Below are 56115 nucleotides of genomic sequence, written 5' to 3' on the forward strand. Positions count from 1 at the left end.
GTGGCTCGCCAGCGTCGGCACGGTCTCCGACAGGCGGCCGGTCAGGATGTTGACCACCCCGCCCGGCAGATCGGAGGTGGCCAGCACCTCGGCCAGGGTCACCGCGGCCAGTGGCGCCGCCGGCGAGGCCGCCACCACGACGGTGTTGCCGGTGACGATCGCCGGGGCGATCACGCTGACCAGGCCGAGCAGCGCCGGCTGCTCCGGGGCGGCCACCGCCACCACGCCGGTGGGCTCCGGCGAGGAGAGGTTGAAGTACGGCCCGGCGACCGGGTTGGCGCCGCCGTACACCTGGGGGAGCTTGTCGGACCAGCCCGTGTACCAGACCCAGCGGTCGACCGCCGCGTCCACCTCGTCGCCGGGCACGCCGAGGGCGACGAACTGCTCGCGCCGGCCCTCCAGCATCTCGGCCACCCGGTAGAGGATCTGACCCCGGTTGTACGCGGTCGCCCCGGCCCAGCCCTTCACGGCGGCGCGGGCGGCGACGACGGCGTCCCGCGCGTCCTTGCGGGAGGCCAGGGAGACATTCGAGTCCTGCACGAGATACGACCGTCCCGACTCGCTGCGCGGGAACTTCCCGCCGATGAAGAGCTTGTACGTCTTGCGTACCGCGACCCGCTCAGACATTGAGGTAGCCCTCCAGCCCGTGCCGGCCGCCCTCGCGACCGTAGCCCGACTCCTTGTAGCCCCCGAACGGCGAGGTGGGGTCGAACTTGTTGAACGTGTTGGCCCAGACCACGCCGGCGCGCAGCCGGTCGGCCATCCACAGGATCCGGGAGCCCTTGTCGGTCCAGATCCCGGCCGACAGCCCGTACGGCGTGTTGTTGGCCTTCTCGACGGCCTCGGCCGGGGTGCGGAACGTCAGCACGGACAGCACCGGGCCGAAGATCTCCTCCCGGGCGATCCGGTGCGCCTGGGTGACCCCGGTGAAGATCGTCGGCGCGAACCAGAAGCCGCGCTCGGGCAGCTCGCACGGCGGCGACCAGCGCTCGGCGCCCTCGGCGGACCCGGCCTCGGACAGCTCCCGGATCCGCGCGAGCTGGGCGGCGGAGTTGATCGCGCCGATGTCGGTGTTCTTGTCCAGCGGGTCGCCGACGCGGAGCTGGGCCATCCGCCGCTTCAGCGACTCCAGCACCCGGTCGGCGACCGACTCCTGGACCAGCAGTCGGGAGCCGGCGCAGCAGACGTGCCCCTGGTTGAAGAAGATGCCGTTGACGATCCCCTCGACCGCCTGGTCGACCGGGGCGTCGTCGAAGACGATGTTGGCCGCCTTGCCGCCCAGTTCCAGGGTGAGCTTCTTGCGGGTGCCGGCCACCACGCGGGCGATGGCCCGGCCCACCTCCGTCGAGCCGGTGAAGGCGACCTTGTCCACGCCCGGGTGCTCGACCAGGGCTCGGCCGGTGTCGCCGGCGCCCGTGACGATGTTGACCACGCCGGCGGGCAGGTCGGCCTGCTGGCAGATCTCGGCGAAGAGCAGGGCGGTCAGCGGGGTGGTCTCGGCCGGCTTCAGCACGACCGTGTTGCCGGCGGCGAGGGCCGGGGCGATCTTCCAGGCCAGCATCAGCAGCGGGAAGTTCCACGGGATGACCTGCGCGGCCACGCCGAGCGGCTGCGGGTTCGCGCCGAAGCCGGCGTACGGGAGCTTGTCGGCCCAGCCGGCGTAGTAGAAGAAGTGCGCGGCGACCAGGGGCAGGTCGACGTCGCGGGACTCCTTGATCGGCTTGCCGTTGTCCAGCGACTCCAGCACCGCCAGCTCGCGGGAGCGCTCCTGGATGATCCGGGCGATCCGGAACAGGTACTTGGCCCGGTCCCGGCCCGGCATCGGACCCCAGACCTTCTCGTACGCCTGCCGGGCGGCGCGGACGGCACGGTCCACGTCCTGCGCGCCGGCCTCGGCGACCTCGGCGAGCACCTCCTCAGAGGCCGGGTTGATCGACTTGAAGCTGCCGCCGTCGGTCGGGTCGACGAACGTCCCGTCGACGAAGAGCCCGTACGAGGGCTTGATGTCCACCACCGAGCGGGACTCGGGGGCGGGTGCGTATTCGAACATCGGCTCTCAGTCCAGGGTGAAGTAGTCGGGACCGGAGTAGGTGCCGGTCGTCAGCTTGGTGCGCTGCATGAGCAGGTCGTTGAGCAGGCTGGAGGCGCCGAACCGGAACCAGTCCGGGTCCAGCCAGTCCGCGCCGACGGTCTCGTTGACCATCACCAGGTACTTGATCGCGTCCTTGGTGGTCTTGATGCCGCCGGCCGGCTTCACGCCGACCTGCCGGCCGGTGGCGGCGCGGAAGTCGCGGACCGCCTCCAGCATCACCAGGGTCACCGGCGGGGTGGCGGCCACCGGGACCTTGCCGGTGGAGGTCTTGATGAAGTCGCCGCCGGCCAGCATCGCCAGCCAGGAGGCTCGGCGCACGTTGTCGTACGTGGCCAGCTCGCCGGTCTCCAGGATCACCTTGAGGTGGGCGTCCCGGCAGGCCTCCTTGGTGGCCACGATCTCGTCGTAGACCTCCTTGTAGCGGCCGGCCAGGAACGCGCCCCGGTTGATCACCATGTCGATCTCGTCGGCACCGGCCGCGACGGCGGCCCGGGTGTCGGCGAGCTTGACCTCCAGCGGCGCCTGACCCGACGGGAAGGCGGTCGCCACGCTGGCCAGGTGCACCCCACTGCCGCGCAGCACCTCGGCGACGTGCGGGACCATCGAGGGATAGACGCAGACCGCCCCGACGTGCGGGCAGGACGGGTCGGCCGGGTCGGGGCGCAGCGCCTTGGCCGCGAGGGCCCGCACCTTGCCGGGGGTGTCCGCCCCTTCCAGGGTGGTCAGGTCGACCATCCGGATCGCCAGGTCGATGGCCTGCGCCTTGGCGGTGGTCTTGATGGAGCGGGTGCCGAGCTGTGCCGCCCGTTGCTCCGCGCCGACCTGGTCCACGCCGGGCAGGCCGTGCAGGAAGGTCCGCAGAGCGGTCTCGGATCGTCCCAGCTCGGAGAGTTCCGACCGGGCCGACGTCGCTGTCGCCGTCATGCTCCGAAGTCTACGCATCCGACCGATGCGTGATCTTGGTCACGGTGCCGTCGGTCGATCCCCGTGGTGAGCGACGTCGCTGCTCCGCCCGCACCCGCAGTGCGGACGCGGGCGGACCGGTAGGTTGAGCGATCGTGGACGTACACGTCATTGACCATCCGCTCGCCCAGTCGCGGCTGACCGCCATGCGGGACGCGCGCACCGACTCCTCCTCGTTCCGGGCGGCGCTGCACGAACTCACCACCATGCTGGTGTACGAGGCCGCGCGCTCCTTTCCGATCGAGAAGTACCCGGTGCAGACCCCCGTCACCGGCACCGAGGGCACCCGGCTGGCCAATCCGCCGCTGCTGGTGCCGGTGCTGCGGGCCGGCCTGGGAATGGCCGACGCCGCGCTCGGCCTGCTGCCGGAGTCGTCGATGGGCTTCGTCGGCCTGGCCCGCGACGAGGAGACGTACGAGCCGCGCGCCTACATGGAGTCGCTGCCCCGGGACCTGAGCGGCCTGCCGGTGCTGGTGCTCGACCCGATGCTCGCCACCGGCGGCTCGCTGGAGCACTGCTGCCGGCTGCTGGCCGACCGGGGCTGCACCGACATCACGGTGCTCTGCGTGCTCGCCGCGCCCGTCGGCATCGAGCGGCTGGAGCGCTCCGGCCTGCCGCTGCGCCTGGTCACCGCCTCGATCGACGAGGGCCTCAACGACCGGATGTTCATCGTGCCGGGTCTCGGCGACGCCGGCGACCGCCAGTTCGGCGGCATGCCCCGCTTCTAGGCGGAGCCCCACGCCACGCCACCCGCCCCGGCGCCGTCGGGGCGGGTGCCCCCGGCCGACAGGCCGTCCCGCCCCGGCCGGTGACTTTCCACCCCGGCCGCCGGTAACGATCCACCCCGCCCGCGACACATACGTGGTGTCCCTGTCAGGAACTGCGGTCGGGAGATCGATAGTGAAACCCGTGGGTGAGCGGGGCGAGGACTGGTTCACCGGCCTCTACGCCACGCACTACCCGGACATCGTCAGGTACGGCCTGCGCCGGCTTCCCGATGCCGACGCGGCAGCCGAACTCGCCCAGGACGTGTTCGTCGTCGTCTGGCGGCGGCGCGGCGAGGTGCCCGAACGCGCCCTCCCGTGGCTCTACGCCGTCGCGCGCCACGTCGTGGCGAACCGGTGGCGTTCCCGGCGCGACGGTCCGAGCCTGCTCCCGCTCGCCGAGGCCGACCACGTACCGGCACGAATCGTCGAGCCCGACGCCGTGGCGCCGGTGCTCGACCTGCACCGGGCGCTGCGCACGCTGTCCGAAGCCGACCAGGAGATCCTCCGGCTCGTCGGCTGGGAGGACCTGAGCGTCGCGGATGCCGCCGTCGTCCTGGGCTGCACCCGCTCCGCCGCCGCCGTGCGGCTCTACCGGGCCCGGCGCCGACTGCGCTCCGCCCTGGCCACCTCCACTCCCGCCCGCGCCGCCCGGCCGGCGTCCGCCCACGTCTGAGAGGAGCAGCAGCATGCACACCAAGCAGCAGGTCCGGGAGCTCCTGGGTCCGGCCGACCCGGCGCGTGACGCCGTCGTGCCCCCGTCACCCCTCACCGCCCACGACCTGATCCTCCGCGCGGAGGACGCGGCCGCGACCCCGGCCGGGCCGGTACGGCGGGCCGCACCGCGGCGCACCGTGCTGGTCGGCGCAGCCGCCGCGGTGGCCGCGCTCGGCTCCGCCGGGGTGGCGCAGGTGCTGCGGGACGGGCCCGTGCCCGTCACCCCGGCACCCGCGCAGCCGGTCGCCGGGACCGTGCTTCAGCCGGTGTCCTACGAGATCGCCGCCGCCGAACCGGCCGGGCGGCACCTGCGGGCGCTCGCCGCGCGCATCGTGGACGCACCACACGAAGGCGCCGCCGGCCCCTACTCCTACCACCACACCAAGTCCTGGGGCAGCCCGACCGTGTTTTCGCCCGAGGGCCACAGGATGAGCTACGTGCAGGAACGTCGTGAATGGGTGGCGGACGACGGCCGCCGCTGGCAGGACACCAAGTCCCTGGGCGTCGAGTTCCCCGACGCGGCGTCCCGGGAATACTGGTCCACGCGGCCACAGTCGCCCAGTGCCAACCCCTCGGCCACCAGGCGGCCGCCAGGGATCGCCGAGATTCCGCCCGACCCGGTGGCCCGGCGGCTGCCGGCCGACCGGGCGGAACTCGCGCGCTGGCTCCGGATCGACCAGTCGGCGGGCGACGTGGCCATGCGCACGTACCACCTCTACAGCAGCTACCTGGTGCCGCGGCGGACCCGGGCCGACCTCCTCACCATCCTCGCGGAGAAGCCCGGATTCGTGTGGCGCGGCCGGGTCGTCGACCGGGCCGGCCGCCAGGGCGTGGCCGTCACCGCCGATCTCGTCCCACCGCCAGGGGAGATCGTGCAGCGGGCGCAGATGTTGCTGGTCTTCGACCCGTCGACCGGCGAACTGCTCGCCCACGAGTACCTGGAGACGGCCCCGAAGCGCCGCGTGCTGCACTACGCGCTCCTGCTGGAGGCCCGTCGCACCGACACGGTGAACTGACCGTCCGGCCCGCCGGGGCGGTCGGGGCGCGCCCCGACCGCCCCGACCTGCGGCGAAGGCGAGGCGTACGGGAGCGGCGGCGCGCCATCGACGTCGAGTGGGTGCGCGGAATGCGCGCACCCGCTAGCGTCTCCGGCCATGACTGGTGTTGCTCTCGCCGAAGAGCTGCTTCTCCTCGCGTACGACGACGAGACCGGCAAGGCGACCATGCCGCGGATCAGCCTCGACCTGGGCATGGCCGCCGCGGTACTGATCGAACTGGCCCTGGCCGGGCGGATCGTCTACTCCGAGGGGGCCCTGGCGGTGGCCGACCCGACGCCCACCGGCGAGTCGCTCGTCGACGGGGTCCTCGCCCGCATCGCCGCCGACACCCCGCACAGCCCGTCGTCCTGGGTGCAGCGGCTGCGGCACGGCCTGCGCGACAAGATCCTCGAAACCCTGTGCGCCCAGGGCGTGGTGCGGGACGTCGACGAGACCGAGCTGGGCTTCATCCACGTGCACCGCTACCCGACGGTGGATCCCGCCGTCGAGGCGGACACCCGGCGCCGGCTCGCCGAGGCGCTGGCCGACGGGCAGCTCCCCGACGAGCGGACGGCCGCCCTGGCCACCCTGGTCGCGGTGCTGCGGATGGAGCCGGCCCTGGGTCTGACCGGCGACGCGGCCCGGGACGCCCGCCGCCGCCTGGAGGAGATCGCCGGCGGCGCCGGCTTCTCCGGCAACGTCAGCCTCGACGACTCGGTCGTCCGCCCCTCGGTGGGCCTGGTCGTGGCCGCCCTGGGCAGCGCGGTGGACGCCGCCCTCGGCCCGCGCCGCTGACCCGACGCGCACGGCAGCGATCCGGCGCTGCCCCGCGCCGCTGACGCCACGCGCACGCCCCGAACCGACACCCACCCCCGGCCCTTTGCTCTGCTTCAACCCACGCGACACGGCGTTTCCGTTGCGTCGGGTGAAGCAGAGCAAAGGGCGCAGGGGGGCGGGTGCCCGGAAGCCCGGTCAGAGACCGAGAGCGGCCGCGATCTCCGCGCGCAGGGCCGCGACGGCCTCCGCGGCCCGGGCGCGGGCCGCGGCGACCTCGCCGTCCGCCACCGGCTCCACCACCTCCAGGTACGCCTTCAGCTTCGGCTCGGTGCCGGACGGCCGGATCACCACCCGCGCGGCCCCGGTGCGCAGGATCACCACGTCCGCCTCGGGGAGCAGGTCCTGCGCCTCCGTGACCGGGTGGCCGAGCAGCGCGGCCGGTGTCGCGGCGCGGATCCGGGCCATGGCGTCGGCGATCACCCGCAGGTCGTCCACCCGCACCGAGAGCTGGTCGGTGTGGTGCACGCCGAACTCGGCGGCCAGCTCGTCCAGCCGGTCGGTCAGGGAGCGCCCCTGCGTCTTCAGCCCGGCGGCCAGCTCGGCCACCGTCAGCGCGGCGGTGATGCCGTCCTTGTCGCGGACGTGCTCCGGGGCGACGCAGTAGCCGAGCGCCTCCTCGTAGCCGTAGACCAGCGGCTCGGTCCCGCCGCCGGCCCGCACGATCCACTTGAACCCGGTCAGCGTCTCGTCGTAGGGCAGGCCCCGGGCGGCGCACATGGCCCGCAGCAGGGACGACGACACGATCGTGGTGGCGTACAGGCCGGTGACGCCGCGCCTCATCAGGTGGTCGGCCAGCAGCACGCCCACCTCGTCACCGCGCAGCATCCGCCAGCCGGGCCGGTCGGCGTCCGGCGCCGGGGGACCGGCGACCTCCCCGCGGGCGCTCGCCGCCGGGCCGGTGTCCCGGACGACCACCGCGCAGCGGTCCGCGTCCGGGTCGTTGGCGATGGCGATGTCCGCGCCGGTCGATTCGGCGAGGGCGACCAGCCGGTCCACCGCCCCCGGCTCCTCCGGGTTGGGGAAGGAGACGGTCGGGAACGCCGGGTCCGGCTCCGCCTGCTCGGGCACCACCCCGGGCACCGGGAAGCCGGCCCGGGCGAAGGCCGCGGTGAGCACCGCCGCCCCCACCCCGTGCAGCGGCGTGTACGCCACGGCCAGGTCGCGCGGCCCGTCCGGGTCGATCACTCCGGTGGCCCGCTCCACGTAGGAGGCCACCAGGTCGTCGCCGAGTACCTGCCCGGCCGGGCCGAGCGGCACCTCGGCCAGCGGGCCGACCGACCGGATCGCGGCCTCGATGCCGGCGTCGGCCGGCGGCACGATCTGCGCGCCCGCCCCGAGCGCCCCGCCCAGCTCCGCGCCGAGGTAGACCTTGTAGCCGTTGTCCTGCGGCGGGTTGTGGCTGGCGGTCACCATCACCCCGGCGACCGCCCCGAGGTGCCGCACCGCGTACGCGAGCACCGGGGTGGGCAGCGGGCGGGGGAGCAGCAGCGCCGGGCGTCCCGCGCCGGTGGCGACCTGGGCCGTCCGCTCGGCGAACTGCCGGGAGCCGTGCCGCGCGTCGTACCCGATCACCAGCGGGCCGGTGCCGCCCTGGGCCGCGAGCCAGGCGACCAGCCCGGCGGCGGCCTGGGTGACCACCGCGAGGTTCATCCCGTTCGGACCGGCGCGCAGCGGGCCGCGCAGCCCGGCGGTGCCGAAGGTCAACGGGCCGGCGAACCGGTCGGCCAGCTCCGGGGCGCTCGCCGGCAGGCGGTCGAGCACCGCCCGCAGCTCGTCCCGGCTGGCCGGGTCGGGGTCGTCGTCGAGCCAGCGCCGTGCTTGCTCGCGAATGTCGTCGATGTCAGTGGTTTCCGCCGGCATGCCTCTTGATAGCACGCCGGCGGATCACCGCTTCTCTTCCCCTGCGCTCAGCCGGCGTCGGTGAGCTGGAACGTCTTCACCATCTCGTCGAAGATCGGCTTGCTCTCGGCGAACTTGGCGTCGGTGGAGGTGAGGTAGAACGAGTACGCCTTGCCGTCGTGGACCACGCCGCGCCACACGCCGTGCCGCTTGGTCTCGCCCTCGCCGCAGGTGTACTCGAACTCGGCCGCCTGCTTGCCGACCCACTCCATCTCGTTCATGGCGAGCTGGGCGTACGGCTTGACGCAGGACTTGGAGCGGGTCTTCAGGCCGTCCTCGGCGACCTCGGCCCAGCGGATCGAGGTGGTGCGGAAGTCCTCCACGAGGATCCGCACCTTGCGGCCCTCGTCCTGCGGGTCGACGTAGTCGACCCAGTTGCCGGCGCTCTTGCGCTCCCAGCCCTGCGGCACCATGACCCGCACGCCCTTGCCGGTGTGCTCCTTCATCTCGGGCGCGCCGGCCGGGGCCGCCGAGGTCGGGGCGGCCTGCGGGATGGTCGGCGCGTCGTCGCCGCCGGTGAACAGGACGACCGCCCCGATCAGCAGCACCACGGCCAGGCCGCCGGCGGCGGCGAGCTGCACCTTGCGGGGCCAGCCCTTGACGGTGCCGACGACCTGGTTGCCGATCGCGCCCACCCGACCGCCGAGCCCGCCGCCGGCGGCGGCCGGCGCGGTGGCGGGGGTCGCCCAGGGCTGCCCGGTGCCCGGCACCGACCACTGGCCGCCGCCGTACGTGCCGCCGAGGTGTTGGGTGGCCTCCGGCTGGCCGCCGAAGACGGGGGCGCCCGCGCCCATCCGCTGGGTGGCGTCCGGCTGCCCGAAGGCGGGCGCGCCCCCGCCCACCCGCTGGGTGGCGTCCGGCTGCCCGAAGGCGGGCGCGCCGGCCCCCATCCGCTGGGTGGCGTCCGGCTGGCCGCCGAACCCGACGAGGCCGGCCGCGTTGGTGCGCAGCTGCTGGGTGGCGTCGGAGCCGGCGACCTGCGGCGTGGCCTCGGGGCCGCCGTAGGGGCGGCCGGCCGGCGCGGGGGCGCCCGGGGCCGGCATCGCGCCGGTGGGGGTGTGCAGCGGCCCGGCCAGCGCGTCGGCGCTGGTGTCCTCCGTCGCGGCGGGGCTGGCGGGGAGGGCGGCCTGCGCGGGGCGCTCGCCCCGGCGCAGCGCGGCCAGCCGGTCGGTGAGCGACTCACCGGGGTTGAGCATCGCCCGCCCGCCGATCTGCCCGGTCGGCTTCGGCTGCTCGGGCTGGGCGGCCGGCGGGGCGGGCAGCGGCCGCTGCTGCACCGGCACGACCGAGTACGGGTCGGTCATCGAGTTCACCGCGGCGGCGTTGCTGGTCAGCGGGCCGGCGAGCAGCTCGCGCAGCATCGCCCGGGCGGTGTGCACGTCGAGGCGGCGGGCCGGGTCCTTCTCCAGCAGGCCCATCAGCACCCGGGTCAGCGGCCCGCTGCGCTGCGGCGGGGCGGGCGGGTCCTCGACCACCGCGTGCATGGTCTCGATCGGGTCGCCCTTGTCGAACGGGGGCCGCCCCTCCACCGCCGTGTAGAGCGTGACGCCCAGCGAGAACAGGTCGCTCGGCGGCCCGAACTCCTGGCCCATCGCCCGCTCCGGGGAGATGAAGTGCGGCGAGCCGAGCACCATCCCGGGGGTGGTGAGCTGCACGTCGGTGGGCATCCGGGCCACGCCGAAGTCGGTCAGCACGCAGCGGCCGTCGGCGCAGATCAGCACGTTGGCCGGCTTGACGTCGCGGTGCAGCACGCCGATCGCGTGCGCCACCTCCAGCGCGCCGAGCAGCGCTATGCCGATCTTGGCGACCACCCGCTGCGCGACCGGCCCGTCCTCGATCACCATGTCGGCGAGGCTGCGGGCGTCCAGCAGCTCCATCACGATCCAGGGCCGGCCGCCCTCGGTGACCACGTCGTAGACCTGCACGACGGCCGGGTGCTGGATCGCGGCCGCCGCGCGGGCCTCGCGCAGGGTGCGCTCGTACATGGCGTCGCGATCGCTGGGGGCCAGACCCGGGGGCAGGACGACCTCCTTGACGGCGACGTCCCGCCGCAGGAGCGTGTCTGTGGCACGCCAGACCGTGCCCATGCCGCCGTTGCCCACCGCGGAACGCAGCGAGTAACGACCACCGATGGTCGTGCCGGGGGTCGCGCGTCCGTTGGGGGGACTGACTGGTCCGCCGCTCCACGTCGGGATCTGAGTCACAGAAAAGCCACCGGGGGAAATCGAGGGGGGCTGGGACACAACCCCCCTATCTTGCTGGTTCCGACGCCCGATGCGAAACCCGACGCGACGGACGTTTACCGAACTGGACCATACGTGCCCTGACGTTCACCTCTCGTCGATGTCCACGGGTCGGGTGTGCGCTATCCCTCACCCGCCGTCGCCGTCGCGCGTCCTACCATCCGCTAATGAGCGAACGGCGGTCAAGCGAGTCCGGTTTCCCGATCAAGGGCGTCTACACGGCCGCCGACCTTCCGGAGGACCTGGACTCCCGGCTGGGCGGCCCGGGCGAGTTCCCGTACACGCGGGGCGTCTACCCCACCATGTACACCTCCCGTCCCTGGACGATGCGCCAGTACGCCGGCTTCGGCACCGCCACCGAGTCCAACGCGCGGTACCACCAGTTGTTGCGGGCCGGCACGATGGGCCTCTCGGTCGCTTTCGACCTGCCGACGCAGATGGGCTACGACTCCGACGACCCGATCGCGCACGGCGAGGTGGGCAAGGTCGGGGTGGCCATCGACTCGATCGAGGACATGCGGCTGCTCTTCGACGGCATCCCGCTGGACAAGGTCTCCACCTCGATGACCATCAACGCGCCCGGCTCGGTGTTGCTCCTGCTCTACCAGCTCGTGGCCGAGGAGAACGGCGTCCCCGGCACGGCGCTGAACGGCACGATCCAGAACGACATCCTCAAGGAGTACATCGCCCGGGGGACGTACATCTTCCCGCCGAAGCCCTCGCTGCGGCTGGTCGCCGACACCTTCGGCTACTGCCGCAAGGAGGTGCCGAAGTGGAACACCATCTCCATCTCCGGCTACCACATGGCCGAGGCCGGCGCGACGCCCGCGCAGGAGATCGCGTTCACCCTGGCCAACGGCGTCGAGTACGTCCGGGCCGCGCTCGCGGCGGGGCTGGCCGTGGACGACTTCGCGCCCCGGTTGTCGTTCTTCTTCGTCGCCCGTACGACGCTGCTGGAGGAGGTGGCGAAGTTCCGGGCCGCCCGGCGGATCTGGGCCCGGCTGATGCGCGACGACTTCGGCGCCAAGGACCCGAAGTCGATGATGCTGCGCTTCCACACCCAGACGGCGGGCGTGCAGCTCACCGCCCAGCAGCCCGAGGTGAACCTGGTCCGGGTGGCGGTGCAGGGGCTCGGCGCGGTGCTCGGCGGCACGCAGTCGCTGCACACCAACAGCTTCGACGAGGCCATCGCGCTGCCCACCGAGAAGGCGGCCCGGCTGGCGCTGCGCACCCAGCAGGTGCTGGCGTACGAGACCGACCTGACCGCCACCGTCGACCCGTTCGCCGGCTCGTACGTGGTGGAGGCGATGACCGCCGAGATCGAGGCGGCGGCGACCGAGCTGATGGACCGGGTCTTCGACCACGGTTCGGCGGTCGACGCCATCGAGGCGGGCTTCCAGAAGCGGGAGATCGAGCAGTCCGCGTACCGGATCGCGCAGGAGATCGACTCCGGCGAGCGGGTGGTGGTGGGCCTCAACCGGTTCGCCATCGAGGAGGAGGAGCCGTACGAGCCGCTGCGGGTCGACCCGGCGATCGAGGCGGCGCAGGCCGAGCGGCTGACCCGGCTGCGCGCCGAGCGGGACGCGGGCGCGGTCGAGCGGGCGCTGGCGGAGTTGCGGGCCGCCGCCGAGGGCACGGAGAACGTGCTCTACCCGATGAAGGAGGCGCTGCGGGCCCGCGCCACCGTCGGCGAGGTCTGCGGCACCCTGCGCCAGGTGTGGGGGCTGCACCGCCCGGCCGACCGCTTCTGACCGCCCCGACCTGACCGGCCCGTCGGCCGTTCCGGTGGACCCCGCAGGCCGGTCGGTCGGGACGTTTGCGCAGGTCGCGCCGCATGCCGGGCGAGCGCTACAGTCGGAGTCAGTTCCCGTCGCCGATCGGCGACGCAGACCGCGGGAGCGGGCCCGGCGACGCCGCCGGAGGGCTTCCGCGTGCGGCGGGGCGGCGCGGCCCACCGGTCGTGGCGGTTGCCGGAGGGGTTCGGGGGTATCCGACGGGGTGGGCCCGGACGCACACGGTGTGCGGTCGTTCCGTGCTCGATCGTGTGACCGTCTTCGGAGCCTCGTTGCCGACAGCGGTCGCGTAATTGTCGGAGTGTCAGTTCACCGGACCGACTAATGCGACAATTCGGAACGACGGCCCCCGAGATCGGCGTCGATTTGGTGACGGCCGGGTCGGTTACGCGGTGTAGGAGGTGTGGGGCAGATGACGGCGTTCGATCGCGATCTACCTGCTGTCCCGCAGATCTACGAACGCTCCCAGCAGGGCATTCGTGACGCTGTGCGCTCTGATCATCACCGGAACGAGGTTGCGCAGCGTCACCGCCGGAGGTCTAGGCTGTCTGCTGTTCCTGATGATCCATCCATCTCTAGCGAACGAGAATTCGACGTGACGAGTGCGTTGACGCTGCCGACCGGCAACCAGCTGGCGTCGTCCTGGCCGGAGACGCCGTCCGGGTCCCAGCCCCTGCCGTTCGAGCTGGACCACCTGCTCGCCCTCCGGGTGCCCGGGCTGATCGCCACCCGTCGTCACCTCCACTCGCATCCGGAGCTCTCCGGCGAGGAGTTCGAGACGGCCGCCCTGATCGCCCGGGAGCTCTCCCTGGCGGGGCTGAGCCCGCGACTGCTCCCCAAGGGCAACGGGGTCATCTGCGACATCGACGGCCGGCCCGACGGCCCGGTGGTCGCGCTGCGCGCCGACATCGACGCGCTGCCGCTGACCGACTCGAAGGACGTGCCGTACCGCTCCACCGTGGACGGCGTCTGCCACGCCTGCGGCCACGACGTGCACACCACCGTCATGCTCGGCGTCGGCATGCTGCTGGCGCAGCTCGCCGACCTCGGCGAGCTGCCCGGCCGGGTCCGGCTGATCTTCCAGCCGGCCGAGGAGATCCTGCCCTGCGGCTCGCTGGAGGTCATCGAGGCCGGCGGCCTCGACGACGTGGTGCAGATCTTCGCGCTGCACTGCGACCCGAACCAGCCGGTCGGCAAGGTCGGCCTGCGGGTCGGCCCGATCACCGCCGCCGCCGACAACGTCACCGTCCGGCTCACCGGCCCCGGCGGGCACACCGCCCGACCCCACCTGACCGTCGACCTGGTCGACGCGCTGGGCCGCCTGATCACCGAGGTGCCGGCCCTGGTCAGCCGCCGGGTGCCGGCCAACAGCGGGCTGCTGCTGGTGTTCGGCCACGCCTCGGCCGGCACCCGTTACAACGTCATCCCCTCCGAGGCGTGCGCCTCCGGCACCCTGCGGGTGATGGACCGCGACACCTGGGAGCTGGCCCCCAAGATCGTGGGTCAGGTCGTCCGCGACGTCATCGCGCCGACCGGGGCCACCGTCGACCTGGAATACCTGCGCGGTCGCCCCCCGGTCAGCAACGACTCGCGGGCCATCCAGATCCTGACCGCCGCCACCGCCGCCGCGCTCGGGCCGGAGGGCATCGCCGAGACCCCGCAGAGCATGGGCGGCGAGGACTTCTCCTGGTACCTGGAGTACGTCCCCGGCGCGCTCGCCCGGCTCGGCGTGGGCCGCTCCGGCCCGAACGTGGATCTGCACCGCGCCTCGTTCGACGTCGACGAGCGGGCCATCCCGGTCGGCGTGCGGCTCATGGTCCAGACCGCGCTGCGGGCACTGTCGGCGGCGCGGTAGGCAGCGGCTCCGCCGGGCCGGCCGGCGTCACCGGCGGCGGGCCCCTGCGCCGCCGCCGGCGCAGCACCACCAGCAGCACCGCCAGCGGTACGCCGAACACCAGCAGCCAGGGCAGCACCGCGCCCAGCACGGTCAGCAGGACGGTCATCGAGGTGAGGAAGACCTGCCAGCCGCTCTTGAGCCCGACCAGGAAGCCGATCTCGGTCTCCTCGTCGGCGGTGCTGACGTCCGGCCCGACCAGCGACACGGTGATCGTGGACAGGCTGGTCAGGTCCGCCAGCCGCTTCTTCTTCGCCTCCAACGAGGCGAGGTCGGCCTCCCGGCGGGACAGCTCGTTCTCCAGCGACACCAGGTCGGTGATCGTGGTGGCCCGGGCCAGCAGCCGGCGGGCGCTCTCCACCCGGGCGCGCTGGGTGGTGATCCGGGCGTCCAGGTCGACCACCTGTTCGGTGACGTCCTCGGTGTGGATCTCCCGGCGCTGCTGCCGGCCCAGCTTCGCCAGCTCGTCGACGACCTCGTGGAACTTCGCCGCCGGCACCCGCAGCTCCAGCTGCGCCGTCGCGTCGGCGTCGGCGCTGCGCCGCTGGTCGCCGCCGACGAAGCCGCCGACCGCCGTCACGGTGGCGACCGCGCTCCGCGCGGCGGCGTCCACATCGTCCACCTGCACCCGCATCGTGCCGGTGTAGATGATGGACCGCTGGTCCACCCGCAGGTCCGGCGCGCCGGCACCGCCCTGCTCGGCCTGCCCGCCACCCCGCTCCGCCCCGCCGCCGGCCCGGTTCTTGTCCGCCGGCGCGGCCTCCGGCGCGCTGACGGCCGAGTCCCTGCTCCCGCCGGAGTCGCCGCTGCCGCAGGCCACCAACCCCAGCAGCGCGACCAGCGCGGCGGCCGTCAGCCCTGCGCCCCGACGCCGTCGTTCCCGTCCGTCCATCCCGGTTCCCCTCGTCCTCGCCCCCGTGTGGGGCGATACGTCAGACGTGGCGCGCCAACACGCCGGTTCCGGCAGACTGCGCTCAGGACATCACGATTCGATAATCTTGGAGTCACGATGCACGTCACCAAGTACGCCCACTCCTGCCTCCGCGTGGAGCACGACGGGGGAGTGCTCGTCGTCGACCCGGGCGTGTTCAGCGAGCCCGCGGCACTCGACGGGGCGGACGCGGTGCTGATCACCCACGAGCATCCCGACCACGTGCACGTCGAGGCGGTCACCCGGCAGCTCGACCGGCGTCCGTTCCGCATCCACGGCCCGGCCGCCCTCGCCGGCACCCTGGGCGACGCGGCCGAGGCGCTCGACCCGGTCCAGCCCGGACAGTCGTTCACGGCCGCCGGGGTGCCGGTGCGCGCCTACGGCGGCCGGCACGCCGTGATCCACCCCGACATCCCGGTGGTGGACAACCTGGCCTACCTGATCGGCGACGTGGTCTACCACCCCGGGGACTCCCTGGTCGTCCCGGAGGACGTGCAGGTCGACACGCTCTTCCTGCCGATCCACGCCCCGTGGACGAAGTTCTCCGAGTCGTTGGACTTCCTCCGCGCCGTCGCCCCGCGCCGGGCGTACGCGCTGCACGACGGGCTGCTCAACGACCACGGGCTCGGCGTCCTGAACAGCAACTTCACCCGGCTCTCCGAGGTCGACTACCGCCGGCTCGAACCGGGCACGCGAATCGACGCCTGACGGCGATGCCCGGCCCGCCCCGAGAGCTGGTGCACCGGCTCTACACCACCCCGCCGGAGCGGTTCGTCGCGATCCGCGACGAGGCCGCCGCCGAGGCGCGCCGGGCCGGCGACCCGAAGACCGCCCGGGAGATCGCCCGGCTGCGTCGCCCCACCGTGGCCGCCTGGCTGGTCAACCTGCTCGCCATCCGCCGCCCCGAGCTGGTCGCCGACCTGGCCCAGCTCGCCGAGGCGCTGCGGTCCGCCCAACGCGAACTGCGCGGGCCCCGGCTGCGGGAGCTGTCCGCCCAGCGGCGGGCGGTGGTCGGCGCGCTCGTCGCCGAGGTGCGCAAGCTGGCGGCCGAGGCCGAGGGGGCGCCGTCGGCCGGGAAGCTGCCGCTGGCCGAGGTGGAGGGCACCCTCAACGCCGCGCTCTCCGACACCGAGGTCGCCGAGCAGGTCCGCTCCGGCCGGCTGTTGCGGGCCGCCAACTACGCCGGGTTCGGGGAGGTGCCCCGCCCGCAGCTGCGCCTGGTGACCGGCGGCGAGGAGCCGGAACCGGAGCCCCGGCCCGAGCCGGCCGGGAAGCGGCGGGCGGGTGCCGACCGGGCCGCCCTCCGCGCCGAGCAGGCGGAACGAGCGGCCCGGGCGGAACGGGCCCGGCGGCGGCGGGCGCTGGAGAAGGAGCTGGCGAAGGCGCGTACCGACCAGGAACGGGCCGAGGCGGAGCTGGCCGACGCGACGGCGGCCGAGCGCGACGGCGCCGCCGCCCTGGACGCGATCGAGGCGGAGCTGGCCGAGCTGGAGCGGCGGCGGGCCGTCGCCGAGCAGGACCTGAGCCGGGCGAAGCTCGCCCGCCGCGGGGCGGAACGGACCGCCACCGCCGCCCGCCGTCGCGCCGGAGAGGTCGAGGCGGCGGTGGAGGCCCTCGACGCCGAAGAGGGGGATGCCGAGCCGGGCGACGACGCGGCAGACTGACCCCTGTGGACGGACGGGTCGACCCGGGAGCGGGCGGATGACGCCGGAACAGGTCGCCGCGGCCAGCAAGCCCGTCGTGCTCGAACTCAGTGACGCCTTCACCCGCTGCCCGACCACCCTGCGCCGGGCGCGGCTGCTCGGGATCTCCGGCTGGGCGTTCTACGTCACCGGGCGGGCCGGCGCCCTCGGCGACGTCCGCGCCGAGACGGTCGCCGCCGCCCTCGGCTTCCTCGCCCCCGACGCGGTCGCCGACGGTTGGGACGCTGCCCTGCTCACCGTCCGGCCGGTCGAGGTGGCCGCCGCCACCCTCGCCGAGTGCTGCCGCTGGGGTGACGAGCACCTCGACGCCCTCCCCGGGGCGGGTCGGCTCGCGGCGCTGCTCGGCCGGGCCGTCGAGGCGGCGGACGCCAGCGGCATGCCGCTCTTCGCCGCGTGGCGGGCGATGCCGGTGCCGGAGCGCACCGCCGGCGCCCGGGCCGCCGTCGGCCTGCGCCTGCTCCGGGAGCACTTCGCCGGGGCGTACCTGCTCGCTGTCCGGGCCGGCGGGATGACCCCGCTGGAGGCCGTGCTCGCCGGGCCGGAGGGGGAGGCGGGCGCGGTGGCCTGCGGCTGGCCGCCGCCGTACCCGCCGGTCGGGCCGCTGGTCCGGCGGCGGCTCTGGGCCGAGGCGGTGACCGACCGGCTGACCTCGCCGGCGTTCGCGGCGCTCGGCCCGGCGGACGGCGCCGAGCTGGTGGATCTGCTCCTCGCGACCCGGGCCCGCCTGGCGGGCCGGGGCTGAGCGCGCTCCCGCCGGCACCCGTGCCGGCACCCCGGGCCGGTACGGCCCGACGCCCCGGCGCCGGGACCGGCGTGACGTGGGGGCCGCGGAAAATTCGGCGGCGTTCCGCCGGCCCGCCTGTCAGGATCGCCCCCGTGACTCTCCCCGCCGGCTGGCACGCCCGCCGCCCCACCCTCGACGACGTGCCGGCGATCCTGGCCGTGGTGCACGCCGCCGACACCTTCGCCGTCGGTCACCCCGACTTCGACGCCGAGGACGTCACGGCCGCGCTGACCGCGCCGTTCTTCGATCCGGCGCGCGACTCGTGGCTGGTCACCGACCCGGAGGGCGTGGTCGTGGCCTGGGCGACGCTGGACAATCCGACCGGTGTGGGGCGCGAGTTCGTCGAGGTGTACGTGGACCCGGAGCGCGGCGCCGACGTGCGCGCGCCGCTGCTCGCCCGGCAACTCGACCGCGTCGCCGAACGCGCCGCCGAGCGGGGTGTGCCGGCGCTGACCGTCCGCACCGCCGGCTTCGCCCCCGAGACGCGCTGGGCGGCGGAGCTGGCCGAGGCCGGCTTCAGCCGGGCCAAGCGGTACGTGCGGATGCGCCGGCCGCTGGCCGGGCTGCCCGCCGGGCCGCCGCCCCCGCCCGGGGTGACCGTCCGCCCGCTGCGCGGCGACGACGAGGCCGACCTGCGCGAGTTCCACCGGATCTACGACATCGCGTTTCGCGACACCCCGGACTACGAGCCCGTCGGCTTCGACCGGTGGCGGGAGCGGATCATCCCGTTCGGCACCACCTGGGACGAGTGGTTCGTCGCCGAGGTCGACGGGGTGCGGGCCGGCGTGCTCCAGTCCTCCGACCAGGCGCTGGAGCAGAACGAGGGCTTCGTACGCAGCCTGTCGGTGCTGCCGGCGTACCGGCGGCGGGGGGTGGGGGCGGCGCTGCTGTGGCGGGCCTTCACCGTCTATGCCGCCAAGGGCCGGGAGGCCGCCGGGCTGGGCGTCGACCTGACCAACCCGACCGCCCCGGTCACGCTCTACCGGTCCGTGGGGCTGCGCGAGGTGCGCTGGACCGACATGTACGAGTTGGTCGTCCCGGCCACGGGTGTGTGATTGACGACCCCGGCCGGGGCCGGATCGAGGCGGCGGCCCGCCCGGTAGCAGACTGGGGCCGTGGGAAACGCGCTGGGCCGACGAGCCGCGTCAGGCCGACGCGGTGCCGGTGGGGCGGGACCGCAGCTCGGTGACGTAGTCGTCCGGCGCGCCCGCCTTCTCGGCGGCGTTCGCGATCTCCGACAGGTACCACGAGGTGGGCAGGCCGCCCTCGTAGCCGTCGAAGACGTAGACCCACGCGGTCACGTCCCCGTCGAGGGTGGAGACACGCACGTGCAGCTTGCGGTACGTGCCGGCGGTCACCCCCTCGATCTCGTCGAGTTGGGCGGCGTCGTAGGGGTGGATGTCGTAGAGCGCCACGAACACCCGGTCGCCGGGGGACTCGACGACGGTGCTGACCGCGCCCTCCCAGCCGATCACGTCCTCGCCCGCGAAGGTGAGCCGCCAGCCTTCCAGCCAGCCGGTGCCCACCATCGGCGAGTGTGGGCAGTAGGCGCGCATGCGGGCGGGGTCGAGGTTTGAGCCGTAGGCGGCGTAATGACGCACGGCGATGACGATAGCCCGCCCGCCGGGTGGGGGAGAATACGACGGTGCGTGTCGGACGCGTTCGGGAGAAGAAAGTCACTGTGAGCACTGACGAAGGGCGAGCGCTGTGAGCCGGATCGTGATCATCGGCGGCGGACCGGCGGGCTACGAGGCCGCCCTGGTCGCCGCGCAGCTTGACGCCGACGTCACCGTCGTGGAGGCCGAAGGTGCCGGCGGTGCCTGCGTGCTCTCCGACTGCGTCCCGTCGAAGACCTTCATCGCCAGCTCGGAGGTGGTGACCGGCTACCGGGACACCGAGGAGTTCGGGGTGCACTCCGACGGGCTGGAGGCCGTCACCGTCGACGCCCGGGCGGTGCACGAGCGGGTCAAGCGCCTCGCGCTGGCCCAGTCCGCCGACATCCACGCCAAGCTGGTCAAGGCGGGGGTGACCTTCGTCGCGGGCACCGCCCGGCTCGGCGAGGACATGCTCGGCCACACCCACCGCGTGGTCGTCACCCCGGCCGACGGCGGCGAGGAGCACACGATCGACGCGTCGACCGTGCTGATCGCCACCGGCGCCACCCCGCGCCAACTGCCCACCGCCGTACCGGACGGCGAGCGCATCCTGACCTGGCGTCAGGTGTACGACCTGCCGGAGCTGCCCGAGCACCTGGTCGTGGTCGGTTCCGGCGTCACGGGCGCCGAGTTCGCCAGCGCCTACCTCGCGATGGGCGTGCAGGTGACCCTGGTCTCCAGCCGCGACCGGGTGATGCCGCACGAGGACGCCGACGCGGCGATGGCCATCGAGCGGGTCTTTCGCAACCGGGGCATGAGCATCCTGAACAACTCCCGGGCCGACGCCGTGCGCCGCACCGCCGACGGGGTGGAGGTCGAGCTCTCCGACGGCCGGAAGGTGTCCGGCTCGCACGCGCTGATCGCGGTCGGCTCGATCCCCAACACCGCCGACCTTGGCCTGGCCGAGTACGGCGTCGAGCTGGCCCGGGGCGGGTACGTCACCGTCGACCGGGTCTCCCGCACCAACGTGCCCGGCATCTACGCCGCCGGCGACTGCACCGGGGTGCTGCCGCTGGCCAGCGTCGCCGCCATGCAGGGCCGGATCGCGATGTGGCACGCGCTCGGCGAGGCCGTCCGGCCGCTGCGGCTGCGTACCGTCGCGGCGAACGTGTTCACCGACCCGGAGCTGGCCACCGTCGGCGTCTCGCAGGACGAGGTCGACGCGGGCAAGGTGCCGGCCCGGCAGGTCATGCTGCCGCTGGACGGCAACGCCCGCGCGAAGATGGACGGCCTCGCCGACGGCTTCGTCAAGCTCTTCTGTCGGCCGGCGAGCGGCCAGGTGATCGGCGGCGTGGTGGTGGCGCCGAAGGCGAGCGAGCTGATCCTGCCGATCACCATGGCGGTGGAGAACAACCTCACCGTCAACGAGCTGGCCCAGACCATCACGATCTACCCGAGCCTGTCCGGCTCCGTCACCGAGGCCGCCCGCCAGCTCATGCTCCACGAGCTGGAGTGACCCGGCCGCCCGGGAGGTCGGCCGTGGGTGACCGGCGGAGCAGGGTGACCGCGACGACGGCGAGCACGGCGACCTCGGCGAGGATGAGCAGCCGCTCGACGAGCCCGAGCAGCAGCCGGTCGCCCGGGTAGGCCGACCAGACCATCGCCGCGGCGAGGGCCAGGCTGACCAGGGTGAGCCCGCGGACCGCGCGGGCGACGGCCGGCAGCCGGGCCGCGAGCAGCCAGCCGGCGAGCGGCAGCGCCAGGAAGGCGACCACCGAGGCGTACCGGTGGACGTAGGCGGCGGTGTCCATGGGCAGGCCGGGCTCGTTCGTCGGCACGACCGCGGCCAGCAGCAGCCCGCCGATCCAGGCGGCCAGGAGCAGCTCGGCGGTCCGCCCCGGGCGGGCGGCGGGGAAGCGGTGCGCGCGCCGCAGGGCGGGCAGGAGGACGGCGGTGGCCGCGGCGAGCACGACCATGGCCGCGTCGATCACGCCGCCGCGGTCGGAGACCGCGAAGTCGCTGACGGTCAGTGCCCAGGGGTTCAGGTCGTCGTTCACCTCGACGTGGCCGATCACGGCGAGCAGCGCCGCCACGGCGATCCCGCCGAGGGCCAGCAGTCCACTGTTCCGGGTACCAGGCATGTCTCAGCCTGTCCCGCGGGGGACCCCAGACGGATCCGGGCGGGCCACCGAGATCGGTCCCGGGGACCACCCCTAGGCGGCCGGGGTGGGTCAGTCCGCCCCGGGAACGTCCGCCCGCGCCCCGACGACGACCGGCACCGCCGGATCCGGCCCGGTTGCCCGCCGGGCGCCGACGACGGTCATGGCCCAGCCCGCCGCCGCGAACCCGGCCGCCGCCACCGCCGCGATCACCGCCAGCCGCCACGCCGACTCGGTCAGCGCCGTCCCGCCCAGGTGCCCGACCAGCCCGCCGTACGTCGCCCAGCCCAGCGCCGCCAGGCCCTCGTAGAGCAGGAACAGCCGGTACGGGTACCGGCTGCGGCCGGCGGAGAAGCAGGCCGCCATCCGGCCGCCCGGCACGAAGCGGCAGAGCAGGATGACGAGCGGGCCGGGCCGGCGCAGCCCCTGGGTGACCCGGCTGGCGACCCGTCGGGCCCGGCCCGGCGCGACGCCGCGCGGCGACCGGCGGTCGGGTGCGCCCCGCCCGATCAGGTAGCAGGCGAGGTCCCCGGCGAAGACGCCGAGCGCGCCGACGGCGATGGTCACCGGCAGGTTCAGCCCGCCGTACACGGTCAGGGCGCCGCTGGTGATCATGACGACCTGGGTGGGGATCACCGGGACGAAGGCGTCGGCGACCAGCAGCGCGAGCAGCGCGAGGTACGCCCAGGTCGGCGACGCGACCTCAGTGAGTAGTTCGGGCACCACTGCCACCTCGCCGGATGGGGCCGATCGGGGTACCGAGCCTGACGGCGTGTCCGGCGTCACCGGGCACGGCCCTGGCGCGTGGTGACCGCCGACACGGCAGGGCTACCCGGGACCAACGAGCGGGTGTCGGCGAAGGTGACGCGACGGCGTACCGCCGCCGGGGGTCGGCGGATCGGCGTCGGTCGGCGTACCGTTGTCGGCGCGCGGCCCCACCGCCGTCGGGTCCCCCGTTCTCGACGACGGGGCCGCCGCGGGCCGCCGGCAGGTCCCGTGCCGGCGGCCCGCCCCCGTTCCGTGGGCCGTCCGCTCCCGCGACCCCGGGCAGGGCGTGAGGTGCCGCGCCGCCCGCGTAAAACCGGCTGCGGCCCCCGTGCGGGCGGGCGTACCGTCGCCGCATGAGCAGTGCGGTGCTGACGACGACGCCGGGAGACCCCGGCGCGCCGCACTGACCTGACCGTCGACGAGGCCCCGGGGCGATCCGCCCCGGGGCCTCGTGGCGTCCGGTGACCGGGTCGCCTCCGGGTCGTACCCGATCAAGGAGCGCGACATGATCGACCACCGCAGGCTCGGCCGGGAGCTGGACCTGTTCGTCTCCGACCCGCTGGCCGGCGCCGGGCTGCCGCTCTGGCTGCCGGCCGGCGCCGCCGCCCGGCACGCCGTCGAGGAGTACGTCCGCGACCTGGAGCGCCGGGCCGGCTACCGGCACGTGCACACCCCGCCGCTGGGCAAGCGGGAGCTGTTCGAGCTCTCCGGCCACCTCGGCTACTTCGCCGACGACATGTTCCCCCCGATGAAGCTCTCCGCCGACGACGAGTTCGTGTTGCGCCCGGCGCTCTGCCCGCACCACGCCCTCGTCTACCGGGCCCGGGGCCGCTCCTACCGGGAACTGCCGCTGCGGATCGCCGAGCTGGGCGGCATGTACCGGGCCGAGCGCTCGGGGGTGCTCGGCGGGCTGTCCCGGGTGCGGGCCATCTCGCTCAACGACGCGCACAACTTCTGCGCCCTGGAGCAGGTGGGCGAGGAGGTGGCGGAGATCCTCCGGCTGATCCGCGAGGCGCACGCCGCGCTCGGCGTACGGCCGGCGGGGTTCCGGCTGTCGCTGCGCGGGCCGGGGGAGAAGTACGTCGGGGACGACGACCAGTGGGCGCGGGCCGAGGAGCTGCTCCGCGCCGCGCTCGACGGGGTGGAGTTCACCGAGGCCCCGGGGGAGGCGGCGTTCTACGGGCCGAAGATCGACATCCAGGTGCTGGACGCCGCCGGGCGGGAGTCCACCCTCTCCACCGTCCAGCTCGACTTCGACAAGCCGGAGCGGTTCGACCTGTCGTACACCGACCCGACCGGGGGGCGGCGTCGACCGGTGATGGTGCACCGCAGCCTCGTCGGCAGCATGGAGCGGCTGTTCGCGTACCTGATCGAGGTGCACGAGGGCGCCTTCCCCGCCTGGTACGCCCCGGTGCAGCTGGCCGTGCTGCCGGTCGGGGACGACCAGGCCGGGGCAGCGGCCCGGCTCGCCCGGGACGCGCTCGCGGCGGGGCTGCGGGTCGAGGTGGAGTCGGCCGGCTCGCTGGGTGCCCGCATCCGCGACGCCGCCCGCGCCCGGGTCCCGTACGCCGCCGTGATCGGCCCCCGCGAGGCGGCCGAGGGCGACGTCTCGCTGCGCCTGCGCGGCGGCCGCGCCCTGGACCCGATGCCCGCCGCCGACGCCCTCCGGCTGATCGGCGCGGTGGTGGCCGGGCGCGGCGCGGCCCTCCTTCCGGCGCACTGAGCCTCCGCCCGGCCCCGGCCCCGGCCCCGCCGCCCGGCCGCCCGTCGCGGCCGGGCGGTCTGTCGTCACGGCGACCACCGTCACAGCGACGCGGGCTCGGGGTCGGGCCGGGCGGCGGCGGTGAACTGCGACCGGTACAGCCGGTGGTACGCGCCCCGCGCGGCCAGCAACTCGTCGTGCGTGCCCTGCTCCACGATCCGGCCGTCCTCCATCATCAGGATCAGGTCGGCGTCGCGGATGGTGGAGAGCCGGTGCGCGATGACGAAGCTGGTGCGGTCCGAGCGCAGGGCGGCCATCGCCCGCTGGAGCAGCACCTCGGTGCGGGTGTCCACGGAGCTGGTCGCCTCGTCCAGGATCAGCAGCGACGGCTCGGCGAGGAACGCCCGGGCGATCGTGATGAGCTGCTTCTCGCCCGCGCTGACGTTGCTGCCCTCCTCGTCGATGACCGTGTCGTAGCCGTCGGGGAGGCTGCGCACGAACCGGTCCACGAACGTCGCCCGGGCCGCGGCCAGGATCTCCTCCTCGGATGCGCCCGGCCGGCCGTAGGCGATGTTGTCGCGGATGGTGCCGCCGAAGAGCCAGGTGTCCTGGAGCACCATCCCGATCCGGCCGCGCAGGTCGTCGCGGCGCATCGTGGTGATGTCCACGCCGTCCAGGGTGATCCGGCCGGCGTCCAGCTCGTAGAAGCGCATGACCAGGTTGACCAGGGTGGTCTTGCCGGCCCCGGTCGGCCCGACGATGGCGACGGTGTGCCCGGGCTCGGCCACCAGCGACAGGTCCTCGATCAGCGGCTTGTCCGGGGCGTACCGGAAGGAGACGTGCTCGAACTCGACCCGGCCGTGCGGGTCGCGCACCCGGGCCGGCTCGGCCGGGTCGGGGCTCTGCTCCTCGGCGTCGAGCACCGCGAAGACCCGCTCGGCGGAGGCCACCCCGGACTGGAGCAGGTTCGCCATCGAGGCGACCTGGGTGAGCGGCTGGGTGAACTGCCGGGAGTACTGGATGAACGCCTGCACGTCGCCGAGGCTCATCGACCCCGACGCCACCCGCAGTCCGCCGACCACGGCGATCGCCACGTAGCTGAGGTTCCCGACGAACATCATCGCCGGCATGATGATCCCGGAGATGAACTGGGCGCCGAAGCTGGCCCGGAACAGCTCCTCGTTCTTGGCGGTGAAGGCGGCCTCCACCTCGCGCTGCCGGCCGAAGACCTTGACCAGCTCGTGGCCGGTGAACGCCTCCTCGATCTGGCCGTTCAGCTCGCCGGTGTGCGTCCACTGGGCGATGAACTGCGCCTGCGACCGCTTGGCGATCGCGCCGGTGACGACGACCGACACCGGCACCGCGACCAGCGCCACCAGGGCCAGCAACGGCGAGATCCAGAACATCATGGCCAGCACGCCGACCACGGTGAGCAGCGAGGTGAGCAACTGGCTCAGCGTCTGCTGGAGGCTGGTCGAGATGTTGTCGATGTCGTTCGTGACCCGGCTGAGCAGCTCGCCGCGGGGCTGCCGGTCGAAGTAGGGCAGCGGCAGCCGGTTGAGCTTGTCCTCCACGTCGGCGCGCAGCCGCAGCACGGTCCGCTGCACCACGCCGTTGAGCAGCCAGCCCTGCCACCACATCAGCGCGCTGGCCGCCAGGTAGAGGCCGAGCGCCAGCAGCAGCACCCGCGCCAGCGCGGCGAAGTCGATGCCCACGCCGGGCACCACGTCCATCCGCGCGAGCATGTCGGCGAAGCTGTCGTTGCCGGCCGCCCGGGCCGCGGCCACCGCCTGGTCGGCGGTGGTGCCCGCCGGCAGTTGCCGGCCGATCACCCCGGTGAAGATCAGGTCGGTGGCGTGCCCGAGCACCTTCGGCCCGACCACGCTCAGCCCGACGCTGACCACCGCCAGCGCGATCACCGCGACGAGCGCGAGGCGGTCCGGGCGCAGCCGGCGCAGCAGCCGCCGGGCCGACGGCCCGAAGTTCATCGACCGCTCGGCGGGCATCCCGGCCCCCGCCCACGGCGGGCCGCCACGCTGCCCGCCGCCCGGCAGCCGCTTCGGCGTCTGCGCGTCGGCGGCCGGCTTCTGCTGCGGTACGGCGGTTCGCTCGCTCACGCCGCCACCCCCGTCGTGTTCTGCGACGCCACGATCTCGGCGTACGTCGGGCAGGTTTCCAGCAACTCGTCGTGTCGGCCCATCCCGACCACGCCCCCGTCCTCCAACACGATGATCTGGTCGGCCCCGACGATCGTGGAGACCCGCTGCGCCACGATCACCACGGCGGCGTCCGCGGTGACCGGCCGCAGCGCCGCCCGCAGCCGCGCGTCGGTGCCGAGGTCGAGCGCGGAGAAGGAGTCGTCGAAGAGGTAGATCTCGGGCCGGCGCACCAGGGCCCGGGCGATCGCGAGCCGCTGCCGCTGCCCGCCGGATACGTTCGTGCCGCCCTGCGCGATCGGCGACGCCAGCCCCTCGGGCATCGCCTCGACGAAGTCCCGTGCCTGGGCGATCTCCAGCGCGTCCCAGAGTTCCGCGTCGGTCGCGTCCGGGTTGCCGTAGCGCAGGTTGCTCGCCACCGTCCCGGTGAACAGGTAGGGCTTCTGCGGCACCAGCCCGATCCGGCGCCACAGCTCGTCCGGCGCCAGGTCGCGGACGTCGACGCCGTCGACCAGCACGGTGCCGGCGGTCACGTCGACCAGCCGGGGGACGAGCGACAGCAGCGTGGTCTTGCCCGCGCCGGTGCTGCCGATCACCGCTGTGGTGGTCCCCGGCGTCACCCGGAAGGACACGTCCCGCAGCACCGGTGCGGCCGCCCCCGGATACCGGAACGACACGTCGCGCAGCTCCAGCTCGCCGCGCGTGGACACCTCGGTGACCGGGCGGGGCGCCGGCACCACCGAGGAGTCGGTGTCCAGCACCTCGACGATCCGCTCCGCGCAGACCGCCGCGCGGGGCACCATCATCAGCATGAAGGTGGCCATCATGACGGCCATCAGGATCTGCATCAGGTACTGCAGGAAGGCGGTGAGGGCGCCGACCTGGATCGCCCCGGCGTCGACGCGCTGGGCGCCGAACCAGAGCACCGCGACGCTGGAGACGTTGAGCACCAGCATCACCACGGGGAAGATCAACGCCATCAGGCGGCCGGTGCGCAGGGCGGTCGCGGTGAGGTCGGCGTTCGCGGTGGCGAAGCGCCGCGTCTCGTACGGCTCCCGGACGAACGCCCGGACCACCCGGATGCCGGTGATCTGCTCCCGCAGCACCCGGTTGACCGTGTCGATCCGGGTCTGCATGAGCCGGAAGCCCGGCACCATCCGCCGGATGATCAGCCACAGGGCGACGGCCAGCACGGGCACGCTGACCAGCATCAGCCAGGAGAGCCCGAGATCCTCGCGCAGCGCCATCACCACGCCGCCGACGCTCATGATCGGCGCGGCGACCAGCATGGTGCAGCTCATCAGCACGAGCATCTGCACCTGCTGCACGTCGTTGGTGTTGCGGGTGATCAGCGAGGGCGCGCCGAACCGGGCCACCTCGCGGGCGGAGAAGCGGTTCACGTGCCCGAACACCGCCGACCGCACGTCCCGGCCGAAGCCCATCGCGGTGCGCGCGCCGAGGTAGACGGCGGCGACGGAGCAGACGATCTGCACCAGGCTGACCGCGAGCATCCACCCGCCGGTGCGCATGATGTAGTCGGTGTCGCCCCGCGCCACGCCGAGGTCGATGATGTCGGCGTTGAGACTGGGCAGGTAGAGCGAGGCCATCGTGCCGACGAACTGGAGCAGCAGCACCGCCGCCAGTGCCCGGTGGTAGGGGCGCAGGTGTGTGCGCAGCAGCCGGATCAACATGTCGGTGCCCCTTCCGGCGTGCCGGCGTCGCCGCTGCCGATGACCTCCAGGAGGAACTGGCGGATCACCGCCGCCTTCGCCGGGTCGGCGTCGACCGAGGTGAGCGGAGCGCCGGACCGGATCACGGCGGTCAGCGCGTCGATCCGGGCCTGCCCGGCCCGGGTGATCGCGATCCGGATGCTGCGCCGGTCGGCCTCGTCGCGCTGCCGCTCGACCAGGCCGTCGCGTTCCAGCGTGTCGACGATGCCGGTGAGGGTGGCCGGCCGGACGAAGCAGTGCTCGGCCACCGTGCGGTGCGGCAGCTCGCCGTGTTCGGCGAGGGTCATCAGGGTGGCCATCCCGGCCTGGGTGAGCCCGTGTTCCTCGGCGAGGTAGCGGTTCCACCGCTGCCCGGTGACGTGCCCGGCGACCACGAGCAGTCGCCCGAGGGGCACGTCCCGCAGCTCGATCAGTTTCATGGTGGCCAGATTAGCCTCCTGAACGTCAGGCCCCAAACGAAATAGCGACGGCCGCGCCGACGAAGAGGACCTGTTCCGCCGTCCGTGGTCCCAGGGGGGTCGCCGGCCGGCCCCCGAGGGTCAGCCCGCGCCGCACCGCCGAGACGTTCGCCGGGAACATGGCCAGCATCAACAGGGCCAGCCCGGCCGCGGCCCAGCGGGCGGTCGCCGGCACGAGCAGCCCGGCCGCGCCCACCAGTTCCAGCACCCCGGTGACCGTGACCAGGACGTCGGGTCGGGGGAGAGCGGGCGGCACCATCGCGATCATGTCCGACCGGTAGGTGGCGGCGAAGTGCGCGAGGCCGGTCACCACGAACATCAGCGCCAGCCCCACCCGCAGCGCGGGGTGCCAGCCGTCGAGCGCGGCCACGCCGGCCAGGCCGGCCAGCCGGGCGAGCGCGGTGCCGGCCACGAGCGCGATCAGTGGAGCCATCGATACCTCCCAGGAAGGCGAACTTGTCGGCGACAAGATTGCGCCCCGAGGTGGCATCTTGTCAATGGCAAGATAGGATCGCGGCATGACCGGAACACGCGGCTACCACCACGGCGACCTGCGTCGCGCCCTGCTCGCCGCGGCGGTGCGGGTGATCGAGGAGTCCGGCCCCGGGACGCTGAGCCTGCGCGACCTGGCCCGCCGGGCCGGCGTCTCGCACGCCGCACCGGCGCACCACTTCGGCGACAAGGCCGGCCTGCTCACCGCCCTCGCCGCCGAGGGCTTCGACCTGCTCGCCGAGGCGTTGGGCGGCGCGGCGGACCTGCTGGAGAGCGGCGTCGCGTACGTCGACTTCGCCGTCCGGCACCGCGCGCACTTCGAGGTGATGTTCCACCCGGACCTCTACCGGGCCGACGCCGACGAGGTGGCGGCGGCCCGCCGGCGCGCCGGCGACGCGCTGTACGCCGGGGTCGCCGGGCTGCCCCAGGGGCGCCCGACGGCGGAGGACCCGCAGGGCGACGCGCTCGCCGCCTGGTCGATCGTGCACGGCTTCGCCACGCTCTGGCTCGCCGGCGTGCTGCCGGAGCGGGTCGGTGACGACCCCCGGGCCGCCGCCCGCGACGTCATCCGACGCCTCTTCCCGACGGAGTGATGGCCGGCGGGCGCCGTCTCACCAACTCGTGGGCAGCGGCATCCCCTCGGTGTAGCCGGCCGCGCTCTGCACGCCGACGAGGGCCCGCTCGTGGAACTCCGCCAGGTCCCGGGCGCCGGCGTAGGTGAAGGCGCTGCGTACCCCGGCGATGATCTCGTCGATCAGGTCCTCCACGCCGGGGCGGGCCGGGTCCAGGTACATCCGGGCCGAGGAGATGCCCTCCTCGAAGACCGCCTTGCGGGCCCGGTCGTACGCGCTGTCGTCGGCCGTCCGCGCGCTGACCGCCCGCGCCGACGCCATCCCGAAGCTCTCCTTGTAGCGCCGGCCGTCGGCGTCGGTGTAGAGGTCGCCGGGGGACTCGTAGGTGCCGGCGAACCAGGAGCCGATCATCACGTTCGACGCGCCGGCGGCCAGGGCCAGCGCCACGTCCCGCGGGTGCCGTACGCCGCCGTCGGCCCAGACGTGCCGGCCGAGCTGGCGGGCCGCCGCGGCGCAGTCGAGCACGGCGGAGAACTGCGGCCGGCCCACCCCGGTCATCATCCGGGTGGTGCACATCGCACCCGGGCCGACGCCCACCTTGACGATGTCGGCGCCCGCCTCCACCAGGTCGCGTACGCCCTCGGCGGTCACCACGTTGCCGGCGGCGACCGGGACCGCCGGGTCCAGCGCGCGGACGGCCCGCAGCGCGGAGATCATCCGCTCCTGGTGGCCGTGCGCGGTGTCCACGACCAGCGTGTCCACCCCGGCCTCCAGCAGCGCCGCCGCCTTGCCGGTCACGTCGCCGTTGATGCCGACGGCGGCGGCGATGCGCAGCCGGCCCCGGTCGTCCACCGCCGGCTTGTAGAGCGTCGCCCGCAGCGCGCCCTGCCGGGTCAGCACCCCGACGAGGCGGCCCTCGGCGTCGACCACCGGGGCGAGCCGGCGCCGGCCGGCCGAGAGCCGGTCGAAGCCCGTACGCGGGTCCGCGTCCGCCGGCACGGTGTGCAGCTCGGTGGACATCACGTGCCGGAGCTGGGCGAAACGGTCCACGCCCACGGTGTCCGCATCGGTCACCACGCCCAGCGGCCGGCCCTCGTCGTCGATCACCACCACGGCGCCGTGCGACCGCTTCGGCAGCAGGTGGATCGCGTCCCCGACGGTGTCGGTCGGGCCGAGCGTGATCGCGGTGTCGTGCACCAGGTGCCGCCGCTTGACCCAGGCGACGACGTTCGCCACCACCTCGATCGGGATGTCCTGCGGGATGACCGCGATCGCGCCGCGCCGGGCGACCGTCTCGGCCATCCGGCGGCCGGACACCGCGGTCATGTTCGACACGACCAGCGGGATGGTGGTGCCCGTGCCGTCGCTGGCGGCCAGGTCGACGTCGAGCCGCGAGCCCACCTCGGAGCGGGCCGGCGCCATGAAGACGTCGTTGTAGGTCAGGTCGTGCGCGGGAACCGCGCCGTGTAGGAACCGCACCCCGCCATCATTCCCGCCGGCCGCCGCCCGCGCCCCCGGTGGTCGCCGAAAACACCCCCGGTCGGGCGTCGCCGAAGGCCACCAGCGCGGCCAGGAAGAGGTTGCGCGGCCCGGCGTCGCCGGTCAGCCGAGCAGCAGCCCGGCCGCGAGCGCGGTCATCACGAGGGCGATCGCACCGTCGACGACCCGCCAGGCCGTCGGGCGGGCCAGCACGGGCGCGAGCCGGTGGGCGGCGGCGCCGATGGTGGTGAACCAGACCACACTGGCGAGCGCCGCGCCCGCGCCGAAGACCCAGTGGTGCGGGTGCTGGCGGGCCACCCCGCCGAGCAGGAGGACGGTGTCGAGGTACACGTGCGGGTTGAGGTAGGTGAAGGCGAGGCAGGCCAGCAGCGTCGCCCCGAGCGTGGCCGGCGGCCGGTCGGCGGGGGAGAGCGCGCCGGGGCGCAGCGCGCGGCGGGCGGCCAGCACGGCGTACCCGAGCAGGAACGCGGCCCCCAGCCAGCGGACGGCGGTCAGCACGGCGGGGTGCTCCGCCGTGGCGGTGCCCATCCCGGCGATGCCGACCGAGATCAGCAGCGCGTCGGAGGCGGCGCACACGGCGACCACGGGCAGGACGTGCTCCCGGCGCAGGCCCTGCCGTAGGACGAAGGCGTTCTGCGCGCCGATGGCGGCGATGAGCGCGATCGAGAGGGAGAAGCCGGCGGCGGCGGAACCTGTCACGGAGCTGCTGAGGATGTCGGGCACGAGCCGAGGCTACGAGCCGCAGCCGATGCAGCCCAGCTAAAGATTCTCACGGCAGATAAGCTCAGCTTCATCATGCTTGACTCCACGCAGCTCCGGACGTTCGCCGCGGTGGTCCGCGAGGGCAGCTTCGAGGCGGCCGCGCACGCGCTGCACGTCACCCCGTCGGCCGTCAGCCAGCGGATGAAGGCGTTGGAGCAGACCGTCGGGCAGGTGCTGGTCCGCCGCACGAAGCCGTGCCAGGCCACCGACGCGGGCCGGCCGCTGCTGCGGCTCGCCGGCCAGGTGGCCCTGCTGGAACGGGAGGCGTTGGACGCCGCCCGCCCGCCGACGGTCGGCGGGCCCGCCCCCAGCCGGGTAACCATCGTGGCGAACGGCGACTCGCTCGGCACCTGGTTCGTCGGCGCCCTGGCGCGGCTGCCCGCCGAGCTGGCGCTCCTGTTCGACGTCCGCCGGGACGACGAGGACCACACGGCGGAGCTGATCCGCGACGGTACGGCGATGGCCGCGGTGACCGCGCAGCGCGAGGCCGTGCAGGGCTGCCGGGTGGAGCGGCTGGGCGCGATGCGGTACGTCGCGCTGGCCCGGACCGGGTTCGCGGCCCGCCACTTCCCCGACGGCCTCACCGAGGCCGCCCTCGCGACGGCGCCGATGATGGCGTTCGATCGCAAGGACCAGCTCCAGCACCGGTTCGCCCGCACCGTGACCCGGCGTCGGATCGCCCCGCCGGTCCACTACGTCCCGTCCTTCGACGGCTTCAACGAGGCGGTGCGGCTGGGCCTGGGGTGGGGGATGGTGCCGGAGCGGATCGCCCGTGCCGACATCGCGGCCGGGCGCTGCGTCGACATCGGTGCCGGGCGTCACCTGGACCGCCCGCTGTACTGGCAGCACTGGCGGGTGGAATCCACCACGCTGGACGCGCTGACCGCCGCCGTCCGGGCGGTCGCCGGCACCGAGCTGCGCTGACTGTCAGGCTGGCCGGTGCCGCCCAGCGTTGCGTTAGGAAGGGGCCCTTCCTCTACCGAAGACGTTAGGAAGGTGCCCTTCCTTACACCTCAGGCGATCGTGCAGATCGCCGCGCCGGCGGAGATGACGGCGCCGACCTCGGCGGCGAGGCCGCTGACCGTGCCCGCCTTGTGCGCGTGCAGCGGCTGCTCCATCTTCATCGCCTCCAGCACCACGACCAGGTCGCCCTCGGCGACGGTGTCCCCGTCGGCGACCGCGATCTTGACGATGGTGCCCTGCATGGGCGAGGTGAGCGCGTCGCCGCTGACGGTGGCGCCGGCCTTGGCCGCGCCGCCCCGGCGGGCCGGCTTGCGGGCGGTGGGCGCGGCGGCGGCCGTACCCCCGCCGAGGCCGGCGGGGAGGGTGACCTCCAGCCGCTTGCCGCCGACCTCGACCACGACGGTCTCGCGCTCGGCCGGCCCCTCGGCGGTGCCGGCGGCGGCGGTGAACGGCGGGACGGTGTTGTCGAACTCGGTCTCGATCCACCGGGTGTGCACGGTGAACGGCTCGGCGGTGAACGCCTCGTCGCGGATGACCAGCCGGTGGAACGGCAGCGCGGTGGCCATGCCCTCGACGACCATCTCGTCCAGCGCCCGGCGGGCCCGCTCCAGCGCCTCGGTGCGCGTCTCGCCGGTGATGATCACCTTGGCCAGCAGCGAGTCGAAGTTGCCGCCGATCACGTCGCCGGCCGAGATGCCGGTGTCGACCCGGACGCCGGGGCCGGTGGGCAGCCGCAGCGCGGTGACCGTGCCGGGGGCGGGCAGGAAGTTGCGGCCCGGGTCCTCGCCGTTGATCCGGAACTCGATGGAGTGCCCGCGCGGCGTCGGGTCCTCGGTGAACCGCAGCTTCTCGCCGTCTGCGATCCGGAACTGCTCGCGGACCAGGTCGATGCCGGCGGTCTCCTCGGTGACCGGGTGCTCGACCTGGAGACGGGTGTTGACCTCCAGGAAGGAGATGGTGCCGTCGGCGCCGACCAGGTATTCCACCGTGCCGGCGCCGTGGTAGCCGGCCTCCCGGCAGATCGCCTTGGCGCTGTCGTGGATCTGGGCGCGCTGCGCGTCGGTGAGGAACGGCGCCGGGGCCTCCTCGACGAGCTTCTGGTGCCGGCGCTGGAGCGAGCAGTCGCGGGTGCCGACCACGATCACGTTGCCGTGCTGGTCGGCCAGCACCTGCGCCTCGACGTGGCGGGGCTTGTCGAGGTAGCGCTCGACGAAGCACTCGCCCCGGCCGAACGCGGCGACCGCCTCGCGGGTGGCCGACTCGAACAGGTGCGGGATCTCCTCCATCGTGCGGGCCACCTTGAGCCCGCGCCCGCCGCCGCCGAAGGCGGCCTTGATGGCGACCGGCAGGCCGTGGTCGACGGCGAACGCCATCACCTCGTCCGGGTTGGCCACCGGGTCGGGGGTGCCGGGCACCAGGGGGGCGCCGGCGCGCTGGGCGATGTGCCGGGCGGTCACCTTGTCGCCGAGGTCGCGGATCGCCTGCGGGGTGGGGCCGATCCAGGTCAGCCCGGCGTCGATGACGGCCTGGGCGAAGTCGGCGTTCTCGGCGAGGAATCCGTAGCCGGGGTGGACGGCGTCGGCGTCGGCCTTGGCGGCGACCTCCAGCAGCTTGTCGATGCGCAGGTACGTCTCGGTCGCGGAGTCCCCGCCGAGCGCGTACGCCTCGTCGGCGAGGGTGGCGTGCAGGGCGTCCCGGTCGGAGTCGGCGTAGACGGCGACGCTGCCCAGACCGGCGTCGCGGCAGGCGCGGATGACGCGGACGGCGATCTCGCCGCGGTTGGCGATGAGTACCTTGCGCACCTTGGGGTCTCCTCCCGGGAGGTTACTGACCGGGAGTGTATCGGCCACCCTGAGAGGGCCCTAACGATCGCTCAGTGTGGGATGCCGCACTGCCGCGTCGCGCCCTAGTCAAACTTGCTTATTACGCTTGTCCGATGTCTGCCACGCGAATGATGATCCTCGGGCTGGTGCGGTGGATGCAGCCCGTGCACGGCTACGACGTGCGCCGGGAACTGCTCAGTTGGAACGCTGACAGGTGGGCCAACGTGCAGCCCGGCTCGATCTACCACGCCCTGCGCAAGCTGACCGCGGAGGGCCTGCTGCGCGAGGTGGCCACCGAGCAGGTGGGCGCCCGGCCGGCGCGCACCACGTACGAGGTCACCGCCAAGGGCGAGGACGAGTTCGAGTCGCTGCTGCGCGGGCACTGGTGGCAGTTGCACGAGCCGCCGGACCCGTTCGCGGCGGCGTTCTCGTTCCTGCCCGCGCTGCCCCGCGAGGAGGCGTCGGCGGCCCTGCGCAACCGGGCGAACCTGCTGCGCGCCGGCGTCGAGTCGATGCGCGCGGCGCTGGCCTCGGACTGGATGCGCAACTCCAAGCCGGTGCACGTCGGGTGGATGTTCGAACTCTGGGCCGCACGGGCGGAGGCCGAGGTCGGCTGGTGCGAACGGATCGCCGAACGCATCGACTCCGGTGTGTCGTACCTGCCTGATGGGCTGGTCGGGGCGGAGGGTTGGAACGGGTGGTCCGACGGCGGAACCACACCTCACGACACAAACGAATAATCAAGATTGACCACTGGAGCTATATCGCGTTAGCCTGCTCGCGGCGCGACGGGGGGAGCACGCCGTCCGGCGTCGTCCCCGAGGGACAGACCAGGTGGCCGGTCGCACCGGCCCGGACGACCAGGAGCAGAGATGATCGAGACCAGAGGGCTGCGGAAGTCGTTCCGCTCCCGAGAGGGTCGCCAGACGAGGACCGTCGACGCGGTGCGCGGGGTCGACCTGGAGGTCGCCGCGGGGGAGATCTTCGGCTTCCTCGGCCCCAACGGCGCCGGCAAGACCACCACCCTGCGGATGCTGGCGACGCTGATCGAGCCGGACGGCGGCGAGGCCACCATCGCCGGGGCCGACCTGCGGAAAGACCCGGCCGAGGTGCGCCGCCGCATCGGCTACGTCGCCCAGGGCGGCAGCACCTGGGACGAGTCGACCGCCCGCGAGGAGCTGGTCCTCCAGGCCCGGATGTACGGCATCGGCAAGGCCGAGGCGCAGCGGCGCGCCGTCCGCGCCCTCGACGCCTTCCAGCTCACCGAGTACGCGGACCGCAAGTGCAAGACCTACTCGGGCGGCCAGCGGCGACGGGTGGAGATCGCGCTCGGCATCATCCACGAGCCGAAGATCGTCTTCCTGGACGAGCCGACCAGCGGCCTCGACCCGCAGAGCCGCGCCCACATGTGGGACGAGATCCGCCGCCTGCGCGCCGACGGCATGACCGTCTTCATCACCACGCACTACCTCGACGAGGCCGACGCGCTCTGCGACCGGATCGCGATCATGGATCACGGCGAGGTGGTCGCGGAGGGCACCCCGGCGGGCCTCAAGCGCGAGATCTCCGGTGACGTGGTGCTGGTCGGGCTGGACGCGGCGGCCACCCCGCAGGCCGCGAAGCTGCTCGACAGCGAGCCTTACGTCAACAAGCTGGAGACCGTCGAGGAGGGCGGCCTGCGGCTCTACGTCGACGAGGGCGCGACCGCCATCCCGCAGATCCTGCGCCGCGTCGACACGGCGGGCCTCACGCTCGACTCCATCGAGCTGCACCGGCCCAGCCTCGACGACGTCTTCCTCACCAAGACCGGCCGCTCGCTGCGCGAGTCCTGAACCCAGACCGGAGAGATCACATGAAACTCGCCCGTGACACCTGGCTGATCTTCCAGCGCCAGCTCCAGCTGCTGCTGCGCAACCCCGTCTGGGTCTTCGTCGGCATCTTTCAGCCGGTGATGTACCTGCTGCTCTTCGCCCCGCTGCTTAAGCCGGCCCTGAACGCCCCCACCCAGGCGGAGGCCTACAAGATCTTCGTGCCCGGCCTGCTGGTGCTGCTGGCCATCTTCGGCGGCCTGTTCCAGGGCTTCGGCCTGATCGCCGAGCTGCGCGCCGGCGTCATCGAACGCTCCCGGGTCACCCCGGTCAGCCGGCTCGCCCTGCTGCTCGGCCGCTCGCTGCGCGACGTGGTGTCCCTGATCGTGCAGGCGGTCATCATCACCCTGCTCGCGCTCCTGTTCGACCTGCGCGTCTTCATCGTCGACCTGCTCCTGGCGTACCTCATGCTCGCCCTGATCGCGCTGATGACCTCGGCCGTCTCCTACGGCGTCGCGCTCAAGGTCAAGAGCGAGGACGCGCTGGCCCCGCTGATGAACACCGTGGCGCAGCCGGTGCTGCTGCTCTCCGGCATCCTGCTGCCGCTCACGTTCGCCCCCGGCTGGCTCCAGGGCATCGCCGAGTGGAACCCGTTCTCCTGGGCCGTCGACGGCACCCGCGCCCTCTTCAACGGCGACCTCGGCGACGACAAGGTCTGGCAGGGGCTCGGCATCATCGCGGTGCTCGCCGCAGCCGGCGTCGTCTGGGCGGCCCGGCAGTTCGCCCGCACCGTCCGGTGAAAGGAAGGGCACCTTATTAACGCCTACGGTAGAGGAAGGGCCCCTCCTAACGCCGGGGGAGAGCTGCCTCTCACCGGGGCGGGGCACCGGCCGGACGCTTGTACCGTAAGGCCGGTGCCCCGCCTCACCCGTGACCGGACCACCTGGCTGACCTATGCCCAGCTGGGGCTGTGGGGCTTCTTCCTCTACGGATTCGGGCCGGTCGTGCCGCTGCTCCGCGACGAACAGGGCACCTCGGCCGCCGTCGCCGGCCTGCACAGCACCGGCATCGCCGTCGGCGCGCTGGCCGGCGGGGCGCTCTTCGCGCCGCTGGCCCGCCGGGTCGGCCGTGGCCGCGCCATCTGGACCGGGCTGGCCGGGGTGGCGCTCGGCGTCACCGCACTCGGCACCCTGCGGGCACTGCCTGCCACGATCACCGCCGTCGCGGTGATCGCCACCTTCGGCATGCTGGTGATCAGCGGGGTGTCGGTGGTGCTCACCGACCGGCACGGCACCGGCGCGCCGGCCGCGCTGACCGAGGCCAACGCCGCCTGCGCCGGCATGGGCATCCTCGCCCCGCTGGTCATCGGCGCCAGCGTCGACGCCGGCTGGGGCTGGCGGCCCGTGATGGCCGTCGAGGCCGGCCTGATCGCGCTGGTCGCGCTCGCCGCCGTGACCTTCCGCGTACGCCTGCCGGACGCCGCCCCCGCTGCGGCTGCCGGGGATCCCCCGGCCGACACCGACCCGCCCGCCGGCGCGCGTCGGGCTGCTCCCGTTGCTGGCGCCGCGCGGCGGCTGCCCCCGACGTACTGGATCGCCTGGGTGCTGATGGCGGTCACCGGCTCGATCGAGGTCTGCCTGTCCCTCTGGACCGCCGACGTGCTCCGCTCGCACGCCGGAATGGCGGCCGGCGCCGCTTCGGCCGCTGTCGCCGCGATCGTCTGCGGCATGTTCGTCGGCCGGCTCGTCGGCGGCCGGTTCGCGCTGCGGTACCGGCCGGTGCCGCTGCTGCTGGCCGCGCTGGGCGTGTCGCTGGCCGGGTTCGCGCTGTTCTGGGTCGCACCGGTCGGCTGGCTGGCGGTCGCCGGCCTCGTCGTGCTCGGCGTCGGCAACGCGCTGCACTACCCGCTGGCCATCTCGATCGCGCTCGCCGTCGCCGGGCCGGCCGCGGACCGGGCGGCCGGCTGGGCGTCGTACTCGATGGGGGTCGGCTTCGGGATCGCGCCGGTCGCGCTCGGCTGGGTGGCCGACGGAGTGGGCCCGCACCTGGCGTTCCTGCTGCTGCCGGGCTTCATCGCGGCGGCCGCGCTGCTCGCCGCCCGCCTGGGCCGTGCCCTACGCCCGGCCCCCGCCGAAATCCGGACCCCGACCCCCGTCTGACGCCAAGCCGGGCGGCGGCTCCGTCGGATCTTGGTGCGGAAGGGCCCTGGAGGGGCCGTTTCGCACCAAGATCGCGCAGGGCGGGGCCCACACTGTGGCGGTCAGTGCACCCGGGCCAGCGTCAGGCCGTCGGCGACCGGGAGCATCACCGCGTCCACCCGGACGTCGGCGAGCACCTCGTCGTTGAACGCGGCGATGGCCCGGTCGTCGGCGTTCTGCGGGGCGATCACCCGGCCGCCGCGCAGCACGTTGTCGACCGCGATCACCCCGCCGGGACGCATCCGAGGCACCAGCTCCGCCCAGTAGACCGGATACCCGGTCTTGTCCGCGTCGATGAACGCGAAGTCAAGATGACGTTCGTGGGGCAGCTCGCGCAGCGTGTCGCCGGCCGGGCCGATGCGCAGCTCGATGCGATCCTCCACGCCGGCGCGGGCCCAGTACCGCCGGGCGATGCCCGTGAACTCCTCGGAGATGTCGAAGCAGGTCAGCCGCCCGCCCTCGGGCAGCCCCCGGGCGATCGCCAGCGAGGAGAGGCCGGTGAAGGTGCCCACCTCCACGGCCTGCCGCACGCCGAGCAGCCGGGTGAGGAAGGTCAGGAACGCGGCCTGCTCCGGCGCTACCTGCATCTGTGCGTCGTCCGGCAGGGCGGCGCGGGTCTCCTCGGCCAGGTCACGCATGATCTCGTCCGGCGGCGACCCGTGCGTCACCAGGTACGCGTGCAGTTCCGACGTGAGCGGGATCGACTTCGTGGTCATGAACGGACGCTATCCGAGCGGTTCGACCGACTGGTTGCCGGGCGCGACCTTTGTCCACAGATCGGTGATTCGCAGATCCAGCTCGGCCAGGAGGCGGCGCAGCATCGGCAGCGAGAGCCCGATGACGGTGCTCGGGTCGCCCTCGATCCGCTCCACGAACGGCCCGCCCAGCCCGTCGATCGTGAAGGCACCAGCCACCGCGAGCGGCTCGCCGGTGCCCACGTACGTGGCGATCTCGTCGTCGCTGACGTCGGCGAAGTGCACGACGGTGGAGGCGACCGCCTCGGCCCGACGCCCCGTCACGATGTCGATGAGGCAGTGCCCACTGTGCAGCACGCCGCTGCGCCCGCGCATGCGCTGCCAGCGCCGGGTGGCGTCCGCCGCGTCGGCCGGCTTGCCGAGAATCTCCCCGTCAAAGGCCAGCACCGAATCGCACCCGATCACCAGCGTCCGCTGGTCGTCGGCCGGCCGGAGCCGGGTCAGCACCGCCTCCGCCTTCAACCGGGCCAGTTCCAGGCAGAGATCCTCGGCCTGCTCGGTGACCACCAGGGACTCGTCGACGCCGCTGACCAGCACGTCCGGTTCGATCCCGGCGGCCTGGAGAATCTTGCGGCGGGCGGGGCTCGCCGAGGCGAGCACGAGGCGGAGCGGCATCGTTTCTGGCACGTCGCCGACGTTACCGGCTGATCCGGGGAGGTGGGTCGTCGCCGTGGCGCCGGCGACGCGCAACCAGGACCCACACGCCACCGGCAGCCACGATCACACCGAGGGTGACCAGGCCACGGGCGGTCGCTCCGCCGTCTCCGTCGTCGGCGGGCTCCGCGACCGCCGTCGTGGTCGAGGCGGTGGGTGCCGGGCCGCTCGCCGTCGCCGACCCGAAGCCCAACGGCGGTACGTCTGCCGTCAGCGCCGCTACAAGGTCGATGACCCCGTAGCCGTACTCGTCGTCCCGCCCCGGTGGTCCCTTGTCGACGGCGGTGGCCGTGAGCCGATGCACTACCTCGGAGGCCGGGAGGTACGGGTACTTCGACCGAATCAGTGCAGCAGCCCCGGCGACGATTGCCGTCGAGTTTGACGTGCCGGTGCCCTTGCGATACTTGCCGTCGATACTGGTGCTGTAGATATCGACTGCCGGAGCGACCACGTCTATCTCTGGCCCTGCAACTGACACTGAGGCTCGTCCGCCGAGGCGATCAACCCCACCAACTGCGATTACGCCTTCTTCTGATGCCGGAAAACCGACGCTGTTATCTTCTGGCCTATTTCCTGCTGCTGCTACGACAACGATATTCGACGCGAGTGCTGTGTGCACTGCTTGAGTGAGGCGAGAGTTTGTGCTGCCCACGCTGGAGATGCTGATTATGTCAACACCTTTGGATATCGCATATTCAATGCTTTGAGCTAAGGCGTCGGGGTGCCCATCACCTCCTGCCGGAGTGTCATAAATGGGAAGGATCTTGGCCTTCGGTGCGATGCCAAGTGCGCCAACTTCGTTGCTTTGGCCGTGAGCGGCGATCAACCCCGCCATCCCAGTGCCGTGGCTGTCTCGATCTTGTTGTCCGTTTCCCACTCCTCCGGGAATAATATCTATTCCCGTAAGTAGGTTGTTGCGTAGGTCGGGGTGCGGATCAACGCCCGTGTCTGGCACGGCGACTGTAACCCCGTCGCCCTGGGTGATCTGGTGTGCCGCGTAGACGTTCAGGTAGCGCAGGTACCACTGATCGTTGCGGATTCGGTCGCGCCCGGTGGGCTGTATTGCTGTTGTAGGAAGTGTCGCCGCAGTAGCTGGCAGGGTGGGTGGCAGAGTCGCTACTGAAGCGACCAGCAGTGACAGCAGGCCGCGAGATGCGCGGAGCTTCACCTGTTGAAGCCGATGGCGGGCCCCGGGTCCAGGGGTCCCTCCTCGTCGGGCGGACGAACGACCGGGGTTACGCCCTGATCCGTCTCCCACGGGTGATCTGGGTCCCAGCGTCGTGCTTCCTCGGTGGTCTGCTCGCGGCGCCCCGGCGGCGCTGACATACCGCTCGTGCCGCTGGACCTCGCCCGACCGCCGAACGGAGTGCCGCCGATGGGAGGCATGCCATGCGCCGCCCCGGAGCCACGACCGCTACCGGGGCGAGAGCCAGCACCGCCTGTCGGCGCGGTGCCTGCGCCACCACCGATAACGCCTCCGATTGGATTCACGCGCCGTGGCTGGTTGTTGCTCGCACCAGGCTGGCCCAGTCCCATTCCAGGTGTTCCTCCGATTAGCCCTCCAGGTGGCATGGGTCGGCTAGGCGAAGGTGGCGTGGCGTGCGCCGGGTTGCTGGTGCCTCCGGTGACGGATCTGCCGAATGGCCCCGGAACGCTGGTTCGGCTCGGACCTGTTGGCAACGCCGGGAGCCCTCCGGGGACCGAACTCGGGTTGGGCGAAACGGAAGGCGTGGTGGCAGGCATCCCCGGGTTGGCTGGTGTCGGTGCCAGTCCGGTGCCTGCCCCGCCCAATACCGGACCGGTGTTCGGCGCGGTGGGAGTTTGGACCGCCCGAGCGGGACCCGGGGACCGGCTGATCGATGACACACCAGTAGACGGCGCGACTGGGACCGGAATGATCGGCGGGATCACCGGAGCAGTAGCCGATCCTACGTACGCATCCTGCTCGCCCGGAGCCCTAGCCGGCCTGACCGGGGGTGGCTTTTGGAGCATTACTTGGGCGTGTTGGAGTTCGCCGCTGAGGCCGTACATGATGCCCCGCGCCTGGACGTTGAGCCGTTCCAGGTCGGCGTCCGTCACCGGGCGGTCGGGGACCCGACTGCCCATGGCCGCCTTCGGGTCCGCGAGCGTCGCCTCGTACGTCCGCTTCTCCTGGAGCTTGACGGCGTACTCGTCGTAGATCTTCTTGAGCTCGGCGCGGGTGCTCCCGATGGCCTGTGTCGCGGCGGAGAGCGCGGTGTAGTTGGCGCTGGCCGCGTCGTGGGTGCGCTGCACCTTGTCGATCAGCTCGTCGAGCTCGCGGACGTACGCCCGGGCTGCCTCGTTGGTCTCCGGGGGCCATGCCTCCGCCAGCCCGCGCCGGTATTCCTGGAGCCGGCTCAGGTGGGTCCGGGCGAGGTCGCAGACCTTGCGCCAGCCGGCGACCTGCTTCCAGTGGTTGGTGGTGTCGTGGTCCTGCAGGCAGGCCCACATGCTGGCCACGTCCATCAGTCGCCAGTCGGTCAGGCCGGACGTGCGGCCGCTGCCCCGCTCGATCACGGCAGCACCACCGGCCCCGGTCCCGTCTCCGGACCGGTGGGGTCGCGCAACACCGGCGTCGGGCCGCGCGTCGTGGTGGCGGCCGGGTTGGCGAGCGCCCGCTCGACGTCGGCCACCCGGGCGGAGGAGAACGCGTCGGACTGGGTGTAGCTGTTGGCGACCGTGCCGGCGGCGACGGCCAGGTGGCCGGTGGTGTCGCGGACGCCCCAGACCATGTCGGCAGTGGCCTGCTGGGTCTCGTGGTGGGCGTGCAGGAAGTTGACCAGCTCGATGAAGGCGTCGGCCGGGTTGGGCACCGGCGCCTTCATGTCCTCGGCGATGTACGACAGGTGGGGGGCGTAGTTGCGTTCCACCTCGGCCTGGAGCTTGTCGGCGAACTCGCGCAACCGGCGGATGTCGGCCTCGATGCCGCCGTAACCGCGGAGCCAGGACGCTGGACGGTCCTCCTCGGGGATCATCGGCCCTCCCTACCCGTCACTGCGCCGTTTCCCTGAGTGAGGTTAATGGGTGTCCGGCGATGTCGGCAGCCCCAACCCCGCACACCCGAGCCGTTCGGCAGGTGGGCAGGGGCACCGAGCTGGGGTGATCCGTACGGGAAAAGGTCAGCGGGGCAGGCCGGAGGCGCGCCACCCGCCGGGACCGGCGACGGGCGTCGTGGTGGCCGGTCGCCCGCTGCGCGCCCAGGCGGACGCGGTGGCCGGCGAGGGTACGGCGGCCGGACGGGACCGGACGACGATCGCGCCCACCAACGCGGCCAGCTCCTCGGCGGTGGGGACCCCGCGGACGACCCGCAAGAGCGGCTCTTCGGCAGACATGGCGTCAGCGTACGCGGCGGCAAGCTTGACCTGAACCGCACAGTGGCGTGCCGGCGGTGTGAGCGTCGTGCCCGCCGGGTACCGTCTGGGCGATGTCTAACGCGCTGCCCCAACTCGTCGCTGACCGATACCGGCTCCTCTCGCCGCTCGGTCAGGGCGGCATGGGTCGGGTGTGGAAGGCGCGCGACGAGGTGCTGCACCGGGACGTGGCGATCAAGGAGCTCGTCCCGCCGCCCAGCCTCACCGACGACGAGCGCCGCGAGATGCGCGAGCGGTCGCTGCGCGAGGCCCGGGCCATCGCCCGGCTCAACCACATCAACGTGGTCCGCATCTTCGACGTGCTGCGCACCGACGGCGACCCGTGGATCGTCATGGAGTACGTGGCGTCGAAGTCGTTGCAGGACACGCTCGCCGAGGACGGCCCGGTGCCGCCGGCGCGCGCGGTCGAGATCGGGCTCGGCGTGCTGGGCGCGCTGAAGGCGGCGCACAAGGCCGGCGTGATGCACCGCGACGTCAAGCCGGGCAACGTGCTGCTCGGCAACGACGGCCGGGTGGTGCTGACCGATTTCGGTCTCGCCACGATCCCCGGCGACCCGAACGTGACCCGCACGGGCATGGTGCTCGGTTCGCCCGCGTACATCGCGCCGGAGCGGGCCCGCGACGGCACCGCCGGGCCGGAGGCCGACCTCTGGTCGCTGGGCGCCACCCTCTACGCCGCGGTCGAGGGCAAGTCGCCGTACGCCCGGCCGTCGGCGATCGCCACCCTGGCGGCGCTCGCCACCGAGGCACCCCCGCCGCCGAAGAACGCCGGCCCGCTCAAGCCGGTGCTCAACGGCCTGCTGCGCAAGGACCCGAACGAGCGGATCACCGCCGAGGTGGCGGAGAAGCTGCTGCGCCGTGCCGGCGGCAAGCGCACCCGCGCCATCCCGCTGCTCGACGGCGTACGCCGGCCGGGGCCGAACGGCCCGCGCGAGCCGCGCCCGCCGCTGGTGCCGGCGCCGCGACCGGCGGAGGACCCGGCGGCCAGGCCGGTCAGCCCGCCGACGCCCCGCGCGCCGCAGGAGGCGGTCGCCTCCGCCGGTGTCACCGTGGCGGCCGAGAGTGCGTCCGCCGCCTCGGATGCCGCGCCTACCGCCAAGGTCGAGTCGTCCACGTCCGACACCGCGCCGACGGCGAAGGTCGAGGCACCGAAGCCGGCGGCCGGCGCCTCGCCGGCCGAGCCGGTGAGTCCCGCGCCGCACAGGCCGGTGAACCCCACGTCGGTGATGCCCGCGCCGGTGAGCCCGCCGTCCGGCCGCGCCACGGTGGTGCCGTCCGGCGGTACGAAGCTCAACAACACCCGGCGCAACGTGCTGATCGGGGTGCTGGTGGCGCTGCTGCTGGTCGGCCTGGTGCTGGTCGTGCCGATGCTGACCAGCGGCGACGGCGACGGCGACACCCCGCAGGCCGACCCGACCACTGCCGCCTCGCAGGCGCCGCAGACGTCGGGGCCTGCCGCGCCGCCACCGACCAGCGCCGCCCCCAGCCCGACGCCGTCCGTCACCCCCTCGGCGGCGGAACTGCCGGCCGGCTGGAAGCTGCACAAGGACCCGGCCGGGTTCGAGTTGCCGCTGCCGGAGGGCTGGGTGCGCCGGCAGGTGGACGGCAGCACGGTCGTCTTTGACCAGTCCAACGGGGTGGGTGAGCTGCTCGTCCAGTGGACGAGCACGCCGAAGTCGGACGCGGCCGCCGAATGGAGGCGGATCGAGCGGGACCGCAAGGGCATCGTCAACAACTACAAGTACCTGAGCATCGAGAGCTGTGACTACTGGAAGACCTGCGCGGACTGGGAGTGGTTGGAGACCCGCGACGGCACGCGGATCCACGTCCGCAACCGGGGCTTCGTGACGGCCAAGAATCGCGGTTACGCCCTCCGGTGGGAGGTCGCCGAGAAGGACTGGCAGGCCAACCTGCCCAACTTCGACCGGATCGCGAGCGGGTTCGTGCCCGACCGCAAGGACTGATCCGCGGGATTCGTGCCGCCGCGAGGTTCGTTCGCATGACCTTCCGTCGTACGGGGTATCTCACCCGCACGACGGAAGGGAGGCACGACATGGGTTACCGACGGAAGGACGCCCGGCCCCGGGTGGCACTGTGGATGCTCGTGGCCCTCGGCGACGTCGTCCTGCTGCTCGTCGGCGCCGGCCTGCCGGCACTGTTCGCGCTGCTCAGCGTCGTCACCGTCACCCTCGCCGCAGTGGTGGCCTGGCGGGTCACGCGGCGTGGCGGGCTCGCCCGCGACAACGCGGTGACCGTTCCGGTGGCGGCCCGAAGGAGGGCCTGACGCCCGCAGTCCCGACGGCGGGCCTGCCGCGCGGGTGGCGTGGCGGCAGCCGGACCAGTTGTCGACCGTACGGTGACAGCCGATCCCGCTGCCGCCAACTGCCTCCCCAGGCGAGTCAGGCTCAGGCGGTGTTGTTGGCCAGCGCGATCAGCCGGGTACGGTCACCGTTCCAGTAGTTGCGGTCGACGGGGCCGCTGATCCCGGCGACGCTGCCGCTGTCGGTGTACTGCCAGAAGCTCCAGAACGGCGCGCCGGCCGGCAGGGTGCCGGGGGAGGTGGACCAGCGGGCGATCCAGAGCGGGTGGTTCGCCCAGGGGCCGGTCCAACTGCCGGTGCACTGGTTCCACCAACTGGTGGTCGTGTAGATGACCGCGTAGCGGCCGGTGCGCGAGCGGTAGGTGTTGAGGAAGTCCTGGACCCAGCTGCGCATCCCGGACGTGCTCAGGCCGTAGCAGTACCCTCCGCTGTACGGGTTGGCCTCCAGGTCCAGCGCCGCCGGGAGGGTGCGGCTGTCGGCCGACCAGGCGCCGCCGTTGGAGGCCAGGTAGTTCGCCTGGATCGCCCCGGAGGAGATGTTCGGCCGGGCGAAGTGGTACGCCCCCCGGATCACCCCCGCGTAGTACGAGTTGGTGTAGTTGCTGTTGAAGTTCGGGTCCTTGTAGCTCGTGCCCTCGGTGGCCTTGATGAAGGCGAACTGGATCCCGGCGTTGCGCACGCTCGTCCAGTTGATGCTGCCCTGGTAGCGCGAGACGTCGATGCCGGGCGTGGTGGCCGCGGCCGCCGGGGTGCTGGTGGCGACGAGCCCCGCCGCCACGGTGGCGAGCACGGTGAGGCCGGTGGCGAGCATTCTGCGCAGCGATGGTCTGGTACGGGTCATGGATGCCTCCAAGGACGCCGATGGAATTGACGACCATCTTTGGAGGTAAGCGTCCTCGATCACAAGGGGCGCTAAACAAATTTACATTGACGACTGACGTTGGGCTCAGCGGAACGAAGCCGGGTCGACACTCCAGCGGAACGGCTCGGTCAGGTTGAGGCGCTCGCCCGCCTTGGCGACCTGGTCCTCGACGTAGTGCGCACCGTCCAGCCGGAACAGCCGCAACGAGTGGGTCTGGCCGTCCTGCTCGACCAGCAGATACCAGGGAATCCGGGCGATGGCGTAGAGCTGCATCTTGACCAGTCGGTCGGCCGCCGCGTTCCCCGGAGAGACGATCTCGCAGACGAGGACGACCTCGCCCGCCTCGACCACGGTGCCCTCGTCGTCGGTGTCGGCGACGACAACGTCCGGGATGACGATCCGGTCGACCCCGAGCCGGACGTTGACCGCCTCGAAGACCGCGAGGGCTCCGGCCGCGTCGTCGAGGCTGTTGGCCAGCAGTCTCGACACCCGCTGGTGTCGCTTGCTCGGGGCAGGGCTCACGATCAGGCTCCCGTCGAGCAGTTCGATCCGGTTCGAAGTCTCGCCCATGGCGAGGTACTCGGCCTCTGTCCACAGGCCGACGTGGGGTTCCAGGGGTGCCGCGCTCACCGGCGTCCACCTCCCGCTCCGATCGCCACCAGGTCAGCTTCACACGATACGGACCCACGAGGGCGCAGCGACACAGGTCGGGGCCGGTAGGCTCGCGCCCCATGGTGTCGATCGACGGGCTCGGCGGTCTCTGGGACAAGCTGTTCGCGGCGCAGCCGGACCCACCGCCCTTGCTGGTGTTGCTGACCGCCGCCGTCGCGCTGCTGGTCGTCTCCACCCGCCTGCCCTGGCGGGTCGCCAGAAACGCCGTCACCATCGCTCACGAGGGCGGGCACGCGCTGGTCGCGCTGCTCACCGGCCGCCGGCTGCACGGCATCCGGCTGCACTCGGACACCTCGGGGCTGACCCTGTCCGCCGGCCGGCCCACCGGCCCGGGGATGATCCTCACCCTGCTCGCGGGCTACGTCGCCCCGCCGCTGGTCGGGCTGGCCGGCGCGTGGCTGCTCGGCGGCAACCGGATCACCCTGCTGCTCTGGGTCGCCGTGGCGCTGCTGCTCGCCATGCTGGTCATGATCCGCAACGTCTTCGGCGTGCTCTCGCTGCTGGTCACCGGCGGGGTGGTGCTCGCCGTCTCCTGGTACGCCACGCCGCAGGTGCAGGCGGCGTTCGCGTACACCGGGGTGTGGTTCCTGCTGCTCGGCGGCGTACGGCCGGTGGTGGAGCTGCAACGCCTGCGTTCCCGGGGCCGGATGCCCGCGTCCGACGCCGACCAGCTCGCCGGGATCACCCCGCTGCCCGCGTTCTTCTGGGTCACCGTGTTCGCCCTGGTCAACCTGGTCGTCCTCGGCGTAGGCGCGCTGCTGCTCGCCGGCCCGATCCTCGCCGACGCCGGCATCACGCTCTGAGCGGCGCCGACCCGACACGGGAAGTACCGGGGAGACACCAAGCCCGACCGGCCGTCCGCCGTCGCCGGGGAGGGCGCGGAAGCGTGGGCGGGCAAGATGGTCCCGCGCGATACGTGATCATCGGAGCGGGTGCGGTCGGCGGCTTCCGGCCGGCGGAGCTGGCGAAAATGATCGGTTGACCGGGCAACCGACGGCCCCGGCTGGCGCGTGTCCCCTGCGACCGTCACGGGGGAGGTAGCAGGGTGCCGGACGTCGACGGCTTCGACGAGTTCTACCGGGGCAGCCGGCAACGGTTGCTGGGCTTCGTCTACGTGCTCACCGGTGACCTCGCCGAGGCGCAGGACGCCGTGCAGGAGGCGTACGTGCGCGCCTGGCAGCGCTGGTCGACTGTGAGCGCGTACGAGGAGCCGGAGGCGTGGGTGCGGGTGGTGGCCAGCCGGATCGCGGTCAGCCGCTGGCGCAGCCTGCGCAGCCGGGCCCGCGCCTACCTGCGGCACGGTGCCACGGAGACGGTGCCCGGCCCGGATCCCGACACCGTCGACGTGGTCGCCGCGCTGCGTCGGCTGCCCGAGGAGCAGCGCACCGCGATCGCCCTGTACTACCTGGTCGGCATGCCGGTGGCCGAGGTGGCCCGGCAGACCGACGCCCCCGTGGGCACGGTCAAGGCCCGACTCTCCCGGGGGCGCGCCGCGTTGGCCGGGCTGCTCGCCGTCTCTGAGCTGAAGGAGGCCGCCGATGCGTGACGAGACGACGTTCGTCGACCAGTTGCACAGGGACCTGCGCGACGTCCGCTGGCCGGAGCCCGCCGAGATCCGCGCCCGGGCCCGCCGGCGCAGCAGGCGTACGGCGCTGGGGGCGGCGGCCGTCACGACGGTCACCGTGCTTACCGTGGCCGCCTTCGGGGTGGTCGACCACATCGGCGGTAACCGGCCGCTGGCGACCGCGGAAGGGGCGACCGCAGCCGGGGTGACCGTGGCCGGGGCGGCCGGGCCGGATGCGCCCGTACGGGCCGCGATTCCGATGGAGGCGCTGCTCCAGCCCGAGGACCTGCCGGAGAAGGAGACCCCGCGACTCACCGTGACGGGCATCCACGAGCCGATCCGGATCGACGGTGAGTTGACGAAGTGCCTGCGGAACCGGGGACTTCCGGCCGCCGCTGAACCCTCCCGCTACTCGCGCAGTCAGACGGTGATGGGGGTACGGCTGGGTGAGCCCCTGCTGCGACAGGATCTCTACCGGGTCCGTACCGAGGAGGCCGGCAAGATCATTCCTGACATCGACCGGCAGGTGAACTCCTGCCCGGAATGGGAGACCGACGGCGTCGTGTGGCGCGACGGGCGGGACGTCGAGATCGTCACGACACACCGCTGGCAGGTGGTGGCCCGGGGGTTCGCCGGCGACGAGTCGGCGTTGCTGCGGCAGGTCATGTCCGAGCCCCGGCAGGCGAAGACGTCGACAGTGGTTGGCGACGCTCCGAAGCCGCTCAGCACCGCGTTCGTCCGGGTCGGCGACCTGGTCACGGTGGTCAGCATCTCGCGCGACAGCAGCGAGGCCGAACTTCGTCGGCTCGCCGCCGTCGCCGCCACCCGCATGTGCGGCGCCGCCAACCCGCCCTGCTGACCCGCCACGCCCGCACGCGACGCGACGCGGGGCGGGGCGGGGCGGGGCGGGGTCAGAGCGGGATGTTGCCGTGCTTCTTCGGGGGCAGGGTCTCGCGCTTGGTACGCAGCACCCGCAGGGCGCGGACGATCTGCGTACGGGTCTCGTGCGGCGGGATGACGCTGTCGACGTAGCCGCGCTCGGCCGCGATGTACGGGTTGGCGAGAGTGTCCTCGTACTCGGTGATCTTCTCGGCCCGCACGGCGGCCGGGTCCTCGGCGGCGGCCAGTTCCTGCCGGTAGAGGATGTTCACCGCGCCCTGCGCGCCCATCACCGCGATCTGCGCGGTCGGCCAGGCGAAGTTCAGGTCCGCGCCGAGGTGCTTGGAGCCCATCACGTCGTACGCCCCGCCGTAGGCCTTGCGGGTGATGACGGTGACCTTCGGGACGGTGGCCTCGGCGTACGCGTAGATGAGCTTCGCGCCGCGGCGGATGATGCCGTCCCACTCCTGGCCGGTGCCGGGCAGGAAGCCGGGAACGTCCACGAAGGTCAGCACCGGGATGTTGAAGGCGTCGCAGGTGCGCACGAACCGGGCGGCCTTCTCCGACGCGGCGATGTCCAGGGTGCCGGCGAAGTGCATCGGCTGGTTGGCGACCACGCCGACCGGGCGCCCCTCGACCCGGCCGTAGCCGATGATCAGGTTCTGCGCGTAGAGCGGCTGGACCTCCAGGAACTCGCCGTCGTCCAGGACGTGCTCGATGACCCGGTGCATGTCGTACGGCTGGTTCGCCGAGTCGGGGATCAGCGTGTCCAGTTCCCGGTCCTCGTCGCTCACGGAGAGGTCCGCGGGGGCCTCGTAGACCACCGGCTCGTCCAGGTTGTTCGACGGCAGGTACGACAGCAGCGCCTTCACGTACTCGATCGCGTCCTCCTCGTCGCTGGCGAGGTAGTGCGCGTTGCCGCTGCGGGAGTTGTGCGTACGGGCCCCGCCCAGCTCCTCCATCGCCACGTCCTCGCCGGTGACGGTCTTGATGACGTCGGGGCCGGTGATGAACATGTGCGAGGTCTGGTCGACCATCACGGTGAAGTCGGTGACCGCCGGGGAGTAGACGGCGCCCCCCGCGCACGGGCCCATGATCAGGGAGATCTGCGGGATGACGCCGCTGGCCCGGACGTTGCGGAAGAAGATCTCGCCGTAGAGCCCGAGCGAGGCCACGCCCTCCTGGATGCGGGCGCCGCCGGAGTCGTTGATGCCGACGACCGGGCAGCCGATCTTCATGGCCAGGTCCATCACCTTGACGATCTTCTCGCCGAAGACCTCGCCGAGGGAGCCGCCGAAGACCGTGAAGTCCTGGGCGAACACGCAGACCTGGCGGCCGTCGATGGTGCCGTAGCCGGTGATCACGCCGTCGCCGTACGGGCGGGTCTTCTCCAGCCCGAAGTTGGTGGACCGGTGCCGGGCCAGCTCGTCCAACTCGACGAAGGAGCCCTCGTCGAGCAGCATCTCGATCCGCTCGCGGGCGGTCTTCTTGCCCCTCGCGTGCTGCTTCTCGACCGCGCGCGCCGACCCGGCGTGCACCGCCTCGTCGACCCGTCGCTCCAGGTCAGCCAGCTTGCCCGCGGTGCTGTGGATGTTGATCCCGGTCTCGGTAGTCACCCTGGGAATATAACGATGGTTCAGGTCGTCGCCCCTGTGCAGTTCGCCTCAGCCCGGCGACCGCTCGCCGACGACGCCCACGGACGCCCGCCCGACGCCCGCCCGGCGGCCGGCGGGTGGCTCTCGGGCGGGGCCGTAGGCTGACGGGATGCCGGGCTCGCCGTACACCGATCTGGACCGTCCGCCGCTGTCGGCGGCCCGGTTGCGGCGGGCGCTGGTCGCCCCGCACGGGCCGTGGGCGCGGCTGGAGCTGCGCGTCGAGACCGGCTCGACCAACGCGGACGTCGCCGAGGCGGCCCGGGCCGGGGAGCCGGAGGGGCTGGTGGTGGTCGCGGAGCGGCAGACCGCCGGGCGCGGACGGCGCGACCGGGCGTGGCAGTCACCGGCGCGGGCGGGCATCGCCACCAGCGTGCTGCTCCGGCCGGGGGAGGCCGTCGCCGACCGTGGCTGGCCGCCGGTGCCCCAGGCGGGGTACGGCTGGCTGCCGCTGCTCGCCGGCGTGGCCCTGGTCGAGGCGGTGGCCCGGCTGGCCGAGCTGGACGCCGGCCTGAAGTGGCCCAACGACCTGCTGATCGGCGACGCGAAGTGCGCCGGGATCCTCGCCGAGGCGGTGCCGGGGGACTCGCCGGCGCAGCCGCCCGCGATCGTGCTCGGCATCGGCCTGAACGTCACGCTCCGCGCCGACGAGCTGCCGGAGAACCCGACCGGCCTGCCGGCCACCTCGCTGCAACTGGCCGGCGCGGCGGCCACCGACCGCGATCCGCTGCTGCGGGCCCTGCTTCGCTCGGTCGCCGACTGGTACGGCCGCTGGCGTTCGGCCGGCGGGGACGCGGTCGCCAGCGGGCTGCGCGACGCCTACCTGGCCGCCTGCGCGACGATCGGCCGCCAGGTACGCGTGCTGCTGCCCGGCGGCGAGGAGCTCACCGGCGCCGCGACCGGCGTGGACGCCGACGGCCGACTGCTGGTCACCACCCCCACGGGCGTGCGCGCCCTGGCCGCCGGCGACGTCCTCCACCTCCGCTAACCCCCGTCCCCTTCCCCGCGATCTTGCACTTTTGCCCTGGCGAACGGGGCGAAGCCGCGAGACGGGGGCCGAAACTGCAAGATCGCGGGGGCGGGATCGCCGCGCGGCTGATGTCGCGGCGGGAGGGTGAGCGGTTACGGTCAGCGCGTCCGTTTCTGCGAGGAGGTTCCCGTGGCGTTCCCCGATGACGTGCTCACCGAGGACGAGCATGTCGTGCTGCACCTGCACCCGCACTGGAAGGCGCTGATCCGGCCGGTCGCGGTGCTCGTGCTCGCCGTCGCGGCGGTGGTGGCCGGCATGGTCCTGCTGCCGTCCGGCGGGGGCGGCTCGATCGCGCTCGCCGTGATCGGGGTGCTGGCCCTGGCGGCGGTGCTCTGGCTGGCGCTCTGGCCGTTCCTGGTCTGGCGGACCACCCACTACCTCTTCACGAACGAGCGGGTGCTGCTCCAACACGGCGTGCTCTCCCGCGACCGGCGGGACATCCCGCTCACCCGGGTCAACGACCACGCGATGAACCAGCGGTTCGTCGAGCGTCTGCTCGGTTGCGGCACCCTGACCATCGAGTCCGCCGGCGAGCGCGGGCAGTCCGTCCTGCACGACGTGCCTGGGGTCGGCCAGGTCCAGACCAAGCTCTACGAGCTGGTCGAGGCCCACCACGACAAGCACTCCCTCGGCGACGCCGAGATGCGCGACATCCTGGCGGACATGAACGAGGGGAAGCCGCTGCGCGACCCCACCGCCTGAGCCCGGCCCCACGCCCGCCCGCCGCACGGTAACGGCGCGGCGGCGCGGGGTGGTGCGGCGGGTCAGCGGCGCGGGGTGCGGCGGGTGCTGGCCTGGAGTTCGGCGGCCAGCTCGGCTTCCAGTTCCCGGTCGAGGGAGCCGCCGATGCCGGCGTCGAGCGGCACGGGGCGGCCCTGGATCGGGGCGCTCTGGCCGGTCGCCGGCACGGGGGCCGGGCCGCGCCGTCCGGCGCCCGGTGGTGGCTGCGCCTCCTCCAGCTCGGAGATGGATTCGGCCAGCTCCGCCACCGGGTCCATTTCGGCCATCGTGTCCCACTCGTCGCGCGGGATGCTGTGCCACGTCTCCGCGGCGTGGGCCGGTGCCGGTTGGAAGACGAACGTCCGGTAGGACCAGAACCGGAACAGCGTCGCGAGCAGCACGCCGCCGGTCTTCGCCACGTTCAGGGCCAGCAGGCTGGTCACGCCCAGGCCGTACTTGGCGGCGGCGAGGACGCCCAGCTCGATGAGCAGGCCGGCTCCGTTGAAGAGGAAGAACAGGGCGTATTCGCGCCGCATTGCCGACTTCGGGCGGTCACGGTACGTCCAGTGACGATTCATCAGGTACGACGTGATGGTCGCCACGATGGTGGCGATGACCGTCGCCTTCAACTGGCCGTCGACAAAAACGGTGAGTGCCAGGGCGTTGAACACCGCGTAATTGATGACGGTGTTGACGCCGCCGACGATGCCGAATTTGAGCGCCTCGTGGATGAACTTCTGCCAGCGCTCGGGCAGCAGACGGACAAGACGCATGCGGAACACCTTAGGGCAGTGGGCGGGGCCGGGAGGCTCCGGCCGGGACGAGGTGGGCGGCAGGTCACGCCCGGTGGTCTCGGTCGTGCTTCACTTCCGGAACGGCTGGGGTTCCCGCTTCCACGAAGACGAACCGTCGGTAGGACCAGAATCGGAACAGCGTCCCGAGCCCGGTGCCGACGATGAAGCTGGCGATGTTGTCGGCCAACGGGGTCTGGAAGACCTCCGGCCAGATGCTGCCCAGGCCGTAGCGGCTGATGGCCAGGCAGGCCACCGCGATCCCCAGGCCGACACCGTTGAAGAAGAAGAACAGCGCGTACTCGCGGGCCGGGTTGGAGCGCTTGCGGTGCCGCCACGTCCAGAACCGGTTGCCGACGAACGCGACGGTCGCCGCGATCACCGTCGAGACGGTCTTCGCGGTCACCTGCTCGACGCCCCGCACGCTGGTGAGGTAGTTGAAGAGCGCGAAGTCGATCAGAAAGGCGATCCCGCCCACGGTGGCGAACTTGCTCATCTCGCGGACGAGGTGGCCGAAACGCTCGACCAGTGCGTGGGCCAGACCCGGGCGGGTCTGCCGGGAGCCTGGCTCCCCGGTCATCGTCGCGGCCACGACGCCGAGCCTACCGGCTGGTTGCATCCCACACGGGTAGCAACGACGAGCGGCCCGCACGGGTGTGCGCCTGTGGACAGAGCGTAACGAGTCGGGATGGTCGAGCGGGGCGGTTCGCGAGTCCGTCGACGGGACGCGGGCCGGGGGTTTCCCAGAGGATTTGCGTGAAACTGCGCGCGAAAGCGGGTATTAGCTCGTGATGCCGCAGCGTGACCGCACCTTGTGCAGTTCTTCACAACCAGTCCCACTGACTGGCGACGTCACCCGGTTTACGCTGAGGCCAATCCCAGGTTTCCACGAAGGGCGACGCACCGCGCCGTAAGGACGCGCAGCGCCGTCAAGACTCGTGCATCCCATAGACCGGTCAGCGTCGACCACCAAGGAGATGTGTCATGGTTGCTCCGGCTACCGTTCGGGGTATCGATCAGGCCCCGACGTCCCACCCCAAACTGCTCGCCTGGGTCCGTGAGGTCGCTGAACTGACCACCCCCGACCGTGTCGTCTGGGTGGACGGGTCCGACGAGGAGTGGCGGCGCCTCACCGATGAGCTCGTCGAGGCGGGCACCCTGATCCGCCTCAACCCGGAGAAGAAGCCCAACTCCTTCTACGCGCGGACGGACCCGACGGACGTCGCCCGGGTCGAGGAGCGCACCTTCATCTGCTCCGTCGACGAGGCGGACGCCGGCCCCACCAACAACTGGATGGCGCCGGCCGAGATGAAGCGGACGATGACGGAGCTCTACCGCGGTTGCATGCGCGGGCGCACCATGTACGTCATCCCGTTCTGCATGGGTCCGGTCGAGGCCGAGAGCCCCATGTTCGGCGTCGAGATCACCGACAGCCCGTACGTGGTCGCCTCCATGCGCATCATGACCCGGATGGGCGCCAAGGTCCTCGAGGCCATGGGCGACGACGTGGACTTCGTCCACGCGCTGCACTCGATCGGCGCCCCGCTCGCCCCCGGCCAGCAGGACGTGGCGTGGCCGTGCAACGAGACGAAGTACATCTCGCACTTCCCGGAGACCCGGGAGATCTGGTCCTTCGGCTCCGGGTACGGCGGCAACTCGCTGCTGGGCAAGAAGTGCTACTCGCTGCGGATCGCCAGCGTGATGGGCCGCGACGAGGGCTGGCTCGCCGAGCACATGCTCATCCTCAAGATCACCTCGCCGGAGGGCAAGGTCTACCACATCGCCGGCGCGTTCCCGTCCGCCTGCGGCAAGACCAACCTCGCCATGCTGGAGCCGACCGTCCCCGGGTGGAAGGTCGAGACCATCGGCGACGACATCGCCTGGATGCGCTTCGGCCCCGACGGCCGCCTCTACGCCGTCAACCCCGAGTACGGCCTCTTCGGCGTCGCGCCCGGCACGGACTGGAAGACCAACGCCAACGCGATGCGGACGCTGGACCGCGGCAACTCCATCTTCACCAACGTGGCCCTGACCGACGACGGGGACATCTGGTGGGAGGGCATGGGTGAGCCGCCGGCGCACCTGATCGACTGGAAGGGCAACGACTGGACGCCGGAGAGCGACAACCTCTCCTCGCATGCGAACAGCCGGTTCTGCACCCCGATCACCCAGTGCCCGATCCTGGCCGAGGACTACTACGACCCGAACGGCGTGCCGATCGACGCGATTCTCTTCGGTGGCCGTCGCCGGGACACCATCCCGCTGGTGACCGAGGCCCGCGACTGGGTGCACGGCGTATACATGGGCGCGACGCTCTCCTCGGAGACCACCGCCGCCGCCTCCGGCGCGGTCGGCGTCGTCCGGCGCGACCCGATGGCGATGCTGCCGTTCATCGGCTACCACGCCGGCGACTACTTCCGGCACTGGATCGAGATGGGCAAGGGCGCCGACGGCGACGAGTCCAAGCTGCCGAAGATCTAC

General features: G+C 72.9%; 52 protein-coding genes (2 of these 52 only partly in view). 26 read left to right on the top strand and 26 right to left on the bottom strand.

What is annotated here, in order from left to right:
- The 3 genes in view from ACZ6Q9_RS09640 to deoC are tightly spaced (at most 6 nt apart) and all read right to left on the bottom strand, a layout consistent with a single transcriptional unit that may run on beyond the window.
- Positions 1-627, bottom strand: the 5' portion of a protein-coding gene (locus ACZ6Q9_RS09640) for an aldehyde dehydrogenase family protein (RefSeq protein ID WP_396829019.1). It extends 198 nt beyond the left edge of the window; 627 of the gene's 825 nt are visible here — the first part of the coding sequence; the start codon lies at positions 625-627; its stop codon lies off the left edge, out of view.
- Positions 620-2050, bottom strand: a complete 1431-nt coding sequence (locus tag ACZ6Q9_RS09645; RefSeq protein WP_393452806.1) for an aldehyde dehydrogenase family protein — start codon at positions 2048-2050, stop codon at positions 620-622. The genes ACZ6Q9_RS09640 and ACZ6Q9_RS09645 overlap by 8 nt, the downstream gene beginning before the upstream one ends.
- Positions 2051-2056: 6 nt before the next feature.
- Positions 2057-3016, bottom strand: coding sequence for a deoxyribose-phosphate aldolase (gene deoC, locus ACZ6Q9_RS09650; RefSeq protein ID WP_393258454.1), 960 nt, complete (start codon positions 3014-3016; stop codon positions 2057-2059).
- Positions 3017-3150: 134 nt separating this feature from the next.
- Here deoC and upp point away from each other — a divergent pair, with 134 nt between their 5' ends.
- The 4 genes from upp (at position 3151) to ACZ6Q9_RS09670 (ending at position 6368) form a co-directional block, all read left to right on the top strand.
- On the top strand, positions 3151-3783 hold the full coding sequence (gene upp, locus ACZ6Q9_RS09655) for a uracil phosphoribosyltransferase (protein WP_334558303.1): 633 nt from the start codon (positions 3151-3153) through the stop codon (positions 3781-3783).
- Positions 3784-3955: 172 nt separating this feature from the next.
- A complete protein-coding gene (locus tag ACZ6Q9_RS09660; RefSeq protein ID WP_396829018.1) occupies positions 3956-4495 on the top strand; it encodes an RNA polymerase sigma factor in 540 nt (179 codons plus the stop codon).
- Between the two features lie 13 nt (positions 4496-4508).
- Positions 4509-5552: a CU044_5270 family protein gene (locus tag ACZ6Q9_RS09665; RefSeq protein ID WP_393452802.1), complete on the top strand. Its 1044-nt coding sequence runs from the start codon at positions 4509-4511 to the stop codon at positions 5550-5552.
- Between the two features lie 138 nt (positions 5553-5690).
- Entirely contained in the window at positions 5691-6368 is a 678-nt protein-coding gene (locus ACZ6Q9_RS09670) for a GOLPH3/VPS74 family protein (RefSeq protein ID WP_393452799.1), read from the top strand.
- A 177-nt stretch (positions 6369-6545) separates the two neighbouring features.
- Here ACZ6Q9_RS09670 and ACZ6Q9_RS09675 read toward each other — a convergent pair whose 3' ends face one another.
- Positions 6546-8270: a phospho-sugar mutase gene (locus ACZ6Q9_RS09675; RefSeq protein ID WP_396829017.1), complete on the bottom strand. Its 1725-nt coding sequence runs from the start codon at positions 8268-8270 to the stop codon at positions 6546-6548.
- A gap of 47 nt (positions 8271-8317) precedes the next feature.
- Positions 8318-10513: a protein kinase domain-containing protein gene (locus tag ACZ6Q9_RS09680; RefSeq protein ID WP_396829016.1), complete on the bottom strand. Its 2196-nt coding sequence runs from the start codon at positions 10511-10513 to the stop codon at positions 8318-8320.
- A gap of 206 nt (positions 10514-10719) precedes the next feature.
- On the opposite strand from ACZ6Q9_RS09680, the gene ACZ6Q9_RS09685 reads away from it, so the two are divergent.
- Positions 10720-12303, top strand: a complete 1584-nt coding sequence (locus ACZ6Q9_RS09685; protein ID WP_396829015.1) for a methylmalonyl-CoA mutase — start codon at positions 10720-10722, stop codon at positions 12301-12303.
- A gap of 637 nt (positions 12304-12940) precedes the next feature.
- Positions 12941-14200, top strand: a complete 1260-nt coding sequence (locus ACZ6Q9_RS09690) for an amidohydrolase (protein WP_393258473.1) — start codon at positions 12941-12943, stop codon at positions 14198-14200.
- Here ACZ6Q9_RS09690 and ACZ6Q9_RS09695 read toward each other — a convergent pair.
- Positions 14157-15131, bottom strand: a complete 975-nt coding sequence (locus ACZ6Q9_RS09695) for a DUF4349 domain-containing protein (protein WP_396829014.1) — start codon at positions 15129-15131, stop codon at positions 14157-14159. The two genes, ACZ6Q9_RS09690 and ACZ6Q9_RS09695, sit on opposite strands and share 44 nt — an antisense overlap.
- Before the next feature lie 117 nt (positions 15132-15248).
- On the opposite strand from ACZ6Q9_RS09695, the gene ACZ6Q9_RS09700 reads away from it, so the two are divergent.
- The 4 genes from ACZ6Q9_RS09700 to ACZ6Q9_RS09715 all read left to right on the top strand — a co-directional run bounded on the left by ACZ6Q9_RS09700 (position 15249) and on the right by ACZ6Q9_RS09715 (position 18712).
- Positions 15249-15878, top strand: a complete 630-nt coding sequence (locus tag ACZ6Q9_RS09700) for an MBL fold metallo-hydrolase (protein WP_396829013.1) — start codon at positions 15249-15251, stop codon at positions 15876-15878.
- A gap of 5 nt (positions 15879-15883) precedes the next feature.
- On the top strand, positions 15884-16834 hold the full coding sequence (locus tag ACZ6Q9_RS09705; protein ID WP_393452781.1) for a hypothetical protein: 951 nt from the start codon (positions 15884-15886) through the stop codon (positions 16832-16834).
- A gap of 37 nt (positions 16835-16871) precedes the next feature.
- On the top strand, positions 16872-17615 hold the full coding sequence (locus ACZ6Q9_RS09710) for an SCO6745 family protein (protein ID WP_396829012.1): 744 nt from the start codon (positions 16872-16874) through the stop codon (positions 17613-17615).
- 134 nt (positions 17616-17749) lie between these two features.
- Complete coding sequence (locus tag ACZ6Q9_RS09715; protein ID WP_396829011.1) at positions 17750-18712, top strand: GNAT family N-acetyltransferase; 963 nt, start codon at positions 17750-17752, stop codon at positions 18710-18712.
- Between the two features lie 90 nt (positions 18713-18802).
- Here ACZ6Q9_RS09715 and ACZ6Q9_RS09720 read toward each other — a convergent pair whose 3' ends face one another.
- Positions 18803-19258 (bottom strand): gamma-glutamylcyclotransferase, encoded by a 456-nt coding sequence (locus tag ACZ6Q9_RS09720; protein WP_091097949.1) that lies wholly within the window; start codon positions 19256-19258, stop codon positions 18803-18805.
- Positions 19259-19364: 106 nt separating this feature from the next.
- Here ACZ6Q9_RS09720 and ACZ6Q9_RS09725 point away from each other — a divergent pair, with 106 nt between their 5' ends.
- The gene (locus ACZ6Q9_RS09725) at positions 19365-20768 is read left to right on the top strand and encodes an NAD(P)H-quinone dehydrogenase (RefSeq protein WP_393258491.1); all 1404 of its coding nucleotides are present in this window, start codon (positions 19365-19367) and stop codon (positions 20766-20768) included.
- On the opposite strand, the gene ACZ6Q9_RS09730 is transcribed toward ACZ6Q9_RS09725, so the two are convergent.
- Positions 20746-21393 carry a DUF998 domain-containing protein gene (locus ACZ6Q9_RS09730; protein WP_396829010.1) on the bottom strand — a complete coding sequence of 216 codons (648 nt, stop codon included), beginning with the start codon at positions 21391-21393 and terminating at the stop codon, positions 20746-20748. The two genes, ACZ6Q9_RS09725 and ACZ6Q9_RS09730, sit on opposite strands and share 23 nt — an antisense overlap.
- Positions 21394-21483: 90 nt before the next feature.
- Positions 21484-22134, bottom strand: coding sequence for a DedA family protein (locus ACZ6Q9_RS09735; RefSeq protein WP_393258495.1), 651 nt, complete (start codon positions 22132-22134; stop codon positions 21484-21486).
- A 550-nt stretch (positions 22135-22684) separates the two neighbouring features.
- Here ACZ6Q9_RS09735 and thrS point away from each other — a divergent pair.
- Positions 22685-23902 (top strand): threonine--tRNA ligase, encoded by a 1218-nt coding sequence (gene thrS, locus ACZ6Q9_RS09740; protein ID WP_393452769.1) that lies wholly within the window; start codon positions 22685-22687, stop codon positions 23900-23902.
- Positions 23903-23982: 80 nt separating this feature from the next.
- On the opposite strand, the gene ACZ6Q9_RS09745 is transcribed toward thrS, so the two are convergent.
- From ACZ6Q9_RS09745 to ACZ6Q9_RS09760, 4 genes are all read right to left on the bottom strand, one after another.
- Positions 23983-25887: an ABC transporter ATP-binding protein gene (locus tag ACZ6Q9_RS09745; RefSeq protein ID WP_393453655.1), complete on the bottom strand. Its 1905-nt coding sequence runs from the start codon at positions 25885-25887 to the stop codon at positions 23983-23985.
- A gap of 107 nt (positions 25888-25994) precedes the next feature.
- Positions 25995-27728: an ABC transporter ATP-binding protein gene (locus ACZ6Q9_RS09750; protein ID WP_396829009.1), complete on the bottom strand. Its 1734-nt coding sequence runs from the start codon at positions 27726-27728 to the stop codon at positions 25995-25997.
- A complete protein-coding gene (locus tag ACZ6Q9_RS09755; RefSeq protein ID WP_393258501.1) occupies positions 27722-28186 on the bottom strand; it encodes a MarR family winged helix-turn-helix transcriptional regulator in 465 nt (154 codons plus the stop codon). The genes ACZ6Q9_RS09750 and ACZ6Q9_RS09755 overlap by 7 nt, the downstream gene beginning before the upstream one ends.
- Positions 28187-28211: 25 nt before the next feature.
- The gene (locus ACZ6Q9_RS09760; RefSeq protein ID WP_393258503.1) at positions 28212-28658 is read right to left on the bottom strand and encodes a DoxX family protein; all 447 of its coding nucleotides are present in this window, start codon (positions 28656-28658) and stop codon (positions 28212-28214) included.
- A gap of 85 nt (positions 28659-28743) precedes the next feature.
- Between ACZ6Q9_RS09760 and ACZ6Q9_RS09765 the strand changes: the two genes are divergently transcribed.
- Positions 28744-29310, top strand: a complete 567-nt coding sequence (locus tag ACZ6Q9_RS09765; RefSeq protein ID WP_393258505.1) for a TetR/AcrR family transcriptional regulator — start codon at positions 28744-28746, stop codon at positions 29308-29310.
- 18 nt (positions 29311-29328) lie between these two features.
- Here ACZ6Q9_RS09765 and ACZ6Q9_RS09770 read toward each other — a convergent pair whose 3' ends face one another.
- Together ACZ6Q9_RS09770 and ACZ6Q9_RS09775 are read right to left on the bottom strand one after the other, a co-directional pair.
- The gene (locus tag ACZ6Q9_RS09770; RefSeq protein WP_393258508.1) at positions 29329-30768 is read right to left on the bottom strand and encodes a GuaB1 family IMP dehydrogenase-related protein; all 1440 of its coding nucleotides are present in this window, start codon (positions 30766-30768) and stop codon (positions 29329-29331) included.
- Positions 30769-30891: 123 nt separating this feature from the next.
- Positions 30892-31488 (bottom strand): LysE/ArgO family amino acid transporter, encoded by a 597-nt coding sequence (locus tag ACZ6Q9_RS09775; RefSeq protein ID WP_357692468.1) that lies wholly within the window; start codon positions 31486-31488, stop codon positions 30892-30894.
- A gap of 96 nt (positions 31489-31584) precedes the next feature.
- Here ACZ6Q9_RS09775 and ACZ6Q9_RS09780 point away from each other — a divergent pair, with 96 nt between their 5' ends.
- Positions 31585-32475: a LysR family transcriptional regulator ArgP gene (locus ACZ6Q9_RS09780; RefSeq protein ID WP_393452754.1), complete on the top strand. Its 891-nt coding sequence runs from the start codon at positions 31585-31587 to the stop codon at positions 32473-32475.
- Between the two features lie 89 nt (positions 32476-32564).
- On the opposite strand, the gene ACZ6Q9_RS09785 is transcribed toward ACZ6Q9_RS09780, so the two are convergent.
- Positions 32565-34316 carry an acetyl/propionyl/methylcrotonyl-CoA carboxylase subunit alpha gene (locus ACZ6Q9_RS09785; RefSeq protein ID WP_396829008.1) on the bottom strand — a complete coding sequence of 584 codons (1752 nt, stop codon included), beginning with the start codon at positions 34314-34316 and terminating at the stop codon, positions 32565-32567.
- A gap of 134 nt (positions 34317-34450) precedes the next feature.
- Here ACZ6Q9_RS09785 and ACZ6Q9_RS09790 point away from each other — a divergent pair, with 134 nt between their 5' ends.
- The 4 genes from ACZ6Q9_RS09790 to ACZ6Q9_RS09805 all read left to right on the top strand — a co-directional run bounded on the left by ACZ6Q9_RS09790 (position 34451) and on the right by ACZ6Q9_RS09805 (position 38304).
- Positions 34451-35077, top strand: a complete 627-nt coding sequence (locus ACZ6Q9_RS09790; protein WP_393258517.1) for a PadR family transcriptional regulator — start codon at positions 34451-34453, stop codon at positions 35075-35077.
- A 132-nt stretch (positions 35078-35209) separates the two neighbouring features.
- A complete protein-coding gene (locus ACZ6Q9_RS09795) occupies positions 35210-36169 on the top strand; it encodes an ATP-binding cassette domain-containing protein (protein ID WP_350703480.1) in 960 nt (319 codons plus the stop codon).
- Positions 36170-36189: 20 nt separating this feature from the next.
- Positions 36190-36945, top strand: coding sequence for an ABC transporter permease (locus ACZ6Q9_RS09800; RefSeq protein ID WP_350703478.1), 756 nt, complete (start codon positions 36190-36192; stop codon positions 36943-36945).
- 114 nt (positions 36946-37059) lie between these two features.
- Positions 37060-38304, top strand: a complete 1245-nt coding sequence (locus tag ACZ6Q9_RS09805) for an MFS transporter (protein ID WP_396829007.1) — start codon at positions 37060-37062, stop codon at positions 38302-38304.
- 101 nt (positions 38305-38405) lie between these two features.
- Here the strand turns inward: ACZ6Q9_RS09805 and ACZ6Q9_RS09810 are convergent, their stop codons facing one another.
- The 5 genes from ACZ6Q9_RS09810 to ACZ6Q9_RS09830 form a co-directional block, all read right to left on the bottom strand.
- Positions 38406-39059 carry an O-methyltransferase gene (locus ACZ6Q9_RS09810; RefSeq protein ID WP_393258524.1) on the bottom strand — a complete coding sequence of 218 codons (654 nt, stop codon included), beginning with the start codon at positions 39057-39059 and terminating at the stop codon, positions 38406-38408.
- 9 nt (positions 39060-39068) lie between these two features.
- Complete coding sequence (locus ACZ6Q9_RS09815) at positions 39069-39713, bottom strand: Maf family protein (protein ID WP_393259202.1); 645 nt, start codon at positions 39711-39713, stop codon at positions 39069-39071.
- Between the two features lie 22 nt (positions 39714-39735).
- Positions 39736-40920, bottom strand: a complete 1185-nt coding sequence (locus tag ACZ6Q9_RS09820; protein WP_396829006.1) for a S8 family serine peptidase — start codon at positions 40918-40920, stop codon at positions 39736-39738.
- Positions 40921-42286: 1366 nt separating this feature from the next.
- Positions 42287-42748 (bottom strand): hypothetical protein, encoded by a 462-nt coding sequence (locus ACZ6Q9_RS09825; RefSeq protein ID WP_396829005.1) that lies wholly within the window; start codon positions 42746-42748, stop codon positions 42287-42289.
- Between the two features lie 144 nt (positions 42749-42892).
- Positions 42893-43105 carry an acyl-CoA carboxylase subunit epsilon gene (locus tag ACZ6Q9_RS09830; protein ID WP_393258529.1) on the bottom strand — a complete coding sequence of 71 codons (213 nt, stop codon included), beginning with the start codon at positions 43103-43105 and terminating at the stop codon, positions 42893-42895.
- A gap of 92 nt (positions 43106-43197) precedes the next feature.
- Between ACZ6Q9_RS09830 and ACZ6Q9_RS09835 the strand changes: the two genes are divergently transcribed.
- A complete protein-coding gene (locus ACZ6Q9_RS09835; RefSeq protein ID WP_396829004.1) occupies positions 43198-45108 on the top strand; it encodes a serine/threonine-protein kinase in 1911 nt (636 codons plus the stop codon).
- A gap of 89 nt (positions 45109-45197) precedes the next feature.
- Positions 45198-45428 (top strand): hypothetical protein, encoded by a 231-nt coding sequence (locus ACZ6Q9_RS09840; RefSeq protein ID WP_396829003.1) that lies wholly within the window; start codon positions 45198-45200, stop codon positions 45426-45428.
- Between the two features lie 121 nt (positions 45429-45549).
- On the opposite strand, the gene ACZ6Q9_RS09845 is transcribed toward ACZ6Q9_RS09840, so the two are convergent.
- Together ACZ6Q9_RS09845 and ACZ6Q9_RS09850 are read right to left on the bottom strand one after the other, a co-directional pair.
- A complete protein-coding gene (locus tag ACZ6Q9_RS09845) occupies positions 45550-46305 on the bottom strand; it encodes a GH25 family lysozyme (RefSeq protein ID WP_363704336.1) in 756 nt (251 codons plus the stop codon).
- A gap of 105 nt (positions 46306-46410) precedes the next feature.
- Positions 46411-46956, bottom strand: coding sequence for a Uma2 family endonuclease (locus tag ACZ6Q9_RS09850; RefSeq protein ID WP_396829002.1), 546 nt, complete (start codon positions 46954-46956; stop codon positions 46411-46413).
- Positions 46957-47057: 101 nt separating this feature from the next.
- On the opposite strand from ACZ6Q9_RS09850, the gene ACZ6Q9_RS09855 reads away from it, so the two are divergent.
- From ACZ6Q9_RS09855 to ACZ6Q9_RS09865, 3 genes are all read left to right on the top strand, one after another.
- A complete protein-coding gene (locus ACZ6Q9_RS09855) occupies positions 47058-47801 on the top strand; it encodes a M50 family metallopeptidase (RefSeq protein ID WP_393258539.1) in 744 nt (247 codons plus the stop codon).
- A 242-nt stretch (positions 47802-48043) separates the two neighbouring features.
- A complete protein-coding gene (locus ACZ6Q9_RS09860; RefSeq protein WP_350678559.1) occupies positions 48044-48544 on the top strand; it encodes a SigE family RNA polymerase sigma factor in 501 nt (166 codons plus the stop codon).
- On the top strand, positions 48537-49421 hold the full coding sequence (locus ACZ6Q9_RS09865; protein WP_393258542.1) for a hypothetical protein: 885 nt from the start codon (positions 48537-48539) through the stop codon (positions 49419-49421). The genes ACZ6Q9_RS09860 and ACZ6Q9_RS09865 overlap by 8 nt, the downstream gene beginning before the upstream one ends.
- Positions 49422-49473: 52 nt before the next feature.
- Here the strand turns inward: ACZ6Q9_RS09865 and ACZ6Q9_RS09870 are convergent, their stop codons facing one another.
- Positions 49474-51057, bottom strand: a complete 1584-nt coding sequence (locus ACZ6Q9_RS09870; RefSeq protein WP_393258545.1) for an acyl-CoA carboxylase subunit beta — start codon at positions 51055-51057, stop codon at positions 49474-49476.
- Positions 51058-51205: 148 nt separating this feature from the next.
- Between ACZ6Q9_RS09870 and ACZ6Q9_RS09875 the strand changes: the two genes are divergently transcribed.
- Together ACZ6Q9_RS09875 and ACZ6Q9_RS09880 are read left to right on the top strand one after the other, a co-directional pair.
- On the top strand, positions 51206-52081 hold the full coding sequence (locus tag ACZ6Q9_RS09875; protein WP_393258547.1) for a biotin--[acetyl-CoA-carboxylase] ligase: 876 nt from the start codon (positions 51206-51208) through the stop codon (positions 52079-52081).
- A gap of 171 nt (positions 52082-52252) precedes the next feature.
- Positions 52253-52825 (top strand): PH domain-containing protein, encoded by a 573-nt coding sequence (locus ACZ6Q9_RS09880; protein WP_393258550.1) that lies wholly within the window; start codon positions 52253-52255, stop codon positions 52823-52825.
- 62 nt (positions 52826-52887) lie between these two features.
- On the opposite strand, the gene ACZ6Q9_RS09885 is transcribed toward ACZ6Q9_RS09880, so the two are convergent.
- Complete coding sequence (locus ACZ6Q9_RS09885; RefSeq protein WP_393258553.1) at positions 52888-53616, bottom strand: GtrA family protein; 729 nt, start codon at positions 53614-53616, stop codon at positions 52888-52890.
- A gap of 64 nt (positions 53617-53680) precedes the next feature.
- Positions 53681-54214 carry a GtrA family protein gene (locus ACZ6Q9_RS09890; protein ID WP_393259205.1) on the bottom strand — a complete coding sequence of 178 codons (534 nt, stop codon included), beginning with the start codon at positions 54212-54214 and terminating at the stop codon, positions 53681-53683.
- A 404-nt stretch (positions 54215-54618) separates the two neighbouring features.
- Between ACZ6Q9_RS09890 and ACZ6Q9_RS09895 the strand changes: the two genes are divergently transcribed.
- A protein-coding gene (locus ACZ6Q9_RS09895) for a phosphoenolpyruvate carboxykinase (GTP) (protein WP_393258556.1) crosses the window boundary here: on the top strand, positions 54619-56115 show its 5' portion. The gene runs 345 nt beyond the window's last position; 1497 of the gene's 1842 nt are visible here — the first part of the coding sequence; the start codon lies at positions 54619-54621; the stop codon falls past the right edge of the window.

Source organism: Micromonospora sp. NPDC049139, assembly GCF_055586845.1.

Excerpts from the sequence above, each read along its gene's own strand:
- ACZ6Q9_RS09755 (WP_393258501.1), bottom strand. The coding sequence starts at position 28,186 with ATGAAACTGATCGAGCTGCGGGACGTGCCCCTCGGGCGACTGCTCGTG.
- ACZ6Q9_RS09705 (WP_393452781.1), top strand. The coding sequence starts at position 15,884 with ATGCCCGGCCCGCCCCGAGAGCTGGTGCACCGGCTCTACACCACCCCG.
- ACZ6Q9_RS09665 (WP_393452802.1), top strand. The coding sequence starts at position 4,509 with ATGCACACCAAGCAGCAGGTCCGGGAGCTCCTGGGTCCGGCCGACCCG.
- thrS (WP_393452769.1), top strand. The coding sequence starts at position 22,685 with ATGATCGACCACCGCAGGCTCGGCCGGGAGCTGGACCTGTTCGTCTCC.
- ACZ6Q9_RS09810 (WP_393258524.1), bottom strand. The coding sequence starts at position 39,059 with ATGACCACGAAGTCGATCCCGCTCACGTCGGAACTGCACGCGTACCTG.
- ACZ6Q9_RS09865 (WP_393258542.1), top strand. The coding sequence starts at position 48,537 with ATGCGTGACGAGACGACGTTCGTCGACCAGTTGCACAGGGACCTGCGC.
- ACZ6Q9_RS09825 (WP_396829005.1), bottom strand. The coding sequence starts at position 42,748 with ATGATCCCCGAGGAGGACCGTCCAGCGTCCTGGCTCCGCGGTTACGGC.
- ACZ6Q9_RS09795 (WP_350703480.1), top strand. The coding sequence starts at position 35,210 with ATGATCGAGACCAGAGGGCTGCGGAAGTCGTTCCGCTCCCGAGAGGGT.
- ACZ6Q9_RS09830 (WP_393258529.1), bottom strand. The coding sequence starts at position 43,105 with ATGTCTGCCGAAGAGCCGCTCTTGCGGGTCGTCCGCGGGGTCCCCACC.
- ACZ6Q9_RS09890 (WP_393259205.1), bottom strand. The coding sequence starts at position 54,214 with ATGACCGGGGAGCCAGGCTCCCGGCAGACCCGCCCGGGTCTGGCCCAC.
- ACZ6Q9_RS09645 (WP_393452806.1), bottom strand. The coding sequence starts at position 2,050 with ATGTTCGAATACGCACCCGCCCCCGAGTCCCGCTCGGTGGTGGACATC.
- ACZ6Q9_RS09855 (WP_393258539.1), top strand. The coding sequence starts at position 47,058 with ATGGTGTCGATCGACGGGCTCGGCGGTCTCTGGGACAAGCTGTTCGCG.
- ACZ6Q9_RS09760 (WP_393258503.1), bottom strand. The coding sequence starts at position 28,658 with ATGGCTCCACTGATCGCGCTCGTGGCCGGCACCGCGCTCGCCCGGCTG.
- ACZ6Q9_RS09875 (WP_393258547.1), top strand. The coding sequence starts at position 51,206 with ATGCCGGGCTCGCCGTACACCGATCTGGACCGTCCGCCGCTGTCGGCG.
- ACZ6Q9_RS09670 (WP_393452799.1), top strand. The coding sequence starts at position 5,691 with ATGACTGGTGTTGCTCTCGCCGAAGAGCTGCTTCTCCTCGCGTACGAC.
- ACZ6Q9_RS09885 (WP_393258553.1), bottom strand. The coding sequence starts at position 53,616 with ATGCGTCTTGTCCGTCTGCTGCCCGAGCGCTGGCAGAAGTTCATCCAC.
- ACZ6Q9_RS09765 (WP_393258505.1), top strand. The coding sequence starts at position 28,744 with ATGACCGGAACACGCGGCTACCACCACGGCGACCTGCGTCGCGCCCTG.
- ACZ6Q9_RS09695 (WP_396829014.1), bottom strand. The coding sequence starts at position 15,131 with ATGGACGGACGGGAACGACGGCGTCGGGGCGCAGGGCTGACGGCCGCC.
- deoC (WP_393258454.1), bottom strand. The coding sequence starts at position 3,016 with ATGACGGCGACAGCGACGTCGGCCCGGTCGGAACTCTCCGAGCTGGGA.
- ACZ6Q9_RS09815 (WP_393259202.1), bottom strand. The coding sequence starts at position 39,713 with ATGCCGCTCCGCCTCGTGCTCGCCTCGGCGAGCCCCGCCCGCCGCAAG.
- ACZ6Q9_RS09730 (WP_396829010.1), bottom strand. The coding sequence starts at position 21,393 with ATGCCTGGTACCCGGAACAGTGGACTGCTGGCCCTCGGCGGGATCGCC.
- ACZ6Q9_RS09845 (WP_363704336.1), bottom strand. The coding sequence starts at position 46,305 with ATGACCCGTACCAGACCATCGCTGCGCAGAATGCTCGCCACCGGCCTC.
- ACZ6Q9_RS09790 (WP_393258517.1), top strand. The coding sequence starts at position 34,451 with ATGTCTGCCACGCGAATGATGATCCTCGGGCTGGTGCGGTGGATGCAG.
- ACZ6Q9_RS09780 (WP_393452754.1), top strand. The coding sequence starts at position 31,585 with ATGCTTGACTCCACGCAGCTCCGGACGTTCGCCGCGGTGGTCCGCGAG.
- ACZ6Q9_RS09700 (WP_396829013.1), top strand. The coding sequence starts at position 15,249 with ATGCACGTCACCAAGTACGCCCACTCCTGCCTCCGCGTGGAGCACGAC.
- ACZ6Q9_RS09840 (WP_396829003.1), top strand. The coding sequence starts at position 45,198 with ATGGGTTACCGACGGAAGGACGCCCGGCCCCGGGTGGCACTGTGGATG.
- ACZ6Q9_RS09750 (WP_396829009.1), bottom strand. The coding sequence starts at position 27,728 with ATGTTGATCCGGCTGCTGCGCACACACCTGCGCCCCTACCACCGGGCA.
- ACZ6Q9_RS09685 (WP_396829015.1), top strand. The coding sequence starts at position 10,720 with ATGAGCGAACGGCGGTCAAGCGAGTCCGGTTTCCCGATCAAGGGCGTC.
- ACZ6Q9_RS09800 (WP_350703478.1), top strand. The coding sequence starts at position 36,190 with ATGAAACTCGCCCGTGACACCTGGCTGATCTTCCAGCGCCAGCTCCAG.
- ACZ6Q9_RS09835 (WP_396829004.1), top strand. The coding sequence starts at position 43,198 with ATGTCTAACGCGCTGCCCCAACTCGTCGCTGACCGATACCGGCTCCTC.
- ACZ6Q9_RS09675 (WP_396829017.1), bottom strand. The coding sequence starts at position 8,270 with ATGCCGGCGGAAACCACTGACATCGACGACATTCGCGAGCAAGCACGG.
- ACZ6Q9_RS09710 (WP_396829012.1), top strand. The coding sequence starts at position 16,872 with ATGACGCCGGAACAGGTCGCCGCGGCCAGCAAGCCCGTCGTGCTCGAA.
- ACZ6Q9_RS09745 (WP_393453655.1), bottom strand. The coding sequence starts at position 25,887 with ATGCCCGCCGAGCGGTCGATGAACTTCGGGCCGTCGGCCCGGCGGCTG.